Genomic DNA, 57,671 nt, shown 5'->3' on the forward strand with positions numbered 1-57,671 from the left:
ATTGGTTTGCCTGCGCCAGTAAAGCCCGTTCCTGGAAAAGCTCATCAAGTATCCTATCCTTATCTTCTTTCAAAAAGCGGGTGATGCTATCTTTTTCGTTTAATAATCCGATGGCCCTTTCCTCGGCTTTGACTAAGGAAACTTTAAGCAGGTCATTATCGGCACGCAGGCGGTTTAAGTCATCAACCGAAATAATATCAGTAGCCGTCGGTTTTTTTACGAACAGAAATAATGCAATAAGCAGAATTATAATTGATACGATTATTAAAACTTCGCCCGTCATTTTGATAAAAATATTAGCAAAACTAAAGTAATATATTTAGTAATTGAAAAATTAAGGTCGATTTATTTTGGAGCAAACCCATCTGAAAATAATATTAAAAAATTAACAAATGGGTGTAACCTGTTTTAAAACAGTGTTGTCATAAACTACAAATACACCAATAGTGGTGAATGCAAAAAAAATTAACGTATTTTTAAACATAAGTATCATGGAAACCGCACAATTAGGAATATTAGCAGGCATCACCATATCAGTAAGCTTTTTCGCTATGATTTTTGGAGTTTTTTACCTGTACAAACGCGAAAAAATGGCAATGATTGAACGTGGTATGGACCCTCGCAGTTATAAACCACAATCGGCCCCGTATCAAAACTTAAAATGGGGATTGCTGCTGGGGGGCTCGGGTATCGGGTTATTCCTTGCTTTTATTTTAGACCACTTAGCCTTCAATAATATAATTATCGGCGATGGCATATTTTTCTTATACCTGTCGCTGATTGCCATATTTGGCGGATGCGGGTTATTCCTTTCTTATCGGATAGAAAAAAAGGAAGTATTAGATAAAGACGATCACACCATACAGAAATAAAAACTGTAAGTATAAAAAGGAAAAGGCCGGTTTTAACCGGCCTTTTCCTTTTAACTAATTCCGTAGCGCTCCTTAAATATATTATAATGGTGCAATTCGTGGCCGGCCAGCATATAAACAAAGGCCCTAACGGTAAAACGGGCATTGCTGGCAATGCCTTCGCGCATCAGCTGCGCGTCGTTAAAGCCTTTGATCATATAAATATTAGATTGTCTTAGTGTTTTAAACTCGGCCGCCAGATCCTTAATACTCCGGTTGTTAAAATCGGCATTAGCTACGTATATGTCCTGGTCAAAGCCAGGCAGTTCAATGTTATTACGGGAAAATACCATGGCACGATAAGCAAAAGTGCGTTCGGTGTCAATCATATGGCCTACGGCCTCTTTAACCGTCCACTTGTCGGGTGCATAGGCGTATGCGGCTTGGGTTTCAGATAAGCTGCTGAATAAATCATAACTGCGGTTCATGGATTGTTCCAGTAGTTCTATAACATTTTCGTTTGGTACCTGCCCTATGTAGCCCGCAGCAAACGGCGAATATTCGTCAGGATTTGGCCTTTTTATCATCGCGCGTATTTTTTAATATGATCCTGAAAGTTGTTCCCTTACCCACTTCAGAATCTTTTACAAAGATTTGTCCGTTGTGGTAATTCTCAATCATCCTTTTGGTTAATGATAAGCCAAGTCCCCAGCCGCGTTTGCGTGTGGTGTATCCGGGCTGAAAAACGGTATCGAATTTAGAGCGGGGAATTCCTTTTCCTGTATCTGTAATATCAATAAAAACCTGGTTCTTGAGTTTATTTCCGCTTATTTCTACTTTTATACTGCCCTTGCCATCAATAGCATTAACCGCGTTTTTAAGTAGGTTTTCAATAACCCAATCAAACAACGGAACGTTTAACCCGGCTTTTAAATGCGGGTTGCCACCCATTTCAAACCCTATGTTTTTACTTACACGCACCCTAAAATAATCAACAAAATCTTTCACTACGGCATAAACGGCATGTTCTTCCAGCACCGGTTTCGAGCCGATCTTAGAAAAACGGTCGGCCACTATTTCCAGGCGTTTTACATCGTTTTCCATTTCGGCCACCAGCACATCATCCTCGGCATTAAACTTTTCCTTCATCAGCTCAATCCACGCCATAAGCGATGATATCGGCGTGCCCAACTGGTGAGCGGTTTCCTTAGCTAACCCAACCCAAACCTGGTCCTGCTCGGATTTTCGCGACGAGCTGAAGGCGGTGTAGGCCATCAGCAGAAATATAGCGATAACGGTAAGCTGAATATAGGGGAACAGGCGCAGCTGCGTAAGCAAAGGGGAGTCTTTATAATAAACCTTCCAGGGTGCACCCAGTACCATAAGTCTTATGGGTTCGTGCTGGTTTTTCATATAGGCCAGTTCCGATTTAAAATATTCAGGATCGTATTTTTTCTTATTGCCGTCTGAGGGTAAGTTGATGAACGTTTTAGTGGTATCCAGCCCTCGCGAAAGAATAACGTCGCCTTTTTCGTCTACAATAATAGCGGGTACAGTTAAGCTATCGCGAACAGAGGTGGTAAACTGTAAAAAATCGTTATCGTCTGAATTGAACAGCTGCCGCATACTCATTGCCCAAACCTGCGCTCGGGTACGTTCAGAGTGGGCAATGTTTTTCACCAGGTAGCTGGTATATAATAACGAGCCGCTGGCTATAACAACCGCGAATGAAAGCAGTAAATACTTCCACCTTTTTTTTTGCTGGTATGGGTTCATGCTGGCCAAGACCTCAAATAACGTAAAATTATTTCAAATGTGCGGATTACAGATTTCAGATTTCAAATGTGCAGAAATAACTCTGTAGGGCTTTGACGTTTTAGATGTGTTGGTAAAAATGACATGTATATTGATCGGAAATGGTTGACCATATTTTTTAAGCCAACGTATTTTCAAATCATATTATCCTCATATTATCTGCACATCTGAAATCTGCACACCTGCACATCTTAAATAAATTTATCTTTGCCCCTATCATGACCGATAAAAAAGTAAGAGTCCGTTTTGCGCCGAGCCCCACCGGTGGTTTACACCTGGGTGGCGTACGTACCGTATTGTTCAACTATTTGTTCGCCAAAAAACACAATGGCGATTTTATTTTAAGAATTGAAGACACCGACCAAACACGTTACGTTGCCGGTGCCGAAGAATATATTTTAGACTGCCTTAAATGGTGCGGCCTGCACCCGGATGAAAGCCCGGTGGCCGGCGGCCTGTATGCACCTTATCGCCAAAGCGAGCGCAAGGCTGCTTACCGTGAATACGCCGAGCGCCTGGTGATGCAGGGCCATGCTTATTACGCGTTTGATACCGCCGAAGAGCTGGACAAAAACCGTAAAGAGAGCCCTAATTTTCAATACGGACAGGTTTATCGCCAAAGCCTGCGCAATTCCATCGCTTTGCCGCAACATGAAGTTGATGCCCTGCTTGATGCCGGTACGCCGCATGTGATCCGCATAAAAATGCCTGCCGATGAAACTATCAGCTTTAATGATATGATTCGCGGGTATGTGAGTTTTGAAACTAACCAGGTTGATGACAAAGTGCTGTTGAAAGCCGACGGAATGCCGACTTACCATTTGGCGGTTGTGGTTGATGATTACCTGATGAAAATTTCACATGCTTTCCGTGGCGAAGAGTGGCTGCCATCGGCACCGGTGCATTTGCTGCTTTGGGAGTATTTGGGTTGGAAAGCAGAGATGCCGCAATGGGCGCATTTACCGCTGATATTAAAACCGGATGGACACGGCAAGCTGAGCAAGCGCGATGGCGCACGCTTGGGCTTCCCCGTTTATGCCATGACCTGGTTTGATGCTAAAACAGATGAAACCACCCCCGGTTTCCGCGAATTGGGTTTTTTGCCCGAAGCATTTCTGAACCTGCTGGCTACCCTCGGCTGGAACGACGGTACCGACCAGGAGATTTTTACGCTGGATGAACTGATAGAAAAGTTCTCTATTGACCGCGTAAGCAAGGCCGGTGCTAAGTTCGATTTTGAAAAAGCCAAGTGGTTTAATGCCGAGTGGATCAAGAGATCAACAGTTGGCAGCTTGCTGCCTGCCGTTAGCAGTATTTTAGCGGATAAAGGAATTGTTATTACCGATGATGCAAAACTGGAAACAGTTATAAACCTCATTAAGGACCGCTGCGTTTTGCTGCCCGATTTTTACCAGCAGGCAGGTTACTTTTTTGAGCAACCTAAAGAGTACGATCTTAATGCCGTAAAACCCAAATGGACGGACGCCAAGACCGATTTCTTTAACGCTTTAACCAACTTATTAAACGAAAATACAGGCATTGGGGCTCATGATCTGGAAACTAAATTTAAAGCCCTGGCCGAAGAAAAAGCATTAAAGGTTGGCGATGTAATGCTGCCGTTCCGTATTATGCTGGTTGGCGGCAAATTTGGTCCGCATGTTTTTGATATTGCGGCTTTATTGGGTACAGATGAAACCGTTAGCCGGATAGCTAAAGCTTTAGGGGCTTTTGCAGCATAAATCAATCTTCTGTCCCCGTTGTCTGAGTTTTAAAATCCGGGAATCTAAAGGGGAGAATGAGAAAGAGGCGAAAGACATACGAAGTTTTTAAAACTTCGTATGTCTGCGATCTACAACTTGTCTTGGGTAGCGAAGAATCCAATCGCCGGCATGTAAGTCGCGTATTGATTCTTCGCCCTGCTCACAATGTTAATAACTATTGATCCTTTCGGGCAATAAAAGTTCACTTTTAATTAATTATTTCTTAAAAATGGATAATTAACTTCCGTAATTAAACAAGTAATTGAATTAACAGTGGCTTTTAGTATCATTATTGTTACTTTAATTAATAAACTGTTGATAAAGTGGAGTTTATCCAGTACTTTTAAGTCCCCTTAATTAAATAATGATGATCCGCGTACGATCTAAAAATGTACTATTGGTTGCTCCCGATACTTTTTCGGTGGAGTTGTTGCCTAACAATAAAATGTTCAGGCATATTTCTTCTACAGGAAATATCTTTCCCTCCATTCATGAGCTTAAACCAAATGTTGTAATTTTCGACTACGATTATCTTACTGCGGATATTGAAAAAATCCTGCGCCGCATAAGCAGCAACCCTGCCTACAGTAAAATCAAGATCTGCTGCTACAAAACCAAAGAACATACTAAAGAAGATGCTTTGCTAAAAGCCCTGGGTGCCGATCATGTTTTTTATCCCGAAGATTTTAAGAAACCCGAAAAAGGCAACGGAATTGTGAATGCGATATCCGGTGTTTTTGATGTTACATTTATGGCTTTACTGGCAAAAACGTAGGATTACTCTTTGTTAAGGATGTACTTGCGGTACACGTTTGATTTTAGATACCATTCTTAAACCCCTGCAACTTTGCGTTAGGAAAATGATTGGGTATATAGCAATTAAAAATAAACTACTTGGATTACTAACAAAGGCCGCCAGGTACGCTGCAACGCATAATCCATTTATAACTATTGAATATATCCAGCCAATTTTTTTTGGAGTGTAATCAGCATCAGTAAATTGGCGATAGTAGGTAAATTCGGCAGCTATTCCGATAATAAGCAAAATCAAGAAACCAGTAGTTTCATAATCAGCATTTAATAACATATCAAAAAATAAATATACAAATGTGGCGCCAGCAACAACAGCAGGCGCCAGGTTTATCCAAAATAATGTTTTTGCTATTTGGGCGGCTTTATATATCGTAAATTCACGCGAGTTATCCATGCTAACAAATTACATGTATTTAAATCGATTATTCAAAGCTTAATCAATCCACTCAAACTTAGTATAAGGTACCAATACCTCAGGTATTTTAATTCCCCTATCAGTTTGGTTATTTTCCAATAGCGTAGCTACAATACGAGGTAAGGCCAAAGCGCTGCCGTTAAGGGTGTGTGCCAATTGTGTTTTGCCCTCGGCATTGCGGAAGCGGAGTTTTAGCCTATTGCTTTGGAAGGTTTCAAAGTTTGATACGGACGATACTTCCAGCCAGCGTTGTTGTGCTGCGCTCCAGGTTTCCATATCGTAAGTTAAGGCGCTTCCAAAACCCATATCGCCGCCGCAAAGGCGCAGTACGCGGTATGGTAAACCTAAGCTTTGCAGTAAACCCTGTACATGGGCGCTCATCTGCTCCAATGTTTCGTATGATTTATCGGGATGTACCACTTGTACAATTTCAACCTTATCAAACTGGTGCAAACGGTTCAGACCGCGTACGTGCGCACCATAAGAGCCGGCCTCACGGCGAAAGCATGGTGTGTGGCCACAATGTTTTGCAGGTAATTCGTCGGCCTTTAATATCACATCTCTGAACATATTGGTAATAGGCACCTCGGCAGTTGGAATGAGGTATAAATTATCTATACCTACAAAATACATTTGCCCCTCTTTATCCGGTAATTGAGATGTACCAAAGCCCGATGCTTCGTTTACCATCAGCGGTACGCTTACCTCGCTGTAACCGGCCTTTTCAGCTTCGTCAATAAAATAATTGATTAACGCGCGCTGTAGTTTTGCGCCCTTGTTTTTATAAACCGGGAAACCAGCCCCGGTTATTTTTACGCCCAATTCAAAATCGATCAGGTTATATTTTGCGGCCAGCTCCCAGTGCGGTAAGGCATTAGCCGGTAGCTCGGGGATTGTACCATTCTCTAAAACAACTTCGTTTTCTTCAGGCGTTAATCCTTTTGGCACTGAACTATGCGGAAGATTTGGCAACAATACCAGTTTCTGATAAAGCTCTTCTTCGGTTAAGGCAAGCTGATCGCCAAATTTTTTGATGTCCTCTTTCCAGGCGCCTGTTTTGGCTTTTATTTCTTCTGCTTCTGCTTTTTTGCCATTGCGCATCAGTTCCCCAATTTGTTTAGCAGCCGCGTTGGCCTCGGCCGATACGTTATCCATGCTGGTTTGCGTTGAACGACGTTTGTCATCTAACTCAATTATTTCATCAACCAACTCGGGCTGTTTAAAATTTTTTACAGCCAAACGTTCTAAAACCTGTTCCCTGTTATCGCGGATATAACTAACTTGCAGCATTGAATTTATTTTTAGGCAAAGATATAATTAGTTCATAGTTTATGGTTCATTGTTCATGGCTGATTTGTGAAAATTAGTATCATCAACGGCCAGCCATGAACTACTATCTATGAACCATGAGCGAAAAAGGCAAACTATACTTAGTACCCACCCCAATAGGCAACCTCGAGGATATCACCCTCAGGGCTATCCGCGTTTTAAAAGAGGCCGACCTGATACTGGCCGAAGATACACGTACATCGGCACCGTTATTAAAACATTTTGATATCCATCAGAAAGTTTTTTCGCACCATCAGCATAATGAACACCAATCGTCAAACGAGATCGTGAAGTTTTTGCTGGAGGGAAAAAATATAGCCCTGATATCCGACGCCGGTACGCCTGCCATATCCGATCCGGGCTTTTATCTCGTGCGGGAGGCATTGAAGTTTGATATAGCTGTAGAGTGCCTGCCTGGTGCAACGGCATTTGTGCCCGCGTTGGTAAACTCGGGTTTCCCTACAGATAAGTTTTGTTTTGAAGGGTTTTTGCCCTTAAAAAAAGGTCGCCAAACCCGGTATAAGTTTTTGGCCGAAGAGGAACGTACCATTATACTATATGAATCGCCACACCGTTTGTTAAAAACGCTGGATGAAATGGCCACTTATTTTGGTGCCGACAGGCAGATCTCTGTATCGCGCGAACTCACAAAAATGTTTGAAGAAACAGTACGTGGAACGGTAACAGAGGTAAAGCTGTATTTTGAAACACATCCGCTAAAGGGCGAGTTTGTAATGTGCGTTGCCGGTGCAGAGGCCAAATCATCAAAAGACAAGTACAAACGCGACGAAGAAACGGATGAATAAAATGTTATGGAAGTTTATTTAAACAGTGCTATAAGGCAGTTTGCCTACTACCGGTTGTTAGGGGAGAAAACCTTTAGTCAGTTGAATGATGCTGATTTATTTTGGCGCTTTAACGAGGATAGCAACAGTATTGCCATTACCATTAAACACCTTGCGGGCAATATGCTTTCCCGGTGGACGGATTTTCTGACTACCGACGGTGAAAAGGAATGGCGCAACCGCGATACAGAATTTGAAGATGCCGTTAACAGCCGCGAAGAGATCATGGCGCTTTGGAACCAGGGTTGGGATTGCCTTTTTAACGCACTAAATTCAATTACCGCCGATGACTGGCACAAAACCATCTACATCCGAAATGAACCGCATCATATTGAGGATGCCATAAACCGACAGCTTGCGCATTATCCGTACCATGTTGGGCAAATAGTATTTATCGGTAAAATGATAGCCGGTTCAAAATGGCAATCATTATCAATCCCCAAAGGGAAATCAGAAGTATATAATGCTGAAAAAATTGCGAACCCCGGCAGCACCTTCAAATAGTTTCTATAGCATACATTGATGAAAAAAAACCTTCCGTTAGCCATTTTTTCGGGTTTATTATTGTGGATAGCATGGCCGCCAACGCCGTACACCACCTTTTTGCTGTTCATTGGTTTTGTACCCATGCTGCTGGCGATGGAAAACATCATTCAATCTACATCAGCAAAAAAAGGGAAGCAGATTTTTAATGTAGCACTCATTGGTTTTTTTGTTTGGAACACGGCATCTATTTACTGGGTTTATAACGCCCTGAAACAAGTTGGCGAACTGGTGGCTATACCAATTACCCTTATCCCTTACGCGCTTGGGCCGTTGCTTATGGCAACGGCCTGCTGGCTGTATTACCGGTTGAGGCTTTTAACTGGTCGTGGCTGGAGTTTGGCGGGGCTCGTTTGTCTATGGATAGGTTACGAATACCTGCACCAAAGCTGGGACCTTAATTTTCCGTGGATGACCCTGGGCAACGGCTTTGCTGTTACCCATAAATGGATTCAATGGTATGAATACACCGGGGTTTACGGCGGTACAATTTGGGTTTGGGCTGTAAATATATTAGCCTATTTAATATACGTGGGCATGCGCGAAGCGCAGACAAAACAGGTAAGGTTAAAATTAATTACCGCTTTTACGCTTACGGTATTGGTACCAATTTGCTTTTCGCAGTACAGGTATTATAATTATACTGAGCAAAAAAACCCATCGAATATAGTAGCTGTTCAACCCAATATTGATCCTTATGAAAAGGAAGGTTCCCTGCCAGCTACGCAACAGATCGATATCATGAGCCGTTTGTCTGACAGTATTGGGCAATCCAATACTGAGTTTTTTTTATGGCCCGAAACCGCTATTCCGGAGTATATGGAAGAAGCGCGGATACAGGCCAGTCCGTTTTATAGCCAGGCAAAGCGGTTTTTAACCCGGTTTAAAAACGGTAACCTGCTTACCGGTGCCGAAACATTTACTTATTATAATACAAGGGCTACTAAAACAGCCAGTCCGGTTAATGGCGGCCAGTTTGTTGATAGTTTTAGTACTGCATTAAACATTGAAAATGATGGCACCCCGCAATTTTACCATAAATCGCGGTTAGTTCCGGGGGCCGAATCGCTGCCGTTTGGGAATACTTTTTCATTTTTAAAACCAGTATTTGAGCACCTGGGCGGCGCTACCGGGGCTTATGGTAGTCAGTCCGATGCGGAAGTTTTTTATTCGCAGAGCGGCATTGGTGTAGATCCGGTGATATGTTATGAATCTATCTGGGGGGGCTATGTTGCCCGCTCGGTGGCAAAGGGTGCGCAGTTTATCGCCATAATAACAAATGATGGTTGGTGGGAAAACACATCCGGCAAAGACCAGCACCTGGATTATGCCAAGTTGCGCGCCATTGAAACCCGACGGTGGGTAGCGCGTTCGGCAAATACCGGGATATCGGCATTTATTAACCAGCGCGGCGACATTGTACAGCAAACCAAATGGTGGACAAAAACGGCCATTAAACAGGATATCAATCTTAATTCTGAACTTACTTTTTACGTACAGCATGGCGATTATCTGCCCAAAGCCGGAAGCGCGTTGGCTGTATTATTAATGTTGTTTGTATTGGCGATGAAATTGAGGAAAAAGAGGGCTTTGGCTGCTTAACAGTATTTCAGGCTTGGTGAGTACTGGTTGCTTAATCAAGCACCAGCATGGTTGTTTGTATAATATCATCAAAAAAGGCTTTATCTGTTGGCCCTTTGGCAGATACCTGCATGCCTTTTACGGCATTAAAAATGAAGCGGGCAAGTGCCCTTGCGTCTTGTTTGTTTGTTATTTCGCCGCTCTCTTGTCCTTTTTTTATGGCGTGGAAAAAGGCGTCTTCCACCTGTTGTTCGCCGCGGCAGATCATGCTATTTACTTCCGCGTCATGGGGCGCCACTTCTATACCTGCGTTTACCGAAAAACAGCCTTTGCGCTGCTCGTCGCTCAACAAATCCTTAATGGTAAGTTCAAGCAACTGTTTTATGGCCTCTTTTGCCGATGCTGCGTTATTAATAATATTGCACACCTGATTGCCTGCTGCCTTTTGATAGGTTTCCAGGGCTTTTACGTACAGGGTGTGCTTATCGCCATAGGTGTCGTACAGGCTTGAACGGCTTATGCCCAGGCCATCCACTAAATCTTGCATAGAGGTGCCGTTGTATCCCTTGTGCCAAAAAATACAAATGGCCTTATTCAATACATCATCCTCATCAAAATCTTTTGGTCTTGCCATAATAAAAAAGCCTTGCCTGTATTAAAAGGCAAAGCTATTCATTTTTAATTAATTGAGCGTTTAAAAGTGCCGTAGGTGGTTATGGAAGCCCAAACAGGATTTACCTTACGCCCCCACTGGCAATTATAGTTTCGCCTGTTAACCAGCGTGAATCATCAGATGCCAGGAATACAGCGATGGGTGAAATATCATCCGGCTGACCAATACGGCCAAGTGGCGTAGTTTTTTCCATGTTTTCTTGAAACTCGCTGCCAATAAAGCCCGCGGTATGCGTACCTTCTGTTTCAACCATGCCCGGGTTAATAGCATTTACGCGAATCTTTTTAGGGCCAAGCTCTTTTGATAATACCTGTGTAATAGCATCTACCGCGCCCTTGGTAGCGGTATAAATGGAGCTTTGCGGAGGAGTGATACGTGTTACTGTAGAACCAATGTTGATGACGCTGCCGCCGTTATCGCCAAAGCTGCTTACCGCGGCCTGAGTAACAAGTAGCAAGCCAAGCACATTGGTATTAAACTGGCGGTGAAACTCATCTTCAGTAACATCTTCTATCGGACTGAATTTATATACGCCAGCGTTGTTTACAAGAATGTTAACACCGCCAAAAGCTTCTTTGGTTTCGGCAAAAAGGCGATCAACATCTGCCCTGCTTGATACATCGCCCTGCACGGCAATAGCCTTGCCGCCGGCTTCGGTAATTTCTGTAACTACTTTATCAGCGCCTTTTTTGTCCGACGCGTAATTTACCGCCACCGCAGCACCTTCGGCTGCCAGGCTTTTAGCTATTGCTGCACCAATACCTTTTGATGCGCCTGTTATAACGGCTACTTTGTTCTCTAATTTTTTCATTTTTTGGAAGATTACTTTGTTTTGGAATAATCGTTCCGCAAATGTATGTTGTTTTGGAACGGTTGTTCCGGTTTGTTGCAATTATTATTTATGGATGACAAATAGGATGAATTGCCAGGGTGTGCTTACTGTTTTGTTTGGCTAACTATTTCTCGTTAGCCATCTCATTGCGCTTAAGCACAAAAGTGAGCAGGTCATTAATGGGTTGCCTGATGATCTTGCCCGTTTTTACGCCATTTAGCTTGCATAGGGATGTTAATTCATCGGCAAAAACGTAGGCTATGGAACCTACAAAATGGCATTTGTATTTATGATATTCGGCGTACGACTTAATATTGGTATCTATAAACTCAATCAGTCCCTTTTTCAGCAGGGCTTGTCCGTAATCTGTTGTTTTTATTTGACTTACAAACTTTGCGAACGAGGCCAGGTAGGTGTTGCCATTGGGCTTCTGGTATACGTTTTTTATTACGATATCTTTATTAAGGTGATATACATTATCAAATTTCTGACTGATCTCTGCGGGCATCCTGCCGTATAAAAAATCAGTAATGAGTGCCTTGCCAAACCACGTACCCGATCCTTCATCGCCCAAAACAAAACCCAGGCCGTGCTGGCCTTCATAAACTCCCTCGCCGTCAAAAAAAGCTATGTTCGAGCCGGTTCCCATAACGCAGCAAATGCCTTTCTCGTGGCCGCATGTGGCGTATGCGCAACCTAAAAGGTCGCTGTCTACACTTATATAGGCTTTGGTAAACAATTGGCTTATGGCGTTTGAAACGATCTCGTGCCTGTCTGGACTTGAGCAGCCTGCCCCAAAAAAATAGATCTCGTCAATAGTATCAGCATGGGCCAGCAGATCTGCCGCCTGGTCCTGTATTACTTTAACGATTTCTTTTTCGGTTAAAAAATATGGGTTTAATCCTGCGGTTTTAAAGGATACTGGCTCTTGCTGTGGAATATGAAGCAACCAGTCTGTTTTTGAAGATCCGCTATCGGCTACTAAGATCATGCACTAAGTTCTTCGAGGGCTTTGATGGTAAGGGGTTTATGGATAAACTGGGTTATATATTTATTGCTCTCGGATTGCCTCATATCTACCGGATCAAGAGATGATGACAGCATAAATATTTTTATGTCGCTTTTACTGATACCAAGCTGATCATATTCCTGCAAAAACTCAAACCCACTCATCATTGGCATCCTGATATCTAAAAAAATAACATCCGGCTTAATAACGCCATCCCTTAATGAATTAATGGCTTCGGCCGGCGATTGGCGAACAATAATTTGCTCGGCAAAGTGACTGGCTTCCAAAATCCTGCGCGTCACAAAGTTATCGATGTAGTTATCATCGATGAGTAAGCAGGTTTTGTAAGGGACGGTCATAAATCAAAAATAGCGTTTAAAAGCAATTTAAAAAATTTATTTATCTATGCTTATACTGTTAGTGATCTGTTTTATAGTGATCTCCGCCTGTTTAGATTGGTATTGAGCCGCAAAAAACTTTGATTGGGCATCCAGGTAATTACGTTGGGCCTCCCTTATCTCTAATGGGGTTATGTTGCCAAGCTTATATTTTTCCAGGGAGATATCAAGGTTTTTCTTGGCGATAACAACATTGGCCTGCCCCAGTTTAATTAAATCAAGGCCCGATGCGTAGCTTACATACAAGTTATTCACCTGTGTTTCTACATTTAGCTTTACTTGTTTGACATCGATGTTTGCATTGTCTATCTGAATTTTAGCATTCTTTTCGCGGCGGTTTTGGTTAAACCCATCAAAAATATTGATGGTAGCCGTTAACCCGTAGTTTATCCCGTGGGCGTTTTGCGCCAGCGTAAAACCTGCCGGCGTTTTGTTATTACTGAAAGTATAGCCGGATGTTACAGCCACCTGTGGATATCGGGTTGAGCGTACTTGTTTTAAGTTGATATCGGCCAGTCGTTTATTTATTTGCGAGGATAAAATGGCCGGGTTTTGCAATTGCGCGTTACTGATAACATCAGCCAGCACCAGTTTATCATCAACCACTATGGTATCGGCTACCGAAAAATCAGTCTGCAGATCGCGGACTAATATCTGGTTCAATTGAATTTTGGTTGATTTAAATTGCTGGTATTGCGTTACCAGGTTTGCGGTATCGGTATTTAAATTCACCTGCGCGTTTAGTACATCAAGCTTTGATGCCCGGCCAACAAGAAACTTATCGTTGGCATAACGCAGCTGCGTACGCGAAATATCAATGGCGCCCTTCAATGCCTTGATCTGCTCGTTTTGGCTGATGAGGTCATAATAAGTAGAGATAACCCCCGCAACGGTTGTTTGAACAGTATCCTGCAATCGCAAACCGCCAAGCTTGTCCAACTCTTTCAACTGATCGTAAGTGGCAAACATGTTAAATCCGTCAAAGATGGTCCAGTTGAGGTTTACACCGTAATTTATACCGGTATTGGGGGCGTTATGGATGTTATTTACAGAACCATCGCTTCGGGTTTGTTTGGTGGTAAGGCGACTGTTGGTTGATGTAAAATCGCCGGTTACCACGGGTAATGCGCCTGCGTTACCCAGCGTAACGTTATTGGCCGCAACCGTTTTGTTATTTTGCGACAGTTGGATATTATAATTGTTTTTAAGGGCTATTTCAACCGCATCCTTCAGCGTAAGCATTGGCGCATCCTGCGCCCATAGCCTGGTGCCGAAAGCGATACCGCAAAAAACAAGAAATGCTATTTTTTTAATGATCATATCGCTTAAAGGTTTTCAATCAATTTTTGTGGTTTATTCTCCGTTGTTTCCTCGTCTTCTGGCTCATGGTCCGGATCGCGGCGGGTTTTGGAGGCCATTAGCTGGTACATAGCCGGGATAACATAAAGCGTTAAGCCTAATGAGAACAGCATCCCGCCCATAATTACTATACCCAATGATACACGGCTTTTTGCACCAGCCCCCAAAGCAAACGCAATAGGGACAGAGCCCAGCACTACAGCTAAACTCGTCATCAAGATTGGGCGCAAGCGCGATGTGGCAGCTTCAACAACGGCTTCATATTTATTAATGCCATGCTCCATGCGCTGGTTGGCAAACTCCACTATCAGAATTCCATTTTTGGTTACCAAGCCAACAAGTGTGATGATACCTATCTGGCTAAAAATATTAAAGGTTTGGTTAAACAGCCACAAGCAAAGCATCGCACCGGCTATAGCCAACGGTATAGTAAGCATCACAATAATAGGATCTACCATGCTTTCAAATTGGGCGGCAAGCACCAGGTATATGAGTAGTAATGCGAAACCAAACGCGAAGAAAATGTTTGACGAACCTTCGGCAAAATCCCGGGATGGACCGGTAAGTGCGGTACTGAAGGTATCATCAAGAATACTTTTAGAAATACGGTCCATTTCAGCAATGCCCTCGCCAACGGTGCGGCCGGGGGCTAAACCCGCCTGTATAGTTGCCGATTTATACCTGTTAAAATGATAAATAGCCGGAGGTGTTGCGCTCTCCTGTGTTTTTACCACGTTATCCAGCTGTACCAATCCGCCCTTTGTACTGCGCACATAAACGGACCGGAGGTCGAGCGGCTGATCCCGGTTCGCCCTGTCAACCTGGGCAATTACCTGGTATTGTTTGCCATTTATCAGGAAATAGTCAAGGCGGCCTGCGCTGTAATAAAGCTGTAGCGTTTGGGCAATGTCATCAACAGAAACACCAAGATCGCGTGCACGGTCACGGTCGGTAGTTACCTGCAGCTCTGGTTTGGTGAATTTAAGGTTCACGTCTGTTCCCTGGAAAACGGGGCTGCGCGATACCTCGGCAAAAAACTTAGGAAGCACCGCCCTTATCTTTTCAAAATCCTGGTTTTGGATTACGTATTGTACAGGCAACGATGTTTTTGAACCGCTACCGCCCCCGCTTATGGTTTGTTCCTGCACCACAATGGCGCGGGCATCGGGCATTTTACGAAGCTTGGCATTCAGCCAATCGGCCAGTTGTTGTTGCGTACGGCCACGCTGATCTGGTGCTACCAAACCCACACGGCCAAAGCCCGAGTTGGCAGAACCGCCGCCACCGCCACCCGGCGAAACAATCTCGAGGTTTACGTTTGCCTCGGGGATAGAATCGTTAACCAGGTCAGATACCTTGTCCATATACTTGGTCATGTACTCGTACGTAGCACCTTCAGATCCGGTTACGCTGTAACGCAGCAAGCTGCGGTCATCAAGCGGTGCTAATTCCTGCGGCACTACTTTAAACATAATGACAATTATAATTACAGAAACCACCAGGATAATAAACGATACCCATTTCACTTTCATGAACTTGGTAAGTGTTTCGGTATAAGAGTTGGTCATGTTAACAAAAAACGGTTCCGTTCTTTCGTAGAACTTTGACTTTTTGTTGTTCTTGCGAATCAGCTTAACATTCAGCATTGGTGTTAATGAAAGCGACACGAAAGCCGAGATCAAAACCGCCCCGGCGACGACGACCGCAAACTCACGAAACAAGCGGCCTGTAAAGCCCTGTAAAAAAACGATTGGTAAAAACACCGCCGCCAATGTTACCGAGGTAGATACAACGGCAAAAAATATTTCGGCAGAACCTTCAAAAGCCGCCTTACGTATGGCCATGCCCGCCTCTACTTTTTTGTAAATATTCTCCGTTACCACAATACCATCATCAACCACCAGCCCCGTTGCCAGCACAATACCCAGCAGGGTTAATATGTTAATGGAGAAACCAAAGATGTACATGATAAAGAATGCACCGATCAACGACACCGGGATATCTATCAGCGGACGGAAGGCGATAAGCCAATCGCGGAAGAAAAGGTAGATGATGATAACCACCAATACAAACGAAATAATAAGCGTTTCCTCAACCTCTGTTATAGATTGGTTGATGAAGCGGGTATTATCCAAAGCAACCTTTACAGAAATATCCGGCGGAAGGTCCTTCTTGATCTGAGCTAAACGGGTATAAAAATCCTTTGCAATTTGCACATAGTTGGCGCCCGGCTGCGGCACAAGTGCCAGGGCTACCATCGGTACGCCCGATTCTTTAAATATAGTTTCCTCATTTGCCGAACCTAATACGGCGTAGCCAATATCGCTCAGGTGAACAACCCGGTTGCTATCGGCACGGATTATGAGGTTATTAAAATCTTTTTCGGTAGTTAATTTCCCCAGGGCGCGGATGGTAACTTCGGTATTGTTACCTTCAATTTTACCGGCGGGCAGTTCCACATTTTCTTTTGTTAAAGCGGCGCCTATATCGGTAGCGGTAAGGCCAAGGGCCGATAGTTTATTAGGATCAATCCACAAACGCATGGCATACTGGCGCTGTCCCTGTATATTAATGGTACTTACACCCGGAATGGTTTGCAGACCTTCCTGTAAAACATTCTCGGCGTAATCATCAAGCTGGGTTATGTTACGGGTATCGCTGCTAACGGTAAGGGTGATGATATTATCGGCACTGGCATCGGCCTTGGTTACTACCGGCGGCGCGTTGATATCCTGCGGCAGCTGGCGCTGGGCCTGTGATACTTTATCGCGCACGTCGTTGGCGGCCGTTTCCAGATCAGCATCCAGGTCAAACTCTACCGTGATGTTACTTGAACCAACCGAGCTGGTTGATGATATATTACGGATGCCGGGAACGCCGTTGATGGCTTTTTCCAGCGGCTCGGTTATCTGCGATTCAATTACATCGGCATTGGCACCAGAGTAACTGGTTGATACCGATATAATAGGCGGGTCAACCGATGGGAAATCCCTGATCCCTAAAAATTTGTAGCCAATGATACCAAACACAACAATAACTACAGACATTACTGTTGCCAATACCGGCCTTTTTATACTTACTGAGGATAAACTCATGGTTGATTACTTAATTACTTTAACAACTTTTAAAGGAACTTTTGCGCGCATTTGAATCAGGCCGGTTACCACAACACTGTCGCCAGGCTTTAAGCCATCTATGATCTGTATTTTGGTGTCGGTACGCATGTCGGTTTTCACGGCTCTGGTTATAGCTGTGCCGTTATGATAAATATAAACGATGCTGCTTTTTAAATCAGGAATAACCGCTTGAGTTGGTAAAAGGATGGTTTTAGGAATCTGATCGAGCGTTAGGTTGATTTTGGCAAAGCTACCCGCCGTAAGCAGGCCTTTAGGGTTGGGGGCCTGGGCGCGGATGGTTGCCGTACGGGAACTCACATCAATGGCGGGTTCAATTGCATAAACCGTACCGCTGAAGTTTTCCCTTGAAGTTTCGGTATTGAACCTGATCTTGCTGCCCTTGCCTATGATAGACAGGTACCTTTCAGGAACAGAAAAAGTGATCTTAGCCGGATCGATATTTACCAACTGCGCGATAGGCGACTGCGGCGAAAGATAACCACCGGGGCTTACATTGCGCAAGCCAATAGTTCCTGAAAACGGCGCACGGATCTCGGTACGGGACATCTGCGCTTTAATAACATCTGCTGCAGCCTTTAACGAGTTTAAAGAGGTTAGCGAGGTATCGTACTCTTCCTGGCTTATGGCCTCTTTTTGCAGTAATATCTTGTTACGGTATTCCATTTGCTTAGCCAGGGTTACCTGGTATTGGTTTTGTTGTAAAGAAGCTTCCAGGTCCTGGTTGTATACCTTAACCAACAGTTGTCCTTTCTGCACCCTGCTGCCTTCGGTGAAATAAATACCGGTAATATTGCCGGCGGTTTGGCTTACCAGGCTAACCTTTTCGTTGGCATCAATGCTGCCGGTTACATCTATAATGTTACTAACAGCGGTATCTTTCACTATCATGATGTTAACAGCAACAGCCCCACCCTTTTTCTTGTCGCCCTTTCCACCGCCTGCGTTGAGGGCTGCTGTTTCCTTAGCTTTTTGGCTAAAGAATTTGTTGTAGACTAAGAAAGCCACCAGCAAGGCCAGCGCTATGTAAATGATATACCTTGTTCTCATATTGAATGAATCATTTTTGTGATTTAGTTTAAATTTTTAGGCTGCGGTTAGGGGGGTTATGTTGTTGCGCATCCGTTGCAGTACACTTTCAAATACTTGCATATCTTCTTCAGAAATACCTTTGGTCATGTCGGTATTAAGGCTTTCAAAGGTTTCCAATAAATGGGGTACAGCCTGTTTGGCCTTTTCGGTAACCCGAAGGAGGTGCTGGCGCCGGTCGTTAGGATTGTTTTCACGATAAACAAAACCCTTTGCCGAAAGCAGGTTGATGATGCTCACGATAGCCGATTTGTCTTTCCCCAGCAATTGGGCCAGTGCATTTTGTGTAAGCTGCCCATCATGAAAGCATATTAGTGATAATATGTAATGGTACCGGGTCACATCAAGGTGAGCGGTTTGTTTTGTGAGTACGCTTAAATATAATTTACCCAGGCGTATGAGTTTCCGGGAAATGGGTTCTATTAGTTGCATTGTAATTGTTGACTGCAAACTTAACGAGCGGGTTATCATAATAGTTGCATGTATCAACCATTTTACAAGTGGCCAAAATTGCTTCAAAATTTAAAAGGTTAAATTTTTTTAAATTGCGCCCATGAAACCAATTAAAATAACCACAATTGTTTTTTTAACGATTTTACTTATGAATTCAACCGTTGGTAAGGCGCAAACTACAGCTAATATATCCTATACGGTATCGTTCCCGGATGCGCAGGCGCACTATGCCGATATCGAAATGCATATATCGGGCCTGAAACAAAACAACCTCGATCTGAAAATGCCGGTATGGACACCCGGCTCCTACCTGGTAAGGGAATTTGCAAAAAACATAGAGGGCTTTAGCGCCAATATTAATGGCAAAACGGTAGCATCGCCCAAGATCAATAAAAATACCTGGCGCATCAGTTCAAAGGGAGTATCGTCAGTTACTATCAAATACCGCGTTTACGCTTTTGAAATATCGGTGCGTACCAGTTTTGTTGATGCATCGCATGGGTTCCTTTCTACCTCAGGGATCTTTATTTACCCGGCCAACATGCTGCATTCACCGTCAACTATTACCATAAAACCATATAAAGATTGGTCAAAAGTTTCAACCAGTTTAGAAATGGTTAACAATGATCCGTTCGTGAGGCATTCGCCAAACTATGATATTCTGTTCGATTCACCAATTGAAGTAGGCAACCAGGATGTTTTTGGTTTCGATGCCTCCGGTGTAAAATATGAGATCTGTATGTATGGCGGCGGCAATTACGATAAAGAACGCCTTATAAAAGATGTTCATAAAATTGTTGACCAGGAGGCCGCCGTTTATGGCGAAAATCCAAACAGGCACTATGTATTTATAGTGCACAATCATTTAAGAGGCGGCGGCGGTCTTGAGCATTTAAGCTCGACGGTGTTAGGCGCTTCGCGCGATGCCTTTGGTACCGAGAAAGGTTACCAAAGCTTCCTGGGCCTGGTTGCCCATGAGCATTTTCACTTGTGGAATGTAAAGCGCTTACGCCCTATTGTTTTGGGTCCGTTTGATTATGATAACGAGAACTATACCACAAACCTTTGGATAGCCGAAGGCTTTACAGAGTATTACCAGGAGATCATCGTACGCCGTACCAACCTGTACACGCCGGAAAACTATCTCGACCAGATAGCTGTTGAATTTAATACGCTGGAAAACCTGCCGGGAAAAGATGTGCAAACAGTAGCCGAATCAAGCTTTGATGCCTGGATAAAGGCTTATCGCCCTAACGAAAACTCTAATAATACCACCATATCTTATTACAACAAAGGTGCTATCATAGGTATGATGCTGGATCTGGAGATCATTAACGATAGCAAAGGCAAATACTCGCTTGATAATGTAATGCGGTACATGTATACCGAATATTATAAAAACAAAAAACGCGGCTATACCGATGCTGAGTTTAAAAAAGGATTTGAAATGTTTGCCGGTAAAAAGCTGGATGATTTTTATAAAAACTACGTAAACGGCTTAACGCCTATCGATTATAATAAATACCTGGGCTATGCGGGTTATAAAATAACAGATGAACTGGCAAACAGTAATGACGCTACACTTGGCATTGCCACTGCAACAACTGCCGCAAAAAAGGTAATTGTTACTGCCGTAACCCGTGGTACAGCTGGTTATATTGATGGCATAAATATTAATGATGAACTAACCGCTATTGATGGTAACCCCATTACAGATGCCAGCACTATGCTTAACGATAAAAAGCCGGGAGATAAATTGGCAATAAGCTTAATCCGCGATGGCCTGCCGGTAAACTTAACCGTTACGCTACTCAGAAATACCCGGGTAAAATATAAAATTGTACCTGTTGACAATGCCACACCAGCGCAGTTGGCTGTACGTAAAAAGTGGTTGAGCTTATAAGCAGATCATGAATGAATTTACGCGACCGGCTATTTATAGCCGGTCGTTTTGTTTTATGGGCATAAATAAATGTGCGGGTATTTAATAATTAGCACTTTAATTATATTTTTATACCCTATGCCCTCAAAAGCCTCATTAAAAAAGATCCGGCCGATACAGCTTATTGCTGTAATCTTCTTCACCGTATCTGGCGGCCCCTATGGTTTGGAACCCCTCCTAAGCTATGCCGGCAATCATGCAGCTTTATTAATACTGTTGGCAACCCCCATGCTTTGGGATATCCCGGCTATGTTTACCGTGCTGGAGCTAAACAGCATGATGCCGGTAACGGGCGGCTATTATAAATGGGTAAAGTATGCACTGGGCACGCGTTGGGGGTTTTATGAAGGCTGGTGGACCTGGCTTTACACCTTTGTCGATCTGGCTATATACCCCGTGCTGTTTGTGATGTATGCCTCATACTTTTTCCCCGAATTGCAAAATTACCAGGTGCCGGTATGTTTGGTAATTATATGGGCGTCAGCTGGGTTAAATATATTAGGCATAGTACCCGTTGGCAAGGTATCCCTATTTTTAAGCGCGGCGGTTTTGGCGCCGGTTATAATTTTGGTAGTGCTGGCGGTATATCATCACGGGGGAATGTCCATCCCTTCGCCATCATTAAAGGGTATAACGTTTCCATCATTTGGAATGGCTTTGTATACCGTTATGTGGAACTGCCTTGGCTGGGATAATGTAACCACTTATGCCGAGGAAGTCGAAAACCCGGTACGCTCTTACCGCTCATCCATATTTATAGCCTTTATATTGGTAATAGTAATCTACTTCCTGGTGATTACCGTTGCGCAGCAATCGGGCATTAATCATGATAAGCTTAGTAATGACGGCCTCCCCGCCCTGGGCGAATTGATTGCCGGGCATTGGCTGGGTGTTGTAATTGCCGCTGGCGGTATGGCAAGTTCGCTGGGTATTTATGCCGCGGTGCTGCTGTCGGTATCACGGGTGCCGCAGGTGATGGCTGAGGATAAGCTTTTGCCCGATACGCTCAATAGGTTGCATCCTAAATTCAGGACCCCCTATATATCCATACTCCTTTGCTCGCTTATTGTAAGTATGATGATCTTATGGAGCCTTGGCGAGTTGTTGATTATAGATGTTACGGTGTATGGAGCCGGTTTATCTTTAGAATATATCTCCCTCATAAAACTCCGTATAAAAGAGCCCGACAGGTATCGTCCGTTTAAAATACCCTTTGGCATTATGGGCTTGTGCATCGCGCTCATCATACCGGCATCGGTTTATTTTATCGCATTAGGCGGAGCTTTTTCATCGCAGGATAAGGGACCTATAGCGGCTGTTTTTGCCATATGCGCATTGTTAAGTGCCGAAGTTGCCTGGCGAAGATTCCGGTTCACAAAAAAGGTAATTGCCTGGTTAATGGGCGAAAAATGGACAAAGTAACCATTGCCTTTGTTGCAATATGAATTACCTTTAATTACATTTGAAAAAACACCACAACTATGAATGTTAAACATAATTGCCTATTATTGTTAACAGGCGTGGCCCTGTTTGCAGGCTGTAAGCCCAATGCCACCAAACAAGCAGAAGGTCCGGTAACCGCCGACGAAATAAAAACACACATTGCAGTGCTGGCTAACGACTCATTACAAGGCCGCAAGCCTTTTACCGCAGGCGAAAATAAAGCAATTGCATACATTTCATCGGAGTTTAAAAAGATTGGTTTAGAGCCGGGTAATAATGGCAGTTATTTCCAGGATGTACCTATGGTGGAGATCACCAGTTCGCCATCGCCAACAATGGAGATCGGCGGTGGTAAATCGCCGTTGAGTTTGAAGGTTACCAGCGATTTTGTAGCCTTTAGTCGCCGCGAAATTGATTCGGTACAGCTAAAAAATTCGCCTTTGGTTTTTGCGGGCTACGGTGTTGTGGCCCCCGAATACGGATGGAATGATTACGCCGGATTAGATGTAAAAGGAAAAACAGTTGTTGTACTGGTAAATGACCCGGGCTTTAAAAATGGCGACCCTAAGTTTTTTAAAGGCGATACCATGACCTACTATGGCCGCTGGACATACAAGTTTGAAGAAGCCGCCCGCCAGGGTGCCGCAGGTATCCTGATAGTTCACCAAACCGAGCCGGCCAGTTATGGTTGGAGCGTAGTTTCAAACAGTAACTCGGGAGCAAAGCTTTACCTTACGCAAAAAGACAAACACATGTCGCGCTGTAAGGTTGAGGGCTGGATCACCGAAACATCGGCCCAAAAACTATTGGCTGATGCGGGTATAACCGGCGATATCCGGGCCATTGCCCGTAAAAAAGGGTTTAAGGCCATCCCGCTTAATAGGACTGTTTCTTTGACCATTAATAACAAATTAAAATATTCTATATCGCATAATGTAATAGGTACTTTAAAGGGCAGCACAAGCCCCGGCGAATACATTATTTACACCGCCCATTGGGATCACCTGGGTATTGGTAAGCCTAATGCCAAAGGCGATAGTATTTATAACGGAGCCGTTGATAATGCCGATGGTGTTGCCGCCATTTTAGGCGTAGCAAAAGCATTTAAAAACGCCAAGGAAGCGCCTAAGCGTTCAATTGTATTTTTGGCGGTTACCGCTGAGGAGCAAGGGTTGCTTGGGTCTGAGTATTATGCTACCCACCCGGTTTATCCGCTTAATAAAACCGTTGCCGACTTGAACATGGATGCACTGGGCGACTATGGGGAAACAAAAGATATAGCCGTTACCGGCAAAGGCCAGAATGACCTTGAAGATTACGTGGCCGATTTCGCCAAACAAGACGGCCTTACCCTGGTAGGCGACAGGACGCCAGGATCTGGCAGCTACTACCGCTCAGACCATTTTAATTTTGCCAAATTGGGTGTACCCGCGCTGGATATCAACACGGGCAGCCAAAGCGTAATCAAGGACGGAACTTACGGGGCCGACAAGCAAAAGGAATATGGTGACAACCGTTATCACCAGCAGGCAGATAATTACAGTGATGCTATGGACGCCACGGGCATGGCCCAGATTGCCAACCTGCTTTTCCGTGTGGGTACCAAACTAAGCAACGAAACCACGTTCCCCGGTTGGAAACCCGGCTCGGAGTTTAAAGCGGTAAGGGATAAATCGATGGGGAAATAATAACCTCGACCATAATGTCATTTCATAAAAAAATCCACCCCGTAACAGAAGGTGGATTTTTTTGGATATATATATATTGAAACTACAAGCCGGAAGGGCTTATGTTGGTCATTTTAATCATGTTGAAACACTCAAAGGCCATTTTTTTATTGTAGTCGTTGGCAATGGTTTTGTAATTGATGAGGTCTATCACGGTACCAATGGCGCAAAACCCTCCGGTAAAAAAGAATAATAAGCCCATCCCTATCTGGTCGGTCATGAAACGCTGTACACCAGCTACCCCCACGAAGCCCAATAAAGTAGCCAGCATAATATCCTGCGGGCTTTTTCTTTTGCTGCTGTAGCCGCTTAAAAAATACCGTTGTTGATTTTCATCAAGATTGGCTGTAGCCTGTTGTAAAAAGGCAAACTCATCTGGAGTTAAGCCGTCAAACATCATATATGGGTTTTGGTAAGTGTTCATGATCTTAAGTTTTAAGGTTACTGCTTGTTTTGTGATATAAAAGTACAGCGTACCATAAAAAACACCTACGCAAATTTGGTTAGGGGCTTAAACAAGTCGGTGAATTGGTGGGTTTTAACGGTGAAAATGTTCACCGATAGAAAGAGGGAAGAGGTTTGATGCTGAACGTTTAAGGTGCTACTGCAAGAAAAATCAAGTCTACGGATAGACTTTTCACTTCGTTCAGGAAAAGTTCTTCGTGCTTCAGAATGACAGGATGAGGGTAATTAAAAAAGTAGCTTGTCATGCTGAACGTAGTGAAGCATCTATTGTGCGGCAAGCAAAGCCATACATGCAAAGTCTACGAATAGATTCTTCGTACCTCAGAATGACAAGTCGATGTTAATAACCTATACAAATAGTTGCCTTTCGCCAAGCCTGTCCTTCGCCAAAACGTAAATCCTGTGAAATATTACCAACACAGTCGGGATGCCTAACCAATGGGCATGAAATGAACTTTTGATGTCGCCATGAAAGAGGTAGATGATGGAATGGCCCAATCCGCAGCCGGGGCACCAGGTTACGCCCATGAGTTTTAGCGGGCATAAAGTGAAATGCGATGTTGCCTGGGGTGAGGTAAAAGCCAGGGACAACATCGCGGCTGTCCAGAAAACAAGTTCAAAGTATTTTGAAAAGAGTTTTTTAATCAACCTTGTTTGACTTATTGGTGTATAGTAAAGATACTGCAAAAGCCAATATTACACCAACCAGCAAAGCGCCGAATATCCTGCCCGAAAAATCGCTCAGGGTATTTTCTGTAGAGATGTAGCTAAAATAAAGTATGGAGGCAAAAACGGTGATGATACCGCCGGCAATTAATATTTTAAAACTCTGTATCAGCGCTTCTAAAAACCCCATCTGTCCCTTGCATTCTGTGGCGCGGTAACTTCTTATACCCAATAATAAACCTATTGCAGGAATTAGCACCGAAAAATATTCAAGCGTTTCCGTCTTTTCGTTGGTTGGTGTAATACCCATGCTGTGCATTACAAACATCCATACGCCGCTAAGCACGCCAATAATAGCACCCCATAAAATTGCATTCTTCATGATGTTAAATATTAAGTAAAAATTTAGGTTGAGCCCCAGGGAAATATTCCCTAATTTATCATTTAAAAGTAAATAAGGCAGCATATTGTTTGCTTAAATTTTTACTATTTAGCTTGAATTATTTAAAAAGCGTTTTTTGCGTACATTTGCAATAGTTTGAACATCCGTGATATTTTAGATAGATATAAAGCTGATGACCGGATCACTGCGTTGGCTACAGCACTCAACGCTTCAAAAAATCCAAGGGTACAGCTACGTGGTTTAGTCGGATCGAGTGATGCGGCTATGGCGGTAGCATTGTATTTTTTGCAGCACAAGCACATGGTGTTTGTATTGCCCGAACGTGAAGAAGCCGGCTATTTTCAGGCCGATCTGGAAAACCTTACCGGTAAAGAAGTTTTACTTTTCCCATCATCATACCGCAAGCCATTTGAATTTACCCAGCCCGATAGCAGTAATGTGCTTGCCCGCGCCGAAGTACTAAATGAGCTTAACCATTCAACAGAGTTTGGCCAGCTGGTAGTAACTTATCCCGAGGCTTTGGCCGAAAAGGTGATCGACCGTACTTCGCTGGAGAAAAACACCCTTGAGATTGCGGTAAGTAATAAACTCAGTATCGATTTCATCAACGAGTTTTTAATTGAGTATGATTTTGAACGGGTTGATTTTGTGTACGAGCCCGGCCAGTTTTCCGTAAGGGGTGGTATTGTTGATATCTTCTCGTTTTCGCATAACCTGCCCTACCGGGTTGAGTTTTTTGGCGATTTTATTGAATCTATCCGCACATTTGAAATTGAGAGCCAGTTATCTGTTGAGCAGGTAAAAAGCATCACGATAGTACCTAATGTGCAATCGAAATTTTTAACCGAAAGCAATATTTCCCTGCTGGAATATGTGGAACCCGGCACCCAAGTGTGGATAAAAGATGTGCAGTTTACGCTGGATATCATTCAAACGGGTTTCAAAAAGGCCGTTAACTTATGGAAGGCATTATCCGCAGAAGAAAAAGCGCAAAACCCCGATTGGATTGACCCCAAGTTTGGCTTTACTGATGAAAAGTTAATAGCCGACCAGCTATATGATTTTCCGGTTGTGGAGTTTGGCAAACAGTTCTTTTATCAGCCAACGGCCAGCATCAATTTCGAGATGCGCCCGCAGCCATCTTTCAATAAAGATTTTACGCTGCTGATCCACAATTTTAAAAATAACGAGGCATCGAAAATAGAGAACTTTATTCTAACCGATTCGTCGCGGCAGGTAGAACGTTTATATGCCATATTGGACGACCTTGATAAAACGGTAAAGTTTACGCCTATCAGCGTATCTATCCGCGAAGGGTTTGTTGACCAGGAACAAAAGCTGGCCTGCTATACAGATCACCAGATCTTCGACAGGTATTATAAATACAAATTAAAAAAAGGTTACCAGCGCTCGCAAGCCATCACCCTGAAGGAACTGCGCGATCTTAAGCCGGGTGATTTTGTAACCCATATAGATCATGGCATAGGTAAATACGCCGGACTGGAAAAGGTGGAGGTGAACGGAAAGCAGCAGGAAATGATCAGGCTTATTTATGCCGATAATGACCTGCTGTATGTGAACATCAACTCGCTTAACCGCATCTCTAAATACAGTGGTAAGGAAGGCACCCAACCCAAAATGAATAAATTGGGAACCGACACCTGGGAACGCCTCAAGAAAACAACAAAAAAAAAAGTTAAGGACATAGCCCGCGACCTTATTAAGCTTTATGCCCTGCGTAAAGCGCAAGATGGGAATGCCTTTTCGCCAGATAGCTACCTGCAAACCGAACTGGAAGCATCGTTCCTGTACGAAGATACCCCCGACCAGGAAAAGGCTACTGCCGACTTCAAGAAAGATATGGAATCGCCGCACCCGATGGATAGGCTCATTTGCGGTGATGTGGGTTTTGGTAAAACAGAGGTGGCCATTCGCGCGGCATTTAAGGCCGTTGCAGATAGTAAACAGGTGGCCATATTGGTGCCAACCACCATTTTGGCGGCCCAGCACTACAAAACCTTTACAGATAGGCTCAAAGGCTTCCCCGCCAATATCGATTACATCAACCGCTTTAAAACCAGCAAGCAGATCAAGGATACTTTAGAGAAACTAAAGGAAGGTAAGGTGGATATCATCATTGGTACACATCGCCTGGTGAGTAAAGATGTAAAGTTTAAGGATCTGGGGTTGATGATCATTGATGAGGAGCAGAAATTCGGTGTATCAACCAAAGAGAAGCTGAAGCAAATGCGCGCCAATGTAGATACGCTTACACTTACCGCAACCCCTATTCCGCGCACCCTGCATTTTTCGTTGATGGGTGCAAGGGATTTGTCCATTATATCAACCCCGCCGCCAAACAGGCAGCCGGTGGTTACCGAATTACACGTGTTTAACGATAAGCTGATCAAAGAAGCCGTTGAGTTTGAACTGGAGCGCGATGGTCAGGTTTTCTTTATCCATAACCGCGTTGCCGATCTGCCGCAATTAGGCGGCATGATCCGTAAGCTGGTACCTAAGGCCCGCATAGGCATAGCTCACGGGCAACTGGAAGGCGACGCGCTGGAAGATGTAATGCTGAAGTTTGTGAACCATGAGTACGATGTATTGGTGGCTACAACCATTATTGAGGCCGGTTTGGATATACCGAATGCCAATACTATTATCATAAATTACGCCCACATGTTTGGCCTGAGCGATTTGCACCAAATGCGCGGCCGTGTAGGGCGAAGTAATAAAAAAGCGTATTGCTATTTATTAAGTCCGCCATTATCAACGCTAACCAATGAGGCCCGTAAACGTTTGAGCGCTATTGAAGAGTTCAGCGACCTGGGTAGTGGCTTTAACGTTGCCATGCGCGATCTGGATATTCGCGGCAGCGGTAACCTGCTTGGCGCCGAGCAAAGCGGTTTTATTGCCGAAATAGGCTTTGAAATGTACCATAAGATCCTGGACGAGGCTATACAGGAGCTCAAGGAGGACGAGTTTAAAGGCGTATTCCCCGATGATAAGCCACGCCCGTTCATTTCCTTTACACAAATAGATACCGACCAGGAAATCCTGATCCCGGATGAATATGTAACCAACATATCCGAGCGCTATAACCTGTATACCGAGTTAACCAAGCTGGAGAACGAAGTGGAATTGGCTGCTTTTCAACAGCAATTGCATGACCGGTTTGGCCCTGTACCGCCGCAGGTTAATGATTTGCTGAACACTATGCGCCTGCAATGGCTGGGCAAGGCCATCGGCTTCGAGAAGATCTCCCTGAAAAAGAATGTACTGCGCGGGTATTTTATCACCAACCAGCAATCTGCCTATTTTGAATCCGACGCATTCCGCAATGTGCTTACCTTTGTACAATCAAACATGCGCCGCACCAATCTAAAGGAGGTTAAAAATACCCTGAGGTTAAGCATTGAGGGAGTGCATAGCATTGACCAGGCAGTTTTGTTTTTAAATGAAATTGCTGGGATGGTTGGGGTGGAGTAGGGCTAAAGTACCATAACCGTTTTATATCGATTTTAATAAGCATTAAATAATAGCCCGCCAGTTTACTTTAATAAATGGTGGCGCTATATAAATTATTGGCTTTTTCAGTTAAGTTAATTGAAGGCATGTCACAGAAATCGTTTGTGTCTATTACGCCATCACCATTAGTGTCCTGAATCTTGGGACGCCCAATCTGATTAGATTCAAAGCCCTGCCCTTTTGGAGGGCTACTGTCTACTTCTTCCTGGGTTCTAAAAATACCAATAGGCAGCCAGCCAAAGATATAATTTTTATGTTCGTATCCTTTAGCATCTACCGTTTCTGCAACCACAAAATATTTTGCTCTATAAGCCACAGATATTTTAACCTTTCCATCTTGTCCCGTTACCGCAATATACGAAGCGGTATCATTACCTACATCTATTTGAGTTTTGGTGTATAAATTAACAGTTACACCACTCGCAACCTTTCCGGTCAGGTAATCAGTAACAGTAACTTCAACAATTGTTTCTGGCGTTTTATTTTCCTTCTTACAGGAAAATATGCCCAGTATAATCGTAGATAAAAGTATAGCAATAATCTTTTTCATGTATAATGTTGCTCTAAGGTTTGGTTTTGCCCGATACCGGGCCGTAAAAATATCGTAGTATGTATTTACACTTTCTTATAAATATCTCTTAAATTCCTACCCATTTCCTGATAATCCAGACCGTAGCCAACCACAAACTCATTTTCAATTTCGAAGCCTACGTATTTAAGTTCATCTATTTGGTTAGTCAAGGCAGCTGGTTTAAGCAGCAGGGAACATACTTTTATTGATGCGGGGTTACGTTGCTTTAATTTATCTAACAGGTAATGGAGCGTATTGCCGGTATCAACAATATCCTCAATAATTAATACATCGCGGCCTTTTATATCTACAATTAAATCAATATCATCGCGAATTTTCAGCTTGCTGGTAGTGCCGCCATAGTAGGAGGCCAGCTTGGTGAAGGCTATTTCGCAGGGGATATCTATTTGTTTTATAAGGTCGGCAATAAATAAAAAACTGCCGTTAAGTACACCAACAAACACGGGGATGCTGCCGGCAAAATCTACATTTAGTTGCTGCCCAATGGCCCTGGTACGTTCCTCAATAATATCTGCGCTGATAAGAGGTTCAAACTCCAGATCTGCAATTTTGATTTTCATATGGTTATTTAGATGTTTAGGGGTAATATTACTAATATTATAGCAGCGAAACTTATGATTTCAATGGACTAAAATACTACAAATCACTTACAATAACACGAAAATATTTGTAACGTATATACGCTATCTTTGCAGCTCATGATTGATTACCAGGTCCACACGCTCCCCAACGGCATCCGTATTTTATTTAAGCACGCGCCATTTACCGTAACACACTGCTGCTTTATTGTAAATGCCGGCTCGCGCGATGAGCTCGAAGGCCAGGAGGGGCTGGCCCATTTCATTGAACACCTGCTGTTTAAAGAAACCGAAAGGCGTAATACCAACCAGATATTAAACCGCCTGGAGCTTGTAGGGGCCGATCTTAACGCTTATACCACTAAAGAATACACCTGCATTCACGCTTCGCTGCTTAACGAGCACCTGGAACGGGCAATTGATCTTTTTGAGGATATATTATTCCACTCCACCTTTCCGGAAGAAGAACTGGAAAAAGAACGCGGCGTGATCCTCGACGAGATTGCATCGTACCTGGACCAGCCCGAGGAAGCTATCCAGGATGATTTTGAAGAGTTATTATTCAAAGACGAACCTTTTGGTAAAAACATATTAGGTACCACAGATACCGTAGCGAAAATGAGCAGCGCCGATATGCGCGCATTTATAGCGGCAAACTACAGCACATCTGAAATGATATTTGCCGTACACGGGAATTATGATTTTAAGAAGGTAGTTAAACTGTCAGAAAAATACTTTGGCGATGTTGCGGCAAATACAGCTACTAAGAAACGGATTAAGCCAAGGGGCAATGGCAATGGGATCCACAGTATCGAAAAACCGATATCGCAAACACATTGCATCATAGGCAACCAGGCTTATTCATCTTCGCATCACCATAAAACTGGTTTGCTGCTTTTAAATAACCTGCTGGGGGGGATGGGCATGAGCAGCCGGCTTAACCTGGAAATCCGCGAAAAATACGGTATCGCATATACCATAGAATCAAATTACACCACCTTTACAGATACCGGCATTTTTTCTATTTATTTTGGAACGGATGTAGAAAAAGCGGATAAAGCCGCCAAACTTGTGCATAAAGAATTAAAGAAGCTGCGCGACCAAAAGCTCGGAACCCTGCAACTGCACCAGGCCAAACAAAAGTTTATTGGGCAAATTGCACTGGCCGAAGAGAACCGAATGAGCCTGATAATTTCAATGGCCAAAAGTCTGCTTGATTTCAATCATATTGATACGCTGGAAGATCTTTTTGCCAAAATAAACGCCGTAACTGCCGGGCAATTGCTTGAAATAAGCAACGAAATATTTGATAATGACCGGATGATTACTTTGAAGTTTGAGCCTAAAAAATAAACCTGTATTTTTGCATAATGAAATGATTGTTGAGTTGTTGTTAAAATACCAACGCATGCTCATGATAATTTCGCTGTATATTAACATATCACATTAATGAAATACCCTATTATTGCCTACGGAGATCCTGTTTTAAGAAAAAAAGCAACGGCATTTGAGCCAGATGAATATCCGCATATAAAAGAGCTTGTTGAAAATATGTTTGAAACCATGTACGCTGCTCATGGTGTTGGCTTGGCTGCACCACAAGTTGGTATGTCTATGCGGTTGTTTGTTGTTGATGCTTCTGTTTTTGATGACGAAGACCCATCATTGAAAGGCTTTAAAAAAGCATTCCTGAACGCTACTATTTTAGAAGAAACCGGCGAAGAGTGGGGTTTTAACGAAGGCTGCCTCAGCATCCCGGATATCCGCGAAGATGTATACCGTAAACCAACAGTAAAATTGTCTTACTATGACGAGAACTGGAAACACCATGAAGAAAGCTTCTCTGGTATGGCAGCGCGCGTTATTCAGCACGAGTATGACCATATTGAAGGTAAGTTGTTTACCGATAAACTAAGTCCACTGCGTAAGCGCCTTATTGAGAAAAGATTGAAAGACATATCAAGGGGAGCGGTAAGTGTTGATTACAAAATGAAATTTCCCGACGTTAAGAAGGGAAGATAATCTGGGGTTTTCTGTGGCCGGTGGTGTGTAATCTGTGGTCGGGGGACTTAGATTGGAGGTCTGTTGTCTGAAATTTGATGTCTTTTATTCAGATAGCGTAGCATCGGCTTCACACCTCAATTAACACACCTCACACTACTGCCCTCACACCTCAGACAACACGCCACAGAATCCTATTTACTATCGCCGTCAGATATCGACTTTATTAAACTGCCCCATGCCAGCGGGTTAAGCAGAGGGTTGGGTGTTAACGAATGCGAATTTAATATAGTGGTGTGCATGGCTTGCGCATTGGCCGATTGTATTTCCTGCGCGTTCCGTGGCAATACATTAGACATTGCTACCATAGAGGTACGGCTGATATTTTTACGGGCAATCTCCAGGTCGTCATCGGCAAGTTTTATAGCTAAAAAATCCTTCTTAAACTCATCGATAGTAGCCCATGGAAATATATGGAAAGTTGGCAGGTTGATGATGGTTGCTTTTAAATTTACCTGGGTTGTATAGCTTTTAGCGGCAAGGTTTGCCGGAATCACTACCGTAAACGGGGCATAACCTATACAGGTAAAGCGAATGGTATCCTGCTCGTGCGCCACAAAAGAAAAATAACCTTTATAGTTTGTTTGGGTAACCGCGCTATGCGAAGAGGTATTGGTAACGCTTACGTAAGGAACAATAATATTTGTACTATCGGCATTATGAACAACACCCGAAAACTGCACAATTGGCTTTTCCTGGTGGTTTTGCGCAAATGTGGTTATCGTTGCAAATAAAAATAATATGACAACTAAATATTTCATATATCTATCCCCTTTCCCGTATCTTAATATTACTGATATGAAGGGAAAAAGTTTCAAAACTTTAATCAAAAGTAAGTTAATGCCGTAAATAAACCCGGTTTTTAACAATACTTAACACTATCTTAAATTCTCGGGAAGTACTGCGTTCGGATCGTCAATATCCGTTAGGTTTATAGCTTCAATGCCGGTAACTTCGGGCACAGCTTTTTTAATAGCCTGCTCAATGCCTGCCTTTAATGTCATGATACTCATAGGGCAAGAGCCGCATGAACCTAATAATTTTAATTTAACCACACCTTCAGGAGTGATCTCCTCTACAGAAACATTCCCACCATCAGCCTCTAAATACGGACGTATTGTATCTAAAGCTGATTCTACCTGACTTAATAAACTCATTTTTACCAATTTATAACAGAAGTAAAGTTATCAATAATTTACAATATTTCTTAGTTCAATATTTGCCGCCCTGCATACCATATAAACGGCAAAATATCTGGAATCTTTTATCCCCTGCTCTATATATCTTTTATCGCGGCCTACACGGTTGCAATTGCTCCATTGCCCAATGCTTTGGCGTTTGAAATAGCCACCTGCTGCGCTACGCGCTGCGCCATATCTGTAAATGCCTTGGTCATTACACCATCTTCCTGTAAAATAGTAGGTATACCTGCATCGCCAGAATCACTAATGCTTTTTACCAGCGGAATTTCACCTAAAAATGGTACATCAAGCTGGCTGGCTAATTTTTGCCCCCCGCCTTTTCCAAAAATATAATATTTATTGTCGGGCAGTTCGGCTGGTGTAAAGTAGCTCATGTTTTCAACTACACCCAGTATTGGCACATTTATGGCAGGCATCATGAACATGCCCACGCCTTTTTTAGCATCAGCAAGGGCCACGTTTTGTGGCGTTGTTACAATTACCGCCCCTGTTACCGGGAAGGTTTGTGTAATGGTGATATGGATATCACCTGTACCCGGTGGCAAATCAATAACCAGGTAATCCAGTTCGCCCCAGTCAGCATCGTTAAATAATTGCTTAACGGCAGTTGATACCATTGGTCCGCGCCAGGGCACAGGCTGGTTTGGGTCGGTAAAGAAACCTATAGAAAGCAATTTTATGCCATATTTTTCAATGGGTTCAATACGGGTTTTGCCATCAACAACACTGGCCTGCGGGCGCGCGCCTTCCAGTCCAAACATAATGGGTACTGATGGACCGTAAATATCCGCATCTATCAATCCCACTTTGGCGCCAGATTTTGCCAGGCCAAGGGCAAGGTTTGCCGCCACTGTTGATTTACCAACACCGCCTTTGCCGGATGCTACCGCTATAATATTCTTAACGCCGGGGACACCTGTGTTTTTTTGCGTGGTAACGCGCGATGTCATGTTAACGCTTACAACAGCTTCTTTACTTATAAAATGGCTGATGGCGTTGCGGCAGGCATTTTCAATAAGCGCCTTTAGTGGGCACGCCGGCGTAGTTAATATTACCGAAAAACTTACGTTAAGCCCTTCAATATGTATATCCTGAATCATGTTGAGGGTAACGAGGTCTTTTTTAAGATCCGGCTCTTCTACATTGCCCAGTGCTTGTAAAACTTGTTCTTTAGTGATTATCATAATATTTAAAGCAAATTTATGGAAAACGAGGCGTTGATTTGTGTTTGTAAGGAAACAATTTGTATAAACATCCGTTTTGCAGAGGATAAGAATTAAATTAGTTTTGGAAAAATTTATACATGAAGCGCCTCAATCCTAAATATATACGCATAGCCGCCTTTATACTCGTCCCACTGTTAATTATATTGTTAATAGGTGGTTACATAGCCTATTCAAAACGCGAGGGGCTGCTGCAAAGCGCCATCGTCAAAGCTAAAGCTAAAGCTAAAAAGGATTATAATTTAGATGTAAAAATAGGTTCGGCCCGTTTTACCGGTACCAGCACGGTATCGTTTTCTGATATTACTATAGTGCCCGAAAACCGGGACAGCCTGTTGAGTATAAAAAATCTATCAGTTAGTGTAAAATTATTGCCGCTTATTGTTGGCGAGATAAAACTATCTGATGTATACCTGCAGGACGGATTTATAAACCTCACCAGCATAAAGGGCGTTAAAAACTTCGATTTTCTGTTTAAAAAGAAACGTGATACCACATCAACCCATAAATCGGACTTAAGCGAATTGGCTAATAACCTGGTTAACGAGGTTTTATACAAAATTCCCGATAACCTGTCGCTCAGTAATTTTTCATTGAGTTTTAAGGATGATAGCAGCCAGGTTAAATTGCTCACAAAAGCAGCACAGATAAAAGATGGTGACCTAACATCTACCATTGATGTGGATAACGGTGAATCGATCTGGCACCTGGCAGGTAAAATGCATCCGTCAGACAAGGATATCGACGTAAAGCTTTATGCCGATGGTAAAAAAATAGAATTGCCAATAATTCAAAAAAAGCTTCATCTTAAAATTAATGCCGATACCATATCTACCAAACTTACCAAAGTTGAGCATAGTAGCGGCGAAACAAAAATTTATGGCTCATGGGCTGTCAGCAACCTTGTTTTAAATCACCCCGGCCTATCACCCAATGATATTATTTTCCCCAAGGCATCAATAGATGCTAATTTATTTGTAGGCGAAAATTATGTATCTATTGATAGTTCATCAATGATACATATCAAAAATGTTACTGCCCGGCCATTTGTTAAATACACCCTCAGCCCAACAAAAATATACGAGCTAAAAGTAAATACGGACTGGCTGAGTGCTGCCGATCTTTTCGACTCATTTCCGCAGGGAATGTTTGATGCCCTTGATGGCATACAGGTTGCCGGTAAGTTAAAATACAGTATGCATTTATATATGGATGCCTCCAAAATTGATGACCTGCAGTTTGATTCGCGATTGGATAAGGATGGGTTCAGGATAGTAAAATACGGCAAAACCGACCTTGGTAAGTTAAACAGTCCGTTTGTATATACGCCCTACGAAAAAGGAAAACCGATGACTCCGCATTTTATAGGGCCTGATAATCCTGAGTTTACGCCACTGGAGCAAATAAATCCCAATCTGCGCAATGCAGTGATGACTGCCGAAGACCCCTCATTTTATACCAATCACGGTTTTGTTGAAGAGGCCTTCCGTAAATCACTGGCTACCGATTTTAAAACAAAGAAATTTAAGCGCGGCGCCAGTGGCATATCCATGCAATTGGTAAAAAATTCCTTTTTAAACCGGGATAAAAACCTGGTGCGAAAAATTGAAGAGATCCTGATAGTTTGGATCATTGAAAACAACCGCATTATGAGTAAAAACCGAATGCTGGAGGTGTACCTTAATATTATTGAATGGGGACGCAATATTTACGGTATTGGAGAGGCCTCGCGGTTTTACTTTGGCAAAGCACCGTCTGAACTTACACTGGGCGAAAGTATTTACCTGGCCAGTATTGTTCCCTATCCTAAAGGTGGTTTGTATGCCTTTCAGCCTGATGGAACGCTTCGGCCGGGACTGCATGGCTACTTTAACCTTATTGGCCGTTTAATGGCTGGTAAGGGGCTTACGCAGCGCGACACCAGCGCGTATGGCTTTTATGGTGTGCGCCTGCGCGAAAGTTTACGGCAAACCATTGCTCCTGTTGATACCGCCACGGCCGATAGCCTCATGAAACATAGCAGCGATGATAGCGAAGATCTGCCCGTTATTGAAGAGCCTGTAAAAAGACCAAGTTTTTTCCAGCGCTTGTTTGGTAAAAAAGATACAACCGAACAAAAGCAGGAAGAAAAGGAAAAGCTAAAGGAAAAAACCGCGAAGGAAAAGCTTAAAGAGCAAATAGAAGCCCTTAAGCAAGAGTACGAAAACCGCGAAAACAATATTGATACTGCCGGAAAAACAAAAAAAGATATCCGTGTAGAAAAGCGACGTTTAAAGCAGGAAGAGAAGGATAAAGAGAAGGAATTGAAGGATAAAGCTAATTTATAGAATTACTATTGTGTGACGATTTTAAATGTTTAAACATCTATTTTTGTTTAAATAATTTAATTAAACCATGTCATTAATAGAAAAATTACAATGGCGCGCAGCCGTTAAACAATTTGATAAAAATAAAAAATTAAGCGATACTCAATTAGATAGCCTGTTGAGCGCAATTCAGCTTGCTCCTACTTCGTTGGGCTTACAATCATTCAAAGTTATTGTTGTTCAGGATGCCGAAACACGCCAGAAACTGCGTGCCGCCGGTTATAACCAGGCACAAATCACTGATGCTTCAGTTCTTTTCGTTTTTGCTTCATTAACCAAGCTTGATGAGGATTTTGGTAAAAAATTCATTGATCTGGTAGCTTCACAACGCAGTATTGATCGCGTAAATCTTGAGGGTTACGAGCAAATGGTTTTAGGCACGCTAAGCAGCCGTACCGATGAGCAAAAAGTTGCCTGGTCACACAAACAAGCATATATAGCATTAGGCGTTTTGGTAGCAGAAGCTGCCGAAATAGGAGTTGATGCAGCCCCAATGGAAGGTTTTGATGCCGCCCAGTTTGATGAAATTTTAGGTTTAACAGAAAAAGGCTTAACCACATCTGTTATTGCAGCAGTAGGTTTCCGTGCCGATGAAGACCAATACAGCAAAATGATAAAAGTACGCCGCCCAAAAAGCGAATTGTTTTTGCACGTATAATTGATTTAAAAGTAGTTCTATAGTTCATTGATTATGAACCGTATAAATGTAAAAGAGCGATGGGTTATATAACCCATCGCTCTTTTGTTTTAGCGGCTGTAGTAAACTATAAACTACTCGACTGAAGACGACTTTCTGATAAATAACTTTGATTTAAGTATTACTTCTCTCTTATGATTTGAGCCTGCTTTTTCTTCAAGGGCCTCAAACAGCAAGTTGGCGGCTTTAATGCCCATTTCGTAAGCCGGCTGTGTAATAGTTGATAACGCCGGATTAAGCAAGGGGGCTATCCCCAGGCTCGAGAAGCTGATCACTTTCAAATCTCTTGGGATAGATATATTTAAATCATAACAAACGGCGTAAGTGGCAAAAGCCAGGCGCTCAACCGAACTGAAAATGCCATCAGGCTTAATTTCCTGCAATACTTTCGTAAGGATCTTATGGTTCACCTTTTCATCATTACTGCAATCAATCACCAGTTCATCATCAAAGGCTATGTTGTGCTTTTGCAAAGCATCTACATAGCCTTGCATCCGCACCTTGCCAATGGATATGCTTTTATTTACTACAAGGTAGGCCACACGGCGGCATCCCGTTTGCAGCAAATGTTCGGTAGCGGCAAAGCTACTGTCATAGTCATTGGTGGTTACCTTGGCCGCTTCAATATCCTCATAAACTCTGTCAAAAAATACCACAGGCATGTGTTTTTTCTCCAGTTGGCGCAGGTAATTGTGATCATTGGCCTCTCCAGATACCGACATGATAATGCCATCTACCTTTCCATTATTGAGGTAGTTTACAAAGGATACTTCCTTTTCAAAAATATCATCTGTACGATAAAGCAGTATATAAAATCCTTTTTTGCGGGCAACTTCTTCAATGCCGTTTATAGCCTGCGAAAAAAAGTCATTAGCTATTTCGGGGATAATTACGGCCAGGGTTTTTGTTTTTTTGTCGCGCAGGTTGCTGGCGTAATGATTGGGTAAAAAGTTATGCTGCTTGGCAAACTCCAGTATACGTTCTTTGGTATCCTTGTTAATATCAGAGCTGCCGTTAAACGCCCTCGAAATAGTTGAAGTAGATATGTTGAGCTCCTTCGCCAGTTTCTTAATATTATCAATATCCATTTCTAATCCTGCTAAATCATTTTTTCATGCCAAATGTAATAAAACAGATTAATTGTGTTTGCTATTTTAATCTTAATTATTGTTAAAATATCACTAATTGCATGCAGAATTCTATACACATTTTGTAGTGTTTGGTCGCCTTTAACTGTAAGTTAATCAGTGGCATGCGCTTTGTATATCATATTACGAAGGGATGGAAACTATAATGGCAAAGAAAATATTAATAGTAGATGATAATGAGTTGATGATTGAAGTAATGACCTATATTTTAATAAGTAATGGTTATGAAGTAATATCATTCAATCACGGAGAAAATATCTTTAACAATATCAAAGCAAATCACCCCGACCTGGTGATTCTTGATGCGTTGTTACCCGGCATGGACGGCCGCGATATATGCAAGCTTATAAAGCTTAATAAAAACACCCGGGATCTGCCTGTAATCATATGCTCGGGCAGTGATGATATTGACGAGTCTTTAACTCAAAAAGGTGCGCCGAACGATGTGCTGCACAAGCCCTTCGATATAAATAACCTGATTGAGAAAGTGGAATACCAGCTTGCCGCGTAAAAACAGTTCGTTAATTAATGCGTTGATAATCAGTTAACAAGTAAAGGGCGAAGCCTTTTAACTGTTAGTTTTTACTTTAAAATACCGGGGTTTATATTAACAATTGTATATTTACCCGGAGAGAAGACAAAGATGGGACTGCCACTAAGAATTACATATAACGATACCGATCACGTTTATCAGATCAATACATCCCCTATTAACAAGGCTACTGAAGAGATAGAAATTTTGTTGAATGGAGAAAAAATTACCCTTCAAAAAGACGCAAGGAACGTGTGGATTCAAAAAGGTGACGGCGACCTGATTGATCCCGAATTAGCCCAGGCTTTAGGACGATCCGTATCTTTAAGATTCAGAATGTAATAGTTGCTCTCATTAAGTTTGTATTATATTTTACTATCAATATCTTCTCAATCAAGCATTTCTCTGTAGGCAACAACCCCACCCGCCTATTAGCATTGTTACAATTATTAAGCAGTATGTTTTATAAATTGTACCAATAAATCTATCTCCATATGTTGCTTAAAATTAAGGCCTGCTGCATTGGCATTATATTATCATTTCCCCCATTTATTTTATTAGCCCAACAGGTAAACTATCCACCGGCTAATAAGGTTGCTGCCGACTTTAAAAAACTGTTAGAAAGGCCGCGTGTTTCGTTGAATCCGTCTTTCCAGATAATTAAAACAGATTCTGTTATTATTGAACATGGCTTTATTTACAGCGAGGTGAATGAGCGCGTGCCCATCCTTATTTATAAACCAGTTACGGGCGCCAAATCATACCCCACAGTTATTTTTCTTCATGGCACAGGCGGTAAAAAGGAAGATAATAAAGGTGTTCTTTATCAATTGGTTAAAAGAGGGATCATTGGCGTTTCTATTGATGCGCGTTTTCATGGCGAACGTATAGCCGGTGGGGCACACGGCTCAAAGGAATATGTAGCCGCCGCCACTGCTGCCTGGGAAAATAAGGATAAAACTCACCAAACACATCCGTTTTTGTTTGACACCGCATTTGACTTGTGGCGCGTTACCGACTACTTAGTAAGCAGGCCCGATGTTGATGCGGCCCGCATTGGCATGGGTGGCATATCAATGGGAGGTATTGAAACCTGGCTTTCGGCCTCGGTTGATAAACGGATTAAGGTTATTGTGCTGGATATATCGGTGCAAAGCTTTAAGTGGTCATTAGATAATGATAAATGGCAGGCACGTGCGGGCACTATACAAAGGACTCATTTGCAGGCAGCCAAAGACATGGGCGATTCCTCTTTAAACAAGAGAAATGTAAAAGCCGTATGGGATAAGTTGCTTCCCGGTATTACCGGCGAGTTTGACTGCCCGTCTATGTTAAGACTTATGGCGCCAAGGGCATTGCTGATAGTGGGTACCGAAAATGACCCCAACTGTCCGCTTCCGGGAGCAGATATAGCTTACACATCGGCAATGAACATTTATACCTCAAAAAATGCTGCGGATAAAATTAAGCGTGACGTAACACCAAAACTATTCCACACCTCCACGCCCGAACATTTAAAAATGACGCTGGATTGGTTTAGTAAATGGCTATAAAAATTGGGTTACTTGCCCCAACAGTAACACTGTTATAAATAATGGTTTTTTTAAATATGCCACAAAAAAATTACCGGGAATAGTTTTAAATAAATTCCAATAGATATTAACAAGCCACGTAGTTTGTGGTCGTTGCAATAATTTAAGTGTTAAGCTTGTTATTATCAGGAAAATAACTATTTTTATTTCTTAATTAAACCCAACCTTATCATGAAAATTAAAGCGCTATTAGTTATTTTGCTTTTTATTGCCCCGTTTTTTACTAAAGCCCAAACAGTAGAAATTTCCGCCTCGGAGTCCGATGCCAAAATTGTTGTTGACGGCCAACTTTTAGGAACCGGCAATATGAAAATTAAAGTTCCCAAAAACTCTTGTGTTAATGTTAAAGTCCAAAAAGCTGGTTATTTAAAATATGAGCAAACCTTTTGTAATAAGAAGGGTATGGCAGATCCGCCGAAGAAACAGTTTTTTGACATGAAAAAAGATGACGCCGAAGAAGCATCAATTAAAACAGACCAGGCAAACATCGATTTTTCAATTGAGGTTAACAAAAAACAAGATCCAACAGAAGTATGGAAAAAAGTTAATCAGATTGTTACCGACTATTTCGATGCTATTGAGGTAGCGGATAAAGAAACATCTTATTTACGAACCGCCTGGAGTATCCAAAGCTTCATGCAAAATACAATCAGAACAAGATTGATAATAAAATTGGCTAAAAGCGAGCCATTAACCTATAAAGTTAAATTAGTAAGTGAATACTCGGGATCTGCTTTAACAAGTGTTAAGTCTGACGAGTTATTTCACGACTGGGACAGGGTTTTAAGAAAATATCAAAATGTGATATCTGACTTTACAACCCGTTTAGGTAATCAATAATTTGTAGGCGATTTTTGCTATTCGTATTTTAGTTTTAATAAAAAAAGCGTATCAGATAGAGATATTTTTCTATCCGATGCGCTTTTTAATTTTTCCTTAAGTAGCCCGCCTGTACGATTTTTGAACCATTTTCTGCATAATTTAAAGTTGTTGGCTAACTTGGTCATATCAGCGCATTATAGGTATTTAAACAACTATCTTAAAGCTATTTGACTCTAATTAACTCTCCATCGTCAAAACCTGTGGTAATGATAAGGTTATTGAATAAAAAGTTTTCGGATTTTTGAGAGAATATCGTTTTTAATGCTTGCTCCACTTCTGTAAGAACATCATTCCAGTCCTTTCCGACAATTGCTTCTGCGGGGACTGCAAAATATTTTACGTATGGCGCGGGGTCAAAATCAATTTTAGTGGCCCAATCATCGTTGTCAGAATCATACGCAATTGATCCTGTACAATATAAACTGTATCCGGTTTGAGTTTCAAAAATACCAAAGTAGATTGCTTTAACTTCAGGCTCAATAACAGAATTGTCGCTGATTTTCTTAATCCATTTGTACAAAATTTCCGATAGGTTCATACTGCAAACTAATAAACTATAGACAAACTTTAGAATGATATAAATAAAAGCTTGAAACGTAGATGTCATGTTTTCAATAAAATGAAAGTCGGAATTGGCATACTTCGAACCGATCGGGTCAAAAATGTTGTAAATTACATCTATCAGGCAAAGAGCGAATTGGAGGATAAAAAAAGACCAATCAGAAGCCATTCTGATTGGTCCTGTAAAGTCGGGATGAGAAGATTCGAACTTCCGACCTCCAGCACCCCATGCTGGCGCGATACCGGGCTACGCTACATCCCGCAATAGTGTACTGTTTGTACATAATTACGTTGCAAATATAATTTTTGTATAATTAAATCAAAACCGAAGTATAGGATCATTGCTATTGAGGGACTATTCGGTTTCAAGTTTTAATATGGCGTTGCGATCACCATCATAGTAATAGGTAATCCTTACATATAGGTTTTGCCGTATAACTCCACCATACAGAAATGTCTGATGATAGCCTGACCGTCCTTCTTCAAAATGGGAGTAATGGAATAAAGTGTCTTGCACTGTAAATTCTTCGCCATGTCCCTCCTTCGACTCAGGATAATAATTTTTAACAGTACCCTCCAGAATCTTAAGTTCCTTACTATTGCTGTTTAGTAAAGCTTTATCATGTCTATACACGTTGATCTCTAATATGTCGGTGCTTAAGAACATTAGAAAGAATATTGTAATTGGGACGAGGGCAAAAAGAAAAGGATTAACCTTGCCCCCTCCTCTGAGTGTGACTACTGCATTTCTTCCTTTTCGCAAGTACATCATAATGCAAAATGAAATCGCCAAAAGGAAAACTACACAACGAATTACCAATTGTAAAGTACTTCGCGGACTGTCATTGACGGTATTGTATACAGAATGTAAATGGTGCATAGTGTTCAGATCTGTTAATAATAATTATCTAAATCATTTGCTTTTTACAAGCACAAACTCAAAACTCTTTCTCATTGGATGAAATGAGTCATTTTCTTTGTAGATATCCTCTAAAAATTGTGTTGCTTATATACTGTAATATTCTCGGTATATAAATAATGCTACACTCCGTTTAGTTGGATATAAAATATCGTACCTCCACTCTGCCTGCTTTCAAACCAGATCTTACCTCCATGTTTTTCAATTATCTTTTTTGATATGGACAGGCCAAGACCAAATGGCTGCTCGCCGCCGGTGCCTACCCTTTTATTGGGGGTAAACATTTCAAAAATACCATCCTTGTTTTCTGCCGGTATGCCAATGCCATGGTCTGCTACAGAAACTAATATTTGTTTGTTGTTTTGCTTAATGCCAACATTAATAATACCGCCTTCGTGGCTGAATTTAATGGCGTTGACTATCAGGTTATTAAAAACACGCCACATTTTTTCATGATTGGCGGCCGCCATAATCGGTTTTTCATCGCCCGCAAATTCAATAAGCTGTTTTTTCTCTTTGGCCTTAAATTGAAGCAACTCAACAGAATCGAAAAGCAATTCTTTAAGGTTTATGATTTCTGTTGATATGGGCTCATTCTCATCGGCCAGACCAGATTTTAGTAGCTCATTGATCATCTCCATAGTATGTGTTCCTGTCGATTCAATCAATCTTATCATGTGCCGGTTATCTTCAGAAAAATCATCCTCATCAAGCAACATCGAGGCTAAGCCGGTTATACCCCATAGCGGGTTCCTGAGATCATGTGCCATTACCCGCATAATACGAATGTAGTTTTTGTTAGCCCGCTCTAACTCTGTAAGTGTAGTTTGTAGGTGTTTGGTATACACCATACTGCGGCGGTGGTTACTACGGCTTTTTTTAAGGTTGCGAGTAATCAGCACAATAATCACCAATGACAGTATAACAGCAATTGTTATTCCTACGAGGTATGTTTGTTTAAGCTTATCCTGTTGCTTTAATTCTGTAAGGGCCTGCTTTTGATGCAAAGAATTCAGTTCGCGTTCAACATCGAGCTTGTAAATTTTCGACGATTGGTTTTCCGTCGAGTCTTTTAAGCGGATAGATGTTTCAAGATAGGCGTAGGCTTTGTCGGTTTGCTTTATTTTAACCAGGTATTGTGCGTAATCTTTGTACCATCTTATCTCAAGGTCTGTACTCTGTTTACCAAACGTGTCAAGTAATCGCCTGGCTTTACCAAACGCGTCGGCAGCTTGCGTGTAATTACCGGTTATCACATTTAGTTCGGCCAGCTTTATGTAAGGCGGGATATGCAAGCCGTCAACATCGGGCACAGGAAGGCTCAGGCATTTTTTAAGATAGTCTGCTGCTGCTATTAAATTACCCCGTTTTAAATTAAGACCGCCAAGGTTATCAAAAACAACAGCGCTTGATGTACGTATGTAATATTTATCAAGAATGTTATCGTGGTCGGCTTTGTTAATCAGCTTTAAATCTTCCAGGTAATAATATTCGGCGCTATCCAGCTGTCCATCTTTTTCATAGGCAACCCCGGCGTTGTTAAGAGCTCCCTGTTTCATAACAAAAAACTTTTGCGCCGATACCGATTCGTTACATGATCCTATACGTCTGTAATTTTCCACCCAGTACTTTGCAGCTATTTTATAGTTTTTTTGAGAATAATATATGCCGGCAATTTTTGCCGCCAACATTCCGTCGTCGCAGCTGCCGCTGGCCAATAGCTTTTTACATTGATCATAGTAGTCAAGCGCCTGGTTAAATTGTTTCAGGCGCATGCAGGCATCGCCTTTCACCAGCAAAATTTTTAAATATTCATCCGGATACTTTTTGGGGTTAACTTTATTGTTAAAAAAAGCCAGGGCACTATCTATATAGCGCGTCATTAGCGGTACATTATAGATATTATGCTCGGCCTCAATGCGATAATACTCACAAATAAAAGGATCGGTAGCTTTAATCTGATGGCGAAGGTTTTCAAGCATTGCCATAGCACTATCGCCGCGGCCGGCAATTATCAGGCTGTCAACCGTCGAAAACCGTTGTTTTACTTTAATATCTTCATCTTTCCCCGGCTTTACGCATGATGATATCAAAATAACAACAATAGTTATATATAATAATAATTTCAAGCTGCTATGCAGATTAAAGTTTTTACAGTTGGCGGCTATCAATTGGTGTTTGGTATCGGTTTAAATTATAAGGAAATTTATTTGCTAAATATAAATAAAACCTTGTTCAGAAAATAAAGAGTATGTCATAGATTTGAGATAATATTACTAAAATATAACTAAGCTTATTATTACGTGGTTGATTTTTTATCTTAATCCCTGCGGATTGTATAGTATATCCATTTTTTTCCGTTAATTGTATTTGGTATTTTAGCGCTTAGATATGACATCTGCCGAAAATTATGAATTATTGATAGGGAAGATAAATATCTTTATCAGAAAATATTATTTTAATAATTTTTTGCGCGGGCTCATTTTTTTAGGCGCCGGTATTTTTACCGCGTATGTAGTTATTACACTTGGCGAATATTTTGGCAACTTCAATATCCTTTTCCGCACTATCCTATTTTATGCTTTCATAATACTTAACCTTGGCCTTATATGCTGGTTGATATTGCCACCACTGTTGTCATGGCTTAAATTAGGCAGTTCATTAACGCATGACGAGGCCGCCGAAATTATAGGTAGGCATTTTCACGATGTAAACGATAAACTGTTGAATACCCTTCAACTTAAAAAGTTAGCCGTTGAGGATGAGCGGCACCGGGCACTTATAGAGGCCAGTATAGATCAAAAGATAGAGTCGCTTAAACCGGTAAGCTTTCCGTCGGCCATTAACATTCGTGAAAACACCAAATACCTTAAATGGATCCTGGCGCCTGTGGCTGTGATCGTTGTTATTGCTTTTGCTGCGCCCTCCATACTTACCGAAAGTACCAGGAGGCTTATCAGGCATAATGAATACTTTGTGCCGGCCGCGCCGTTTAAGTTTAATATCCTGAATAAAACATTGTCTGTTGTTCAAGGGGATGACCTAAGGCTTGATCTGAAGCTTGATGGAGATAAACTCCCTGCCGATGTGTATGTAGAAACGGCCAATAATACTTTTAAACTCGATAAGGAAAACATCAGCCGCTTTCATTACCTGTTTACCAACCTGCAGCAAAATACCCGCTTTAAGCTTAGCGGAAATGGTTTTACATCGGCACAATATGAAATAAAGGTTAACCAGAAACCGGCATTGTTACATTTTGATGTAGACTTGAGTTACCCCGCCTATCTTCATAAAAAAAATGAAATACTGATAAACGCAGGCGACCTGGTGATCCCGGCCGGTACTGCCGTAAAATGGCAATTACATACCCAACATGCAACCGGCTTAACATTTTTTATGAACGATGTTGCACGCCCGGCTACATCAAATGGTGCCGATTTGTTTGAACACAGCGAAAAGATTTATAAAAACTCGGTTTATAAACTTAGTCCGATAAACTCGCTGGTTAATCATAGCGATTCGGCTACATATCATATCAACGTAATTGCCGATGAAGCGCCGGTGATAAGTGTGCAGGAAAAACCCGACTCGGTGAGTATGAACTCGCTGTATTTTACGGGAAAAATTCAGGATGATCATGGTTTTTCATCACTTAATTTTCATTACATCGTCCAGTCTGCCAGCAATAAGGGGGCGTCGAAAACGTTTGTAAAACGCGTAGACGCAGCAATGGATCAAACACAATCAGATTTCTTTTACTTCTGGAACTTGAAAGGTATGGGTATAAATCCCGGCGACCAGGTGACCTACTTTTTTGAAGTGGCAGATAATGATGGTGTAAATGGTCCGAAAAAGGCCCGCACGCCAGAGCATACGCTTAATATGCCCGATACCAAACAGATAAATGAACAGCTTAATGCGGGAACACAAGCGGTTAAGCAAAAAATGCAATCGGCTATAAAACTGGCAGGGCAGGTTGAACACGATTCGCAAAAGCTAAACCAGTTGCTGCTGAATAAAAACACCCTATCATTTGATGAGAAAAAACAGGTTGAAGATTTGTTGCAAAAGAAAAAAGACCTGGAAGATCTGGTAAAAGAGATAAAAGACGACAACAAGAAAAACCTATATAATCGCCAGGAAAATCAAAAACAGAGCGAGGAGATACTCGCCAAACAAAAACAGATAGAAGATCTGTTTAATAATGTGCTGGATCAAAAAACAAAAGAACTGTTACAAAATCTGCAACAACTATTGAATGAGCAGCAAAAAGATGCCACCCGCGACGAGCTTTCAAAAATGCAGATGGACAATAAATCCTTGAAAAAAGAACTTGACCGGATGCTGGAGCTTTACAAAAAGTTGGATTTTGATCAAAAGCTAAATCAAAGTATCGATCAATTAAATAAACTGGCCGATAAGGAACAAAAGCTGGCCGATAAAACCCAACAGCAAGGCGCAGAAAGCAACGCTTTGCAGCAAGAGCAGAATAACCTGAAGAAAGATTTTCAGGATGTAAAAAAGGGCCTTGATGAGCTGCAGAAGCAAAACGAGCAGGCCGAGCGTAAAAGTGACTTTGAGAACCCCGAAAAGGAAACAAAAGACATAGATCAGCAAATGGACCAGAGCAAGGATGAATTGCAAAAGAACAATAAAAGCAAGGCATCCAAATCGCAGCAGCAGGCGGCAAAACAAATGCAGCAACTGGCCAGCAAACTGCAAAAGGATAATGACGAAGGCGAAAGCCAGGATGCTGCCATTGATGCCCAACAACTGCGCGAATTGTTGAAAAATCTTGTTAATAGCTCATTTAACCAGGAAAAGCTGATGCAAACATTGAAAAGCACCAGCCCTACCGATCCGGGCTATATTACATTGTCGCAAAGCCAAAAGGATATTAAGGATAATTTAAAAACGGCCGAGGATAGTTTATATGCCATAAGCAGGCGTATTCCGCAAATTCAATCAACCGTTAACAAAGAAATTACAAGTATTAACAGCCATATTGACGACGCGCTGGAGAACCTTGGCGACAGGCGTACAGCCGAAGCCAACCGTAACCAGCAATACGCCATGACGTCTATGAATAACCTCGCCCTGATGCTAAGCGAGGCCTTGCAGCAAATGCAGGACATGGCAAACAAAGGCAAGGGCGGCAAAGGGAAGTCAAAGTCGGCAGGGCAGTTGTCTAAAATGCAGCAGCAGCTTAATCAAAACATGCAGAAGGCGCGCGATCAAATGCAACAGCAAGGTAACCCCGGAAAAGGGAAACAGGGTAACCAGGGCAATATGAGTGAGCAGTTTGCCAAAATGGCACGCCAGCAGCAAATGATTAGGCAGTCGCTGGAGCAGTTAAATCGCGAAGAAAACAAAGATGGGAAAGGCGGTTTGGGAAATTTGGATAAAATTTCGAAAGAAATGGAACAAACTGAGCATGATCTCGTAAACAGGAAGATTACAGATGAAGCGCTGAAAAGGCAGCAACAAATTCAAAGTCGGTTATTGGAAGCTGAAAAGGCCGAGCAGGAGCGCGAACAGGATCAGCAAAGAGAAAGCCATGCCGGCAAAGATATACCACCGGGATACATAAAGGCGTTGCAGGGATACCAGCAACAAAGGGTAAAACAGACAGAACAGGTAAAAACAGTATCTCCGGCACTTAATTTGTATTACAAGCAAAAAATAAAATCATACTTTGATCAACTTAATGCCAAATAATATGGAACAGGCAAATGTTCATACCAGCGAATTGTTTACGTTACAGCTTCCGTCTAACCCGGATAGCATAACGCTGCTTGAAACGCTGATAGAGGAAATTGCTGATAAATATCACATTGCAGAGGATACCTTTGCCAATATGATGACGTGTCTTAACGAAGCCGCTATAAATGCCATTATACATGGTAACAAACTCGATATATCAAAAAAAGTGATCATTAATGCCGAGGTTGATGCCAAACGTATTATATGGACAGTTACTGATGAAGGCCCTGGGTTCGATTATAGTAACCTGCCCGACCCAACGGCACCCGAAAACCTGGAAAACCTTACCGGCCGTGGTGTTTTTATAATTAAGCACCTTGCAGATCAGTATATTTACAATGCTGCAGGTAACGAAATTGAACTACATTTTAAGATATAATGTCCGCTATCCAGTTTTTTGAAGAAGACATCAGCTATAAATTAAAAAACAGAACCCTTGTGCGCCAATGGATAAAAGATACCATTATTGCCGAGGGTTTTAAGCTTAAAGAGCTTACATACGTTTTTTGCTCAGATGCCTACCTGTTGCCCATGAATCAGCAATACCTTGATCATGATACCCTTACAGACATCATTACTTTTGATAACTCGGAGGTTGAGGGCGATATAGTAGGCGATATTTTTATTTCGATAGAACGCATCCGCGAAAATGCCGCCAAATTTGGTATTACCGAAACTGATGAGCTGCACCGCGTAATTATCCACGGGGCTTTGCACTTGCTGGGTTACACAGATAAAAGTGTTGTTACAAAGAAAAAAATGACACAAAAAGAAGATGAGTACCTGGCTAAGAGAGTTTTTTAATATTTAAGTTTGTTTAATTATTTGTTTCGCAATCAATTAAAAAAATCATGAAAATACTTACGTTATTATTAGCCTTCTTTTTGGTATCGTCGCCATCGTCGGTATATGAGTTTAAACTGAAAACTATTGAAGGGAAAGATTTTTCGCTGGCCAAGTACAAGGGCAAAAAAGTACTGATTGTTAACACGGCATCAAAATGTGGCTTTACCAAGCAGTATAAGGATCTGGAAGCGCTATCAGAAAAATATAAAGACAAGCTTGTTGTTGTTGGCTTCCCGGCCAATAACTTTGGTGGGCAAGAACCGGGCACCAATCAGGATATCAAAACCTTTTGTAAGGAAAACTTCAATGTAAGCTTCCCTATGAGCGGTAAAGTGAGTGTTTTAGGCCTGGATATCGATCCGTTGTTCCAATACCTTACCACCTCGCCTAATCCCGATTTTACCGGCGATATCAAATGGAACTTTGAAAAATTCCTGATAGATGAAAACGGCAAGCTAATCCATCGTTTCAGGTCACAAACTACACCATTGTCTGAGGATATTACGAAATACCTTAATTAAGGTTAAAGAAAATAAAAAAGAAAGCCCTGCCGATATCATCAGCAGGGCTTTCTTTTTTATTAGTCCTCCTCAAAAAATGCGGATACGTGGCGAATTATTTTACCTGTTTTACCGTCACTTCCTGCACTTTGGCGGTATTGCCATTTAGCCGGTAAACGTGTACACGACCGGTTGTGTCCTGCATAGTAAGGTCTATCCTAAAATCAGCATTGTCCTTTGCCCAGCCAGTTATATTATAAATGCTACCGTATTCGGCTGCAAAGCCGGTTTGATAATGTATTGGCGGCTTATTGCTTATCTTAACATCGCCCTGCACAACGTTAATGGCGGTAAGTATAGCGGGCCAGCCCTCATTAAAAACACCTATCTGCAGGTAATTGCCCTGGTAACTTACCGATGCGGAGATCGATAAATTTATTTGGCAGCAGGTTTTTATGTCGATAACCTCGTAGTTCGTTCCATTTATCTGTATAGGTACACTTTCATCCGGATAAGTGCCTTCAGGATAAAGCGCTTTCATTAATTGCGCTTTGGTGAAGGTTAGTTTTTTAGCAGTATCTTTTTGTTGCTTGTAAAGCCGCTCAATGCCAAGCTGCTTATAATCATACTGCTGTTTAGTTAATTTTATCTTAGAAAATACAATGTCGTTGGCGTTTATCTGCTCGGCTTTCAGGTAAGTTTTCCGCTCGGTGCCAGTGGTTGTATAATAGTCCTTAGCCTTTAGTGCCAGAAAGTCGTTGGTGCTGATATTGGTAAACCTGTTATTTAATTCAGTTTGTTTTTGGTTTGATTCCAGCTTTTGTTGCTTTTCTTCCTTAGCTTGTGCGTATGAGTCAACGAAGAACGGAACAGCCGCAAAAATCAATACGGTTATAGGGATAATCAAAATGTATAATCCACCATCGGCACCCGTGCGCTTTTCAGTCACCACCGAACTGCGTGACCACCTGTCATGCCACCGGCCATTTACAAAAAATGACACCCCCTCAAATGGAACAAACCGCGAAAGCGTTCTGCCAATTACTGTTTTTGAATCCGGAGCCCCGCCATCGTCGTTTACTACACGGGTTTCGGTTAGTAATTTTCCGGGTGTGGCACCTAACAATAACTCAAAGGCTATATAATACACGCTGCGGCACAAAAGAATCACGATAAACAGGCCCAGTTTGCTGCCGGTAAGGTTTTCAAGTTTGGTAAATATATTGTTGTTATAATTGGGGTGGATGATCATGTTGAACAGCATTGAAAACACCAGGATCGGCACAAAAATATCTATCAGTAAATTAAAGAAACGCTGGGTTAATGTGGCATTTACCAAGGTAATTGAAACATGTTCACCGTAAGTATGGCTTTCGGTATTCAGTTCTTTTTGCTGTTTAAAAAAGGCTAAAACCCGCCACGAAAGCCAGATCCAAGCCAACCTTACTGCAAAATATAAAATAAAGAAGGGGATGGAACTATAGTTAGCCACATTAAGCCCACCACTTACAGCAGAAATAATTGCAAGCACCGCAAATATTGATTTATCGAACAAAATTATCGCAAACACAAACCTGATAAGCCTTGATTCCCGACCTTTGGACGATACATAAAGAATAGCCCCGAGCAGCAGCAACGCGTAAAAGAACGTAGTAAAAATGTTTAAATTCCAATAAAAGGAAGTTTCGAAACTGATCCATAAAAGGCTTAGTGAACTTATCAGCGGCGAGATATACCGTACCATAATACCAGTGTGTGTGTTAAAAACCTCTGACAGGACACCTAAAATGGGTACTATAAAAGAGATAACCGCTACGTTTTTTGAATTGATTATATTTTTTGACATTGTTTAGGCCGCTGTTGATTTAGTATTTCTAAAGTACAAAAAAGGCCCCGTTTAGCGGAGCCTTTAAATTATCTTTTGTCCCCTTCGGGAAAATGATACTTACATCTTTGGCATTCTGCGCATCATGCTGGCCATGGCTGCCGGGTTGCTCATTTGCTTCATCACCTTTTTCATGTCATCAAATTGTTTCATGAGGCGATTAACTTCGGCAAGGTCCGTGCCCGATCCTTTGGAGATGCGGTTGCGCCTGCTTTGGTTTATGGTTTCGGGATTGGCTTTTTCAAATGGTGTCATAGACTGGATGATGGCCTCTATCGCTTTAAAAGCATTGTCATCAACCTCAACGTCCTTCATCATTTTACCTACGCCTGGTATCATGCCCATCAGATCCTTCATGTTACCCATTTTTTTGATCTGCTGTATCTGGCTGTAAAAATCGTTAAAGTCAAATTTATTCTTGCGGATCTTCTTTTGCAGCTCGGCAGCTTCTTTTTCATCAAATTGCTGCTGGGCACGTTCAACAAGCGATACCACATCACCCATGCCCAAAATACGGGATGCCATACGATCGGGGTGGAAAACATCAAGGGCTTCCATCTTTTCGCCGGTACCAATAAATTTAATGGGCTTGTTAACAACCGATTTGATGGATAAAGCAGCACCGCCACGGGTATCGCCATCAAGCTTGGTTAATACCACCCCGGTAAAGTCAAGGCGATCGTTAAATACCTTAGCTGTATTCACTGCGTCCTGGCCGGTCATGGAATCTACCACAAACAATATTTCGTGTGGCTGTACAGCGTTTTTTACCTGCTCAATTTCCACCATCATGGCCTCATCAATAGCCAAACGACCGGCGGTGTCAATGATCACTACATTATGGCCGTTTTGCCTGGCAAGTGCAATACCCTCGCGGGCAATAGCTACCGGGTCTTTTGAATCGCGGTTGGCATAAACCGGCACGCCAATCTGCTGACCCAAAACCTCCAGCTGATCAATAGCCGCCGGGCGATAAATATCATCGGCAACCAGTAATGGTTTTTTATTTTTAGTTGTTTTTAAATAATTTGCCAGTTTGCCGGTAAAGGTGGTTTTACCCGCACCATTTAAGCCCGCTATTAATATGATTGTTGGCGATGCTTTAAGCTCAAGTTCGGCAGTGGTGCCGCCCATTAGTTCGGTAAGCTCATCGTTCATGAGCTTGGTAAGCAACTGGCCCGGCGATATGGCGGTTAATACATTGTTACCCAATGCCTTTTGCCTTACATCGTCGGTAAAAGCTTTGGCGGTTTTATAGTTAACGTCGGCATCCAAAAGAGCTTTGCGTATCTCTTTCATGGTTTCGGCCACGTTTATTTCTGTAATAGTTCCCTGTCCCTTCAGTACCTTAAAGGCCCTGTCGAGTTTATCCGAAAGATTTTCAAACATTATTATTATCCCAATTTTGAGGATACAAAGGTATGATTTTGAAATATATCCGTTAAATTAATTACGCAGTATATTAACGGGCAAATCAATGCCACTAATTAAGCTTTACTGGGCTTACACCATACTTGTATTATTTCAAAGTTCGGCTATGGTCCAAATTTGTGTTGCCTAACTGCTTTTTTGACGGGTAGCACCAATGCCGAATAGAAATAATTTTCAGTGGTTAACATTTTGTTCTATAAACAAAATGCATGAAACCGTAAAGCTCTGACAATTAAAACATTATGTATTTGTTTAATTCAAATTATCATTATTGTGTCAATTAGGCCGTATGGGATATACAATTTTGCTTAATTTCAACGTTAATCTACTTTGTAGGTTCACACCTGCAAATAGTGATAAGGTTTAGGTTTAAAGCCCCCAAGCAGCGAGTGCAAGGGGGCTTTTATTTTAGCCCTATTTCTTCAATCATAACCAGCTATAATTGCTTTATTTGCAGGTAACAAAATACGGCCTGGCATCCCGGTGTCTATAATCCGCCAACTTTTATATTTAGTGAACACCATAATGAGCGATCTGAAAAAGGAATTATATGAATTGTGTGTAAACTACGTGCGTAAAAGCATGGATGCTGCAGAACTGGGTATTAAGGAGGCACAAAAAGCATCAAACGAAGATACCAAGAGCAGCGCAGGCGATAAATACGAAACCGGCAGGGCCATGATGCAGCAGGAAACCAATCGTAACCTTGCCCAGCTTAATGAAGCTAATAAATTGATGGTGGCGCTTAATCGCATCAGTACTGGCGGCACATCTGCCAAAGCAGAAACGGGCAGCGTGATCGTAACTAATAATGGAAGTTTTTATTTGGCAATAAGTGCGGGGAGTTTATCAGTTAACGGGCAAACTTATTTCGCGGTATCGCCCGGATCTCCTGTTGGCATGATGCTAACGGGTAAGCAAGCGGGTGATGGTTTTACACTTAATGGTAAATCTTATACCATTACTTCCGTAGCCTGATGCGGTAGTTCGGCCTTTTTTAGGCAAACAATAAATTCCGTTCCGTTCCCCGGTTCGCTTTTAATGATTATTTTACCTTCATTTACATCAACAAACTGTTTAATAAGTGCCAAACCAATGCCGGCGCCGGCTTCCTTATTGGTGCCGTAGCCAGAAATTTGCTTGCCCACTATCTTAAATAACTGATCCATCTTTTCCTGCGGAATGCCAATGCCAGAGTCTTTAACATGAATACATTGGTAATGCTCATCATTGGAATATGATACCTCAATGGTGCCTCCTTCTGGGGTGAATTTAATGGCATTGCCTATTAAATTTTGTACGATGATTTTTACGTGGTTTATATCTGCAATAACAGGATTGTCGTTATGGTTGCTGTGGATAATGCTGATGTGCTTATTTTTTGCGAGATAGGATGATACAGATATAATTTCATTGGCAACATCGGCCACATTCAGGTTACTACGTTCCGCAAAGATTCCCTTTTGCTGGCTGTTGGCCCAAATAAGCAGGTTGTTTACCATAATACTCACCAAGGTTACCTGCTGATAAAAACTTTCAAGCACCAACTCTTTTTCGTCGGCACCAAGTTCACCTGCGCGTATCAATTCCAGGGTTTGTAAAACAGATGCAAAAGGGCTGCGTAAATCATGGCTTATTACAGAAAATAACTGATCTTTTGTATGATTTAACTCGTCGAGTGCTTCTTTTTGCCTTGAAATCTCTTCATTTTGCAGTTCGATGTCAAGACTTTTTTTCTGTAATTGCTTATTCATAAGCGTTTTGTGCATATTGTTTTTGCCGATAACAACAACAACAACAATTCCAAATATGGCAAGGATACCTGCGGCTATTATTATGATGTTATTAACATCAAGTTTTTGTTTGTTGAGCTCTACTTCTTTTTGCAGCCGCGCGTTATCTGCCTGTTGCTGTTTTAGGTGTAAATAGTTGATCTCATTGTCCCGGTCACTGTTGAGCAAACTGTCACTGTATTTTTTGAGCATGGCCTGATAGTTATAGGCGTTAGGATAATCAGATAAAGCTGCGTAACTATCTGAAAGGATTTTTAATGCGCGCACGGCATCCCACCTGCTATTTGTTTCATCGGCGAGTTTAAGGCTTTTGCCGGCGTAACTAACCGCCTGCTTGTAATCAGCAAGCGCATAGTAACTTTGAGCTATACCCGAGTAGGCAAAGGTTTGCTCCCAATTGTCCTGATACTGCTGGCTAAGTACTTTTTCGTAATTAATAAGGGCCTGCTGGTAATCTTTCAAATGAAAATAGGTTTCGCCCATCCTGTTATAACACATCGAAACTATATGCTCATCTTTTAATGCCAGACTCATTTTTAAAGCCCTGTTGAGGTAACTAAATGCCACATAGGGTTGCTTTCCCTCGTCATAACACACGCCCAGGTTAAATAAGATCTTTACTATTTTTCTTTGATCATTAAGTTCCGTGAATCTATCAAGCGCTTTCCCAAACTGTTTTATAGCTTCGGTGTAATTATTCTGTGCTAAAAAGATAAGCCCTATTATTTGATATGATCCAGCTTCTCCTGGTTTATAATTTATGGTATTACTTATTTGCATAAGCCTCGATGCAGCATCAAGGGATAAAGAATAAGAACCCATTACATAGTAAGCGGTACTTATATTAAGTATGGAGGTGGCCTGAGCTAACTGGTTTTTTTGAAAAGCTGCCAGTTCAAATGCTTGCTTTGCAAAATATAGGGACCTATTGGTATTGTTGTAACGATAGCCCTCGGATAACTCATTAAGCGTTGTAATAGCAGCCGTATCTGAACGATAATTGGCTTTTTGCTGTATGCTATGCCATTTTTTGAGTGAAACGATAGTATCGTGCTGCGCAAAAACAGTAAACCCGCAGATGCACAGTAATAATACCAAATATAACTTTAGTAAATTTGGAGGCCGTAAGATCATGCGTGCAGATAAGGTATTTTCTTGTGAAAATATGAAATATAATTAACTCATGTGCCTAAAAAAGCACTTAGTTAAAATATTGCTATTTATTTTTTATTAATATTAAATTTAAGATACAAGCCCAATTAATAAGTGCTATTTGCTGTTAAAGCGAGTGCTTTTTGCCTTTTTGAGTTAAATTTTGCATAAAAAGAAAAAATAAAACTGCTCATTCACAAAATCATGCAGTTAACATCAAATATCTATTGCTATATTTGATGTTAACAAAAGATGGGCAAGCAAACTAATCTGCCTGTTATAAATTAAAGATTGATGAACATATTTGTAGGAAGCCTTCCTTTTCAATTAGAGGAAGCCGATTTAAAAGAGCTTTTTGAAGCGTATGGTGAAGTAAGCACCGTAAAATTAATTATTGATAGAGAATCTGGCAGAAGCAAAGGTTTCGGATTTGTTGAAATGCCAGATGATGAAGCTGCACAAGCTGCAATTACAGGTTTAAACGGTTCTGAAGTTAGAGGCCGTTCAATTGCTGTAAGCCAGGCAGAAGAGAAAAAACCAAATGATCGCAGAAGCGGCGGCGGTGGTGGTTATGGCGGCAACCGTGGCGGCGGTGGTGGCTATGGCGGCGGCGGCGGTAACCGTGGCGGCGGTGGTGGCGGTGGCTACTCAAAAGATAACAGAGGCGGTGGCGGCGGTAGCCGTTGGTAATTAACAGCCTAAAGCAAATCGCCGGGATATAATTATCCTGGCGATTTGCTTTAAAACTTACAGCTAACCTATGAAAAGCAGCGGGTATTTTACCGGCATGTATTTTCTATATCAAAAAATACCCTCTTTTTTAACTTTAACGCCATCCTATTGCGGCAGGTTTACTTCGAAGGTAGCAC

The 57,671-nt window shown here is 42.0% G+C and carries 52 protein-coding genes and 1 tRNA gene (2 of these 53 cut by a window edge); 24 read left to right on the plus strand and 29 right to left on the minus strand.

Annotated elements, in window-relative coordinates; translation table 11 throughout:
* A protein-coding gene (locus tag BLS59_RS18545) for a DNA recombination protein RmuC (protein WP_091151348.1) crosses the window boundary here: on the minus strand, positions 1 to 283 show its 5' portion. 1,088 nt of this gene lie to the left of the window's left edge; the window shows 283 of its 1,371 coding nt (coding positions 1–283); the start codon lies at positions 281 to 283; its stop codon lies beyond the left edge, outside the window.
* A 208-nt stretch (positions 284 to 491) separates the two neighbouring features.
* Here BLS59_RS18545 and BLS59_RS18550 point away from each other — a divergent pair, with 208 nt between their 5' ends.
* Entirely contained in the window at positions 492 to 872 is a 381-nt protein-coding gene (locus BLS59_RS18550) for a DUF6249 domain-containing protein (RefSeq protein ID WP_143014166.1), read from the plus strand.
* A gap of 50 nt (positions 873 to 922) precedes the next feature.
* Here the strand turns inward: BLS59_RS18550 and BLS59_RS18555 are convergent, their stop codons facing one another.
* Positions 923 to 1,438 (minus strand): DinB family protein, encoded by a 516-nt coding sequence (locus tag BLS59_RS18555; RefSeq protein WP_091151352.1) that lies wholly within the window; start codon positions 1,436 to 1,438, stop codon positions 923 to 925.
* Positions 1,416 to 2,627, minus strand: coding sequence for a sensor histidine kinase (locus tag BLS59_RS18560; protein WP_091151354.1), 1,212 nt, complete (start codon positions 2,625 to 2,627; stop codon positions 1,416 to 1,418). Before BLS59_RS18560 ends, BLS59_RS18555 begins: the two co-directional genes overlap by 23 nt.
* A 257-nt stretch (positions 2,628 to 2,884) precedes the next feature.
* Here BLS59_RS18560 and gltX point away from each other — a divergent pair, with 257 nt between their 5' ends.
* A complete protein-coding gene (gene gltX / locus BLS59_RS18565; protein WP_091151356.1) occupies positions 2,885 to 4,405 on the plus strand; it encodes a glutamate--tRNA ligase in 1,521 nt (506 codons plus the stop codon).
* A gap of 385 nt (positions 4,406 to 4,790) precedes the next feature.
* Entirely contained in the window at positions 4,791 to 5,201 is a 411-nt protein-coding gene (locus tag BLS59_RS18570; RefSeq protein ID WP_091151358.1) for a hypothetical protein, read from the plus strand.
* Positions 5,202 to 5,213: 12 nt separating this feature from the next.
* Here the strand turns inward: BLS59_RS18570 and BLS59_RS18575 are convergent, their stop codons facing one another.
* Positions 5,214 to 5,633: a hypothetical protein gene (locus BLS59_RS18575; RefSeq protein ID WP_091151360.1), complete on the minus strand. Its 420-nt coding sequence runs from the start codon at positions 5,631 to 5,633 to the stop codon at positions 5,214 to 5,216.
* A gap of 39 nt (positions 5,634 to 5,672) precedes the next feature.
* Complete coding sequence (gene serS, locus BLS59_RS18580; RefSeq protein ID WP_091151362.1) at positions 5,673 to 6,944, minus strand: serine--tRNA ligase; 1,272 nt, start codon at positions 6,942 to 6,944, stop codon at positions 5,673 to 5,675.
* Positions 6,945 to 7,060: 116 nt separating this feature from the next.
* On the opposite strand from serS, the gene rsmI reads away from it, so the two are divergent.
* From rsmI to lnt, 3 genes are read left to right on the plus strand one after another with little or no spacing between them, the layout of a single operon-like run.
* The gene (rsmI, locus tag BLS59_RS18585; RefSeq protein WP_091151364.1) at positions 7,061 to 7,789 is read left to right on the plus strand and encodes a 16S rRNA (cytidine(1402)-2'-O)-methyltransferase; all 729 of its coding nucleotides are present in this window, start codon (positions 7,061 to 7,063) and stop codon (positions 7,787 to 7,789) included.
* A 6-nt stretch (positions 7,790 to 7,795) separates the two neighbouring features.
* Positions 7,796 to 8,332, plus strand: a complete 537-nt coding sequence (locus BLS59_RS18590; RefSeq protein ID WP_091151366.1) for a DUF1572 domain-containing protein — start codon at positions 7,796 to 7,798, stop codon at positions 8,330 to 8,332.
* An 18-nt stretch (positions 8,333 to 8,350) separates the two neighbouring features.
* On the plus strand, positions 8,351 to 9,973 hold the full coding sequence (gene lnt, locus BLS59_RS18595) for an apolipoprotein N-acyltransferase (protein WP_091151368.1): 1,623 nt from the start codon (positions 8,351 to 8,353) through the stop codon (positions 9,971 to 9,973).
* Between the two features lie 31 nt (positions 9,974 to 10,004).
* Here lnt and BLS59_RS18600 read toward each other — a convergent pair whose 3' ends face one another.
* The 8 genes from BLS59_RS18600 to BLS59_RS18635 form a co-directional block, all read right to left on the minus strand.
* Positions 10,005 to 10,586 carry a TetR/AcrR family transcriptional regulator gene (locus BLS59_RS18600; RefSeq protein ID WP_091151370.1) on the minus strand — a complete coding sequence of 194 codons (582 nt, stop codon included), beginning with the start codon at positions 10,584 to 10,586 and terminating at the stop codon, positions 10,005 to 10,007.
* Between the two features lie 100 nt (positions 10,587 to 10,686).
* Entirely contained in the window at positions 10,687 to 11,436 is a 750-nt protein-coding gene (locus BLS59_RS18605) for an SDR family NAD(P)-dependent oxidoreductase (RefSeq protein WP_091151761.1), read from the minus strand.
* Positions 11,437 to 11,581: 145 nt separating this feature from the next.
* Complete coding sequence (locus tag BLS59_RS18610) at positions 11,582 to 12,448, minus strand: BadF/BadG/BcrA/BcrD ATPase family protein (RefSeq protein WP_091151371.1); 867 nt, start codon at positions 12,446 to 12,448, stop codon at positions 11,582 to 11,584.
* A complete protein-coding gene (locus BLS59_RS18615) occupies positions 12,445 to 12,825 on the minus strand; it encodes a response regulator (protein ID WP_091151373.1) in 381 nt (126 codons plus the stop codon). The genes BLS59_RS18610 and BLS59_RS18615 overlap by 4 nt, the downstream gene beginning before the upstream one ends.
* 36 nt (positions 12,826 to 12,861) lie before the next feature.
* Positions 12,862 to 14,184, minus strand: a complete 1,323-nt coding sequence (locus BLS59_RS18620; protein WP_091151375.1) for a TolC family protein — start codon at positions 14,182 to 14,184, stop codon at positions 12,862 to 12,864.
* A 5-nt stretch (positions 14,185 to 14,189) separates the two neighbouring features.
* Positions 14,190 to 17,318, minus strand: a complete 3,129-nt coding sequence (locus BLS59_RS18625) for an efflux RND transporter permease subunit (RefSeq protein WP_091151377.1) — start codon at positions 17,316 to 17,318, stop codon at positions 14,190 to 14,192.
* A gap of 6 nt (positions 17,319 to 17,324) precedes the next feature.
* Positions 17,325 to 18,407, minus strand: a complete 1,083-nt coding sequence (locus tag BLS59_RS18630) for an efflux RND transporter periplasmic adaptor subunit (protein WP_091151379.1) — start codon at positions 18,405 to 18,407, stop codon at positions 17,325 to 17,327.
* Between the two features lie 36 nt (positions 18,408 to 18,443).
* Entirely contained in the window at positions 18,444 to 18,878 is a 435-nt protein-coding gene (locus BLS59_RS18635) for a MarR family winged helix-turn-helix transcriptional regulator (RefSeq protein WP_162842692.1), read from the minus strand.
* 169 nt (positions 18,879 to 19,047) lie between these two features.
* On the opposite strand from BLS59_RS18635, the gene BLS59_RS18640 reads away from it, so the two are divergent.
* The 3 genes from BLS59_RS18640 (at position 19,048) to BLS59_RS18650 (ending at position 23,972) form a co-directional block, all read left to right on the plus strand.
* Positions 19,048 to 20,802 (plus strand): M61 family metallopeptidase, encoded by a 1,755-nt coding sequence (locus BLS59_RS18640; protein WP_240315278.1) that lies wholly within the window; start codon positions 19,048 to 19,050, stop codon positions 20,800 to 20,802.
* A gap of 117 nt (positions 20,803 to 20,919) precedes the next feature.
* Positions 20,920 to 22,263 (plus strand): APC family permease, encoded by a 1,344-nt coding sequence (locus tag BLS59_RS18645; RefSeq protein WP_162842693.1) that lies wholly within the window; start codon positions 20,920 to 20,922, stop codon positions 22,261 to 22,263.
* A gap of 59 nt (positions 22,264 to 22,322) precedes the next feature.
* Positions 22,323 to 23,972, plus strand: a complete 1,650-nt coding sequence (locus BLS59_RS18650; RefSeq protein WP_091151387.1) for a M28 family metallopeptidase — start codon at positions 22,323 to 22,325, stop codon at positions 23,970 to 23,972.
* An 82-nt stretch (positions 23,973 to 24,054) separates the two neighbouring features.
* On the opposite strand, the gene BLS59_RS18655 is transcribed toward BLS59_RS18650, so the two are convergent.
* The 3 genes from BLS59_RS18655 to BLS59_RS18665 all read right to left on the minus strand — a co-directional run bounded on the left by BLS59_RS18655 (position 24,055) and on the right by BLS59_RS18665 (position 25,524).
* On the minus strand, positions 24,055 to 24,435 hold the full coding sequence (locus tag BLS59_RS18655) for a TM2 domain-containing protein (protein WP_091151389.1): 381 nt from the start codon (positions 24,433 to 24,435) through the stop codon (positions 24,055 to 24,057).
* A 389-nt stretch (positions 24,436 to 24,824) separates the two neighbouring features.
* Positions 24,825 to 25,124: a DUF2752 domain-containing protein gene (locus tag BLS59_RS18660; RefSeq protein WP_240315279.1), complete on the minus strand. Its 300-nt coding sequence runs from the start codon at positions 25,122 to 25,124 to the stop codon at positions 24,825 to 24,827.
* Complete coding sequence (locus tag BLS59_RS18665) at positions 25,117 to 25,524, minus strand: DUF4199 domain-containing protein (protein ID WP_162842694.1); 408 nt, start codon at positions 25,522 to 25,524, stop codon at positions 25,117 to 25,119. The genes BLS59_RS18660 and BLS59_RS18665 overlap by 8 nt, the downstream gene beginning before the upstream one ends.
* 156 nt (positions 25,525 to 25,680) lie before the next feature.
* Between BLS59_RS18665 and mfd the strand changes: the two genes are divergently transcribed.
* Complete coding sequence (gene mfd, locus BLS59_RS18670) at positions 25,681 to 29,037, plus strand: transcription-repair coupling factor (RefSeq protein ID WP_091151392.1); 3,357 nt, start codon at positions 25,681 to 25,683, stop codon at positions 29,035 to 29,037.
* Between the two features lie 67 nt (positions 29,038 to 29,104).
* Here mfd and BLS59_RS18675 read toward each other — a convergent pair whose 3' ends face one another.
* Complete coding sequence (locus BLS59_RS18675) at positions 29,105 to 29,626, minus strand: hypothetical protein (RefSeq protein ID WP_091151394.1); 522 nt, start codon at positions 29,624 to 29,626, stop codon at positions 29,105 to 29,107.
* 65 nt (positions 29,627 to 29,691) lie between these two features.
* Positions 29,692 to 30,228: a hypoxanthine phosphoribosyltransferase gene (hpt, locus tag BLS59_RS18680; protein ID WP_091151396.1), complete on the minus strand. Its 537-nt coding sequence runs from the start codon at positions 30,226 to 30,228 to the stop codon at positions 29,692 to 29,694.
* Between the two features lie 141 nt (positions 30,229 to 30,369).
* Here hpt and BLS59_RS18685 point away from each other — a divergent pair, with 141 nt between their 5' ends.
* Both BLS59_RS18685 and def read left to right on the plus strand, forming a co-directional pair.
* Positions 30,370 to 31,599, plus strand: coding sequence for a M16 family metallopeptidase (locus BLS59_RS18685; protein ID WP_205411313.1), 1,230 nt, complete (start codon positions 30,370 to 30,372; stop codon positions 31,597 to 31,599).
* A 96-nt stretch (positions 31,600 to 31,695) separates the two neighbouring features.
* Positions 31,696 to 32,268, plus strand: coding sequence for a peptide deformylase (gene def, locus BLS59_RS18690; RefSeq protein WP_091151399.1), 573 nt, complete (start codon positions 31,696 to 31,698; stop codon positions 32,266 to 32,268).
* A gap of 173 nt (positions 32,269 to 32,441) precedes the next feature.
* Here the strand turns inward: def and BLS59_RS18695 are convergent, their stop codons facing one another.
* From BLS59_RS18695 to BLS59_RS18705, 3 genes are all read right to left on the minus strand, one after another.
* On the minus strand, positions 32,442 to 33,068 hold the full coding sequence (locus tag BLS59_RS18695) for a peptidase associated/transthyretin-like domain-containing protein (RefSeq protein WP_091151765.1): 627 nt from the start codon (positions 33,066 to 33,068) through the stop codon (positions 32,442 to 32,444).
* Between the two features lie 117 nt (positions 33,069 to 33,185).
* The gene (locus BLS59_RS18700) at positions 33,186 to 33,464 is read right to left on the minus strand and encodes a NifU family protein (RefSeq protein WP_091151400.1); all 279 of its coding nucleotides are present in this window, start codon (positions 33,462 to 33,464) and stop codon (positions 33,186 to 33,188) included.
* A gap of 140 nt (positions 33,465 to 33,604) precedes the next feature.
* Positions 33,605 to 34,693 (minus strand): Mrp/NBP35 family ATP-binding protein, encoded by a 1,089-nt coding sequence (locus BLS59_RS18705; RefSeq protein WP_205411307.1) that lies wholly within the window; start codon positions 34,691 to 34,693, stop codon positions 33,605 to 33,607.
* Between the two features lie 119 nt (positions 34,694 to 34,812).
* Between BLS59_RS18705 and BLS59_RS18710 the strand changes: the two genes are divergently transcribed.
* Positions 34,813 to 37,059 carry a transglycosylase domain-containing protein gene (locus tag BLS59_RS18710; protein ID WP_091151402.1) on the plus strand — a complete coding sequence of 749 codons (2,247 nt, stop codon included), beginning with the start codon at positions 34,813 to 34,815 and terminating at the stop codon, positions 37,057 to 37,059.
* 67 nt (positions 37,060 to 37,126) lie between these two features.
* Positions 37,127 to 37,756, plus strand: coding sequence for an NAD(P)H-dependent oxidoreductase (locus tag BLS59_RS18715; RefSeq protein WP_091151404.1), 630 nt, complete (start codon positions 37,127 to 37,129; stop codon positions 37,754 to 37,756).
* Between the two features lie 113 nt (positions 37,757 to 37,869).
* On the opposite strand, the gene BLS59_RS18720 is transcribed toward BLS59_RS18715, so the two are convergent.
* The gene (locus BLS59_RS18720) at positions 37,870 to 38,883 is read right to left on the minus strand and encodes a LacI family DNA-binding transcriptional regulator (RefSeq protein ID WP_091151406.1); all 1,014 of its coding nucleotides are present in this window, start codon (positions 38,881 to 38,883) and stop codon (positions 37,870 to 37,872) included.
* A gap of 193 nt (positions 38,884 to 39,076) precedes the next feature.
* Between BLS59_RS18720 and BLS59_RS18725 the strand changes: the two genes are divergently transcribed.
* The 4 genes from BLS59_RS18725 to BLS59_RS18740 all read left to right on the plus strand — a co-directional run bounded on the left by BLS59_RS18725 (position 39,077) and on the right by BLS59_RS18740 (position 41,907).
* Positions 39,077 to 39,454 carry a response regulator gene (locus BLS59_RS18725; RefSeq protein WP_091151407.1) on the plus strand — a complete coding sequence of 126 codons (378 nt, stop codon included), beginning with the start codon at positions 39,077 to 39,079 and terminating at the stop codon, positions 39,452 to 39,454.
* A gap of 132 nt (positions 39,455 to 39,586) precedes the next feature.
* Positions 39,587 to 39,817 (plus strand): hypothetical protein, encoded by a 231-nt coding sequence (locus tag BLS59_RS18730; RefSeq protein WP_091151409.1) that lies wholly within the window; start codon positions 39,587 to 39,589, stop codon positions 39,815 to 39,817.
* A 152-nt stretch (positions 39,818 to 39,969) separates the two neighbouring features.
* Entirely contained in the window at positions 39,970 to 41,028 is a 1,059-nt protein-coding gene (locus BLS59_RS18735) for an alpha/beta hydrolase (RefSeq protein WP_091151411.1), read from the plus strand.
* Between the two features lie 210 nt (positions 41,029 to 41,238).
* A complete protein-coding gene (locus tag BLS59_RS18740; protein WP_091151413.1) occupies positions 41,239 to 41,907 on the plus strand; it encodes a hypothetical protein in 669 nt (222 codons plus the stop codon).
* 205 nt (positions 41,908 to 42,112) lie between these two features.
* Here the strand turns inward: BLS59_RS18740 and BLS59_RS18745 are convergent, their stop codons facing one another.
* From BLS59_RS18745 to BLS59_RS18760, 3 genes are all read right to left on the minus strand, one after another.
* Complete coding sequence (locus tag BLS59_RS18745) at positions 42,113 to 42,679, minus strand: hypothetical protein (RefSeq protein ID WP_091151415.1); 567 nt, start codon at positions 42,677 to 42,679, stop codon at positions 42,113 to 42,115.
* 19 nt (positions 42,680 to 42,698) lie between these two features.
* Positions 42,699 to 42,772: transfer RNA gene (locus BLS59_RS18750), tRNA-Pro, on the minus strand.
* A 779-nt stretch (positions 42,773 to 43,551) separates the two neighbouring features.
* The gene (locus tag BLS59_RS18760; RefSeq protein ID WP_091151418.1) at positions 43,552 to 45,558 is read right to left on the minus strand and encodes a tetratricopeptide repeat-containing sensor histidine kinase; all 2,007 of its coding nucleotides are present in this window, start codon (positions 45,556 to 45,558) and stop codon (positions 43,552 to 43,554) included.
* Between the two features lie 262 nt (positions 45,559 to 45,820).
* Between BLS59_RS18760 and BLS59_RS18765 the strand changes: the two genes are divergently transcribed.
* Genes BLS59_RS18765 through BLS59_RS18780 form a run of 4 tightly spaced genes read left to right on the plus strand, consistent with a single transcriptional unit; the run spans position 45,821 to position 50,562 of the window.
* A complete protein-coding gene (locus tag BLS59_RS18765) occupies positions 45,821 to 49,150 on the plus strand; it encodes a DUF4175 family protein (protein ID WP_091151420.1) in 3,330 nt (1,109 codons plus the stop codon).
* A gap of 1 nt (position 49,151) precedes the next feature.
* The gene (locus tag BLS59_RS18770) at positions 49,152 to 49,574 is read left to right on the plus strand and encodes an ATP-binding protein (protein ID WP_091151422.1); all 423 of its coding nucleotides are present in this window, start codon (positions 49,152 to 49,154) and stop codon (positions 49,572 to 49,574) included.
* Complete coding sequence (gene ybeY, locus BLS59_RS18775; RefSeq protein WP_091151423.1) at positions 49,574 to 49,999, plus strand: rRNA maturation RNase YbeY; 426 nt, start codon at positions 49,574 to 49,576, stop codon at positions 49,997 to 49,999. Before BLS59_RS18770 ends, ybeY begins: the two co-directional genes overlap by 1 nt.
* 47 nt (positions 50,000 to 50,046) lie before the next feature.
* On the plus strand, positions 50,047 to 50,562 hold the full coding sequence (locus BLS59_RS18780) for a glutathione peroxidase (protein WP_091151426.1): 516 nt from the start codon (positions 50,047 to 50,049) through the stop codon (positions 50,560 to 50,562).
* 94 nt (positions 50,563 to 50,656) lie between these two features.
* Here BLS59_RS18780 and BLS59_RS18785 read toward each other — a convergent pair whose 3' ends face one another.
* Positions 50,657 to 52,387, minus strand: a complete 1,731-nt coding sequence (locus tag BLS59_RS18785) for an RDD family protein (protein WP_091151428.1) — start codon at positions 52,385 to 52,387, stop codon at positions 50,657 to 50,659.
* A 99-nt stretch (positions 52,388 to 52,486) separates the two neighbouring features.
* Positions 52,487 to 53,815, minus strand: coding sequence for a signal recognition particle protein (gene ffh / locus BLS59_RS18790; RefSeq protein ID WP_091151430.1), 1,329 nt, complete (start codon positions 53,813 to 53,815; stop codon positions 52,487 to 52,489).
* Between the two features lie 567 nt (positions 53,816 to 54,382).
* Between ffh and BLS59_RS18795 the strand changes: the two genes are divergently transcribed.
* A complete protein-coding gene (locus BLS59_RS18795) occupies positions 54,383 to 54,835 on the plus strand; it encodes a 3-oxoacyl-ACP synthase (RefSeq protein ID WP_091151432.1) in 453 nt (150 codons plus the stop codon).
* Here the strand turns inward: BLS59_RS18795 and BLS59_RS18800 are convergent.
* Positions 54,811 to 56,748, minus strand: a complete 1,938-nt coding sequence (locus tag BLS59_RS18800; RefSeq protein WP_162842696.1) for a tetratricopeptide repeat-containing sensor histidine kinase — start codon at positions 56,746 to 56,748, stop codon at positions 54,811 to 54,813. The two genes, BLS59_RS18795 and BLS59_RS18800, sit on opposite strands and share 25 nt — an antisense overlap.
* 348 nt (positions 56,749 to 57,096) lie before the next feature.
* Between BLS59_RS18800 and BLS59_RS18805 the strand changes: the two genes are divergently transcribed.
* Positions 57,097 to 57,492: an RNA recognition motif domain-containing protein gene (locus BLS59_RS18805; RefSeq protein WP_091151436.1), complete on the plus strand. Its 396-nt coding sequence runs from the start codon at positions 57,097 to 57,099 to the stop codon at positions 57,490 to 57,492.
* Between the two features lie 147 nt (positions 57,493 to 57,639).
* On the opposite strand, the gene BLS59_RS18810 is transcribed toward BLS59_RS18805, so the two are convergent.
* Positions 57,640 to 57,671, minus strand: partial view of a GAF domain-containing sensor histidine kinase gene (locus BLS59_RS18810; protein ID WP_091151438.1) — the 3' portion only. Its footprint extends 1,177 nt past the window's final position; 32 of the gene's 1,209 nt are visible here — the last part of the coding sequence; the start codon falls outside the window, past its right edge; the stop codon is at positions 57,640 to 57,642.

Source organism: Mucilaginibacter pineti, assembly GCF_900101875.1.
Lineage (GTDB): Bacteria > Bacteroidota > Bacteroidia > Sphingobacteriales > Sphingobacteriaceae > Mucilaginibacter > Mucilaginibacter pineti.

Excerpts from the sequence above, each read along its gene's own strand:
- BLS59_RS18550 (WP_143014166.1), top strand. The coding sequence starts at position 492 with ATGGAAACCGCACAATTAGGAATATTAGCAGGCATCACCATATCAGTA.
- BLS59_RS18555 (WP_091151352.1), bottom strand. The coding sequence starts at position 1,438 with ATGATAAAAAGGCCAAATCCTGACGAATATTCGCCGTTTGCTGCGGGC.
- BLS59_RS18560 (WP_091151354.1), bottom strand. The coding sequence starts at position 2,627 with ATGAACCCATACCAGCAAAAAAAAAGGTGGAAGTATTTACTGCTTTCA.
- gltX (WP_091151356.1), top strand. The coding sequence starts at position 2,885 with ATGACCGATAAAAAAGTAAGAGTCCGTTTTGCGCCGAGCCCCACCGGT.
- BLS59_RS18570 (WP_091151358.1), top strand. The coding sequence starts at position 4,791 with ATGATGATCCGCGTACGATCTAAAAATGTACTATTGGTTGCTCCCGAT.
- BLS59_RS18575 (WP_091151360.1), bottom strand. The coding sequence starts at position 5,633 with ATGGATAACTCGCGTGAATTTACGATATATAAAGCCGCCCAAATAGCA.
- serS (WP_091151362.1), bottom strand. The coding sequence starts at position 6,944 with ATGCTGCAAGTTAGTTATATCCGCGATAACAGGGAACAGGTTTTAGAA.
- rsmI (WP_091151364.1), top strand. The coding sequence starts at position 7,061 with ATGAGCGAAAAAGGCAAACTATACTTAGTACCCACCCCAATAGGCAAC.
- BLS59_RS18590 (WP_091151366.1), top strand. The coding sequence starts at position 7,796 with ATGGAAGTTTATTTAAACAGTGCTATAAGGCAGTTTGCCTACTACCGG.
- lnt (WP_091151368.1), top strand. The coding sequence starts at position 8,351 with ATGAAAAAAAACCTTCCGTTAGCCATTTTTTCGGGTTTATTATTGTGG.
- BLS59_RS18600 (WP_091151370.1), bottom strand. The coding sequence starts at position 10,586 with ATGGCAAGACCAAAAGATTTTGATGAGGATGATGTATTGAATAAGGCC.
- BLS59_RS18605 (WP_091151761.1), bottom strand. The coding sequence starts at position 11,436 with ATGAAAAAATTAGAGAACAAAGTAGCCGTTATAACAGGCGCATCAAAA.
- BLS59_RS18610 (WP_091151371.1), bottom strand. The coding sequence starts at position 12,448 with ATGATCTTAGTAGCCGATAGCGGATCTTCAAAAACAGACTGGTTGCTT.
- BLS59_RS18615 (WP_091151373.1), bottom strand. The coding sequence starts at position 12,825 with ATGACCGTCCCTTACAAAACCTGCTTACTCATCGATGATAACTACATC.
- BLS59_RS18620 (WP_091151375.1), bottom strand. The coding sequence starts at position 14,184 with ATGATCATTAAAAAAATAGCATTTCTTGTTTTTTGCGGTATCGCTTTC.
- BLS59_RS18625 (WP_091151377.1), bottom strand. The coding sequence starts at position 17,318 with ATGAGTTTATCCTCAGTAAGTATAAAAAGGCCGGTATTGGCAACAGTA.
- BLS59_RS18630 (WP_091151379.1), bottom strand. The coding sequence starts at position 18,407 with ATGAGAACAAGGTATATCATTTACATAGCGCTGGCCTTGCTGGTGGCT.
- BLS59_RS18635 (WP_162842692.1), bottom strand. The coding sequence starts at position 18,878 with ATGCAACTAATAGAACCCATTTCCCGGAAACTCATACGCCTGGGTAAA.
- BLS59_RS18640 (WP_240315278.1), top strand. The coding sequence starts at position 19,048 with ATGAATTCAACCGTTGGTAAGGCGCAAACTACAGCTAATATATCCTAT.
- BLS59_RS18645 (WP_162842693.1), top strand. The coding sequence starts at position 20,920 with ATGCCCTCAAAAGCCTCATTAAAAAAGATCCGGCCGATACAGCTTATT.
- BLS59_RS18650 (WP_091151387.1), top strand. The coding sequence starts at position 22,323 with ATGAATGTTAAACATAATTGCCTATTATTGTTAACAGGCGTGGCCCTG.
- BLS59_RS18655 (WP_091151389.1), bottom strand. The coding sequence starts at position 24,435 with ATGAACACTTACCAAAACCCATATATGATGTTTGACGGCTTAACTCCA.
- BLS59_RS18665 (WP_162842694.1), bottom strand. The coding sequence starts at position 25,524 with ATGAAGAATGCAATTTTATGGGGTGCTATTATTGGCGTGCTTAGCGGC.
- BLS59_RS18675 (WP_091151394.1), bottom strand. The coding sequence starts at position 29,626 with ATGAAAAAGATTATTGCTATACTTTTATCTACGATTATACTGGGCATA.
- hpt (WP_091151396.1), bottom strand. The coding sequence starts at position 30,228 with ATGAAAATCAAAATTGCAGATCTGGAGTTTGAACCTCTTATCAGCGCA.
- def (WP_091151399.1), top strand. The coding sequence starts at position 31,696 with ATGAAATACCCTATTATTGCCTACGGAGATCCTGTTTTAAGAAAAAAA.
- BLS59_RS18695 (WP_091151765.1), bottom strand. The coding sequence starts at position 33,068 with ATGAAATATTTAGTTGTCATATTATTTTTATTTGCAACGATAACCACA.
- BLS59_RS18700 (WP_091151400.1), bottom strand. The coding sequence starts at position 33,464 with ATGAGTTTATTAAGTCAGGTAGAATCAGCTTTAGATACAATACGTCCG.
- BLS59_RS18705 (WP_205411307.1), bottom strand. The coding sequence starts at position 34,693 with ATGATAATCACTAAAGAACAAGTTTTACAAGCACTGGGCAATGTAGAA.
- BLS59_RS18710 (WP_091151402.1), top strand. The coding sequence starts at position 34,813 with ATGAAGCGCCTCAATCCTAAATATATACGCATAGCCGCCTTTATACTC.
- BLS59_RS18715 (WP_091151404.1), top strand. The coding sequence starts at position 37,127 with ATGTCATTAATAGAAAAATTACAATGGCGCGCAGCCGTTAAACAATTT.
- BLS59_RS18720 (WP_091151406.1), bottom strand. The coding sequence starts at position 38,883 with ATGGATATTGATAATATTAAGAAACTGGCGAAGGAGCTCAACATATCT.
- BLS59_RS18725 (WP_091151407.1), top strand. The coding sequence starts at position 39,077 with ATGGAAACTATAATGGCAAAGAAAATATTAATAGTAGATGATAATGAG.
- BLS59_RS18730 (WP_091151409.1), top strand. The coding sequence starts at position 39,587 with ATGGGACTGCCACTAAGAATTACATATAACGATACCGATCACGTTTAT.
- BLS59_RS18735 (WP_091151411.1), top strand. The coding sequence starts at position 39,970 with ATGTTGCTTAAAATTAAGGCCTGCTGCATTGGCATTATATTATCATTT.
- BLS59_RS18740 (WP_091151413.1), top strand. The coding sequence starts at position 41,239 with ATGAAAATTAAAGCGCTATTAGTTATTTTGCTTTTTATTGCCCCGTTT.
- BLS59_RS18745 (WP_091151415.1), bottom strand. The coding sequence starts at position 42,679 with ATGGCTTCTGATTGGTCTTTTTTTATCCTCCAATTCGCTCTTTGCCTG.
- BLS59_RS18765 (WP_091151420.1), top strand. The coding sequence starts at position 45,821 with ATGACATCTGCCGAAAATTATGAATTATTGATAGGGAAGATAAATATC.
- BLS59_RS18770 (WP_091151422.1), top strand. The coding sequence starts at position 49,152 with ATGGAACAGGCAAATGTTCATACCAGCGAATTGTTTACGTTACAGCTT.
- ybeY (WP_091151423.1), top strand. The coding sequence starts at position 49,574 with ATGTCCGCTATCCAGTTTTTTGAAGAAGACATCAGCTATAAATTAAAA.
- BLS59_RS18780 (WP_091151426.1), top strand. The coding sequence starts at position 50,047 with ATGAAAATACTTACGTTATTATTAGCCTTCTTTTTGGTATCGTCGCCA.
- BLS59_RS18785 (WP_091151428.1), bottom strand. The coding sequence starts at position 52,387 with ATGTCAAAAAATATAATCAATTCAAAAAACGTAGCGGTTATCTCTTTT.
- ffh (WP_091151430.1), bottom strand. The coding sequence starts at position 53,815 with ATGTTTGAAAATCTTTCGGATAAACTCGACAGGGCCTTTAAGGTACTG.
- BLS59_RS18795 (WP_091151432.1), top strand. The coding sequence starts at position 54,383 with ATGAGCGATCTGAAAAAGGAATTATATGAATTGTGTGTAAACTACGTG.
- BLS59_RS18805 (WP_091151436.1), top strand. The coding sequence starts at position 57,097 with ATGAACATATTTGTAGGAAGCCTTCCTTTTCAATTAGAGGAAGCCGAT.